Source organism: Cupriavidus gilardii (assembly GCF_008801915.1).
GTDB classification, from domain to species: domain Bacteria; phylum Pseudomonadota; class Gammaproteobacteria; order Burkholderiales; family Burkholderiaceae; genus Cupriavidus; species Cupriavidus gilardii.
In genome coordinates this window covers 170,086-227,756 of record NZ_VZOV01000005.1, presented here as the reverse complement: position 1 = coordinate 227,756, position 57,671 = coordinate 170,086, and the positions used below count along the sequence as shown (strand labels likewise).

Annotated in this window: 42 protein-coding genes (2 of these 42 only partly in view); 17 read left to right on the top strand and 25 right to left on the bottom strand. The window is 68.7% G+C overall.

The genetic code is table 11. The features are described from left to right. Positions 1–348 carry the 5' portion of a lysozyme inhibitor LprI family protein gene (locus F7Q96_RS09565; RefSeq protein ID WP_053823866.1) on the bottom strand. It extends 48 nt beyond the left edge of the window, so the window shows 348 of its 396 coding nt (coding positions 1–348); the start codon lies at positions 346–348; its stop codon lies off the left edge, out of view. A 273-nt stretch (positions 349–621) separates the two neighbouring features. Between F7Q96_RS09565 and F7Q96_RS09560 the strand changes: the two genes are divergently transcribed. The 3 genes from F7Q96_RS09560 (at position 622) to F7Q96_RS09550 (ending at position 2,664) form a co-directional block, all read left to right on the top strand. Continuing rightward, positions 622–1,815 (top strand): MFS transporter, encoded by a 1,194-nt coding sequence (locus F7Q96_RS09560; protein ID WP_053823865.1) that lies wholly within the window; start codon positions 622–624, stop codon positions 1,813–1,815. Positions 1,816–2,059: 244 nt separating this feature from the next. Next, positions 2,060–2,365 carry a type II toxin-antitoxin system RelE/ParE family toxin gene (locus F7Q96_RS09555; protein ID WP_053823864.1) on the top strand — a complete coding sequence of 102 codons (306 nt, stop codon included), beginning with the start codon at positions 2,060–2,062 and terminating at the stop codon, positions 2,363–2,365. After that, on the top strand, positions 2,362–2,664 hold the full coding sequence (locus tag F7Q96_RS09550) for an addiction module antidote protein (protein WP_082371731.1): 303 nt from the start codon (positions 2,362–2,364) through the stop codon (positions 2,662–2,664). The genes F7Q96_RS09555 and F7Q96_RS09550 overlap by 4 nt, the downstream gene beginning before the upstream one ends. Before the next feature lie 31 nt (positions 2,665–2,695). On the opposite strand, the gene F7Q96_RS09545 is transcribed toward F7Q96_RS09550, so the two are convergent. From F7Q96_RS09545 to F7Q96_RS09530, 4 genes are all read right to left on the bottom strand, one after another. Next, on the bottom strand, positions 2,696–4,024 hold the full coding sequence (locus F7Q96_RS09545; protein ID WP_151022544.1) for an MFS transporter: 1,329 nt from the start codon (positions 4,022–4,024) through the stop codon (positions 2,696–2,698). A gap of 108 nt (positions 4,025–4,132) precedes the next feature. Continuing rightward, positions 4,133–4,891 carry a glucose 1-dehydrogenase gene (locus tag F7Q96_RS09540; RefSeq protein WP_053823863.1) on the bottom strand — a complete coding sequence of 253 codons (759 nt, stop codon included), beginning with the start codon at positions 4,889–4,891 and terminating at the stop codon, positions 4,133–4,135. 122 nt (positions 4,892–5,013) lie between these two features. Further along, on the bottom strand, positions 5,014–5,394 hold the full coding sequence (locus F7Q96_RS09535; protein ID WP_151022542.1) for a cupin domain-containing protein: 381 nt from the start codon (positions 5,392–5,394) through the stop codon (positions 5,014–5,016). A 50-nt stretch (positions 5,395–5,444) separates the two neighbouring features. Continuing rightward, the gene (locus tag F7Q96_RS09530) at positions 5,445–6,188 is read right to left on the bottom strand and encodes a GntR family transcriptional regulator (protein ID WP_053823861.1); all 744 of its coding nucleotides are present in this window, start codon (positions 6,186–6,188) and stop codon (positions 5,445–5,447) included. A gap of 229 nt (positions 6,189–6,417) precedes the next feature. Between F7Q96_RS09530 and F7Q96_RS09525 the strand changes: the two genes are divergently transcribed. Together F7Q96_RS09525 and F7Q96_RS09520 are read left to right on the top strand one after the other, a co-directional pair. Continuing rightward, entirely contained in the window at positions 6,418–7,395 is a 978-nt protein-coding gene (locus F7Q96_RS09525) for a Bug family tripartite tricarboxylate transporter substrate binding protein (protein ID WP_053823860.1), read from the top strand. Positions 7,396–7,414: 19 nt separating this feature from the next. Continuing rightward, positions 7,415–8,593, top strand: coding sequence for a mandelate racemase/muconate lactonizing enzyme family protein (locus tag F7Q96_RS09520; protein WP_053823859.1), 1,179 nt, complete (start codon positions 7,415–7,417; stop codon positions 8,591–8,593). A 39-nt stretch (positions 8,594–8,632) separates the two neighbouring features. On the opposite strand, the gene F7Q96_RS09515 is transcribed toward F7Q96_RS09520, so the two are convergent. Beyond that, a complete protein-coding gene (locus F7Q96_RS09515) occupies positions 8,633–9,070 on the bottom strand; it encodes a PAS domain-containing protein (RefSeq protein ID WP_053824609.1) in 438 nt (145 codons plus the stop codon). A gap of 311 nt (positions 9,071–9,381) precedes the next feature. Between F7Q96_RS09515 and F7Q96_RS09510 the strand changes: the two genes are divergently transcribed. After that, the gene (locus F7Q96_RS09510; protein WP_053823858.1) at positions 9,382–10,059 is read left to right on the top strand and encodes an ankyrin repeat domain-containing protein; all 678 of its coding nucleotides are present in this window, start codon (positions 9,382–9,384) and stop codon (positions 10,057–10,059) included. A 21-nt stretch (positions 10,060–10,080) separates the two neighbouring features. Here the strand turns inward: F7Q96_RS09510 and F7Q96_RS09505 are convergent, their stop codons facing one another. The 5 genes from F7Q96_RS09505 to F7Q96_RS09485 all read right to left on the bottom strand — a co-directional run bounded on the left by F7Q96_RS09505 (position 10,081) and on the right by F7Q96_RS09485 (position 15,069). Continuing rightward, a complete protein-coding gene (locus F7Q96_RS09505) occupies positions 10,081–10,971 on the bottom strand; it encodes an ABC transporter permease (protein ID WP_053823857.1) in 891 nt (296 codons plus the stop codon). Positions 10,972–10,980: 9 nt separating this feature from the next. Continuing rightward, a complete protein-coding gene (locus tag F7Q96_RS09500; RefSeq protein ID WP_053823856.1) occupies positions 10,981–11,862 on the bottom strand; it encodes an ABC transporter ATP-binding protein in 882 nt (293 codons plus the stop codon). 2 nt (positions 11,863–11,864) lie between these two features. Continuing rightward, complete coding sequence (locus tag F7Q96_RS09495; RefSeq protein WP_053823855.1) at positions 11,865–12,929, bottom strand: ABC transporter substrate-binding protein; 1,065 nt, start codon at positions 12,927–12,929, stop codon at positions 11,865–11,867. Between the two features lie 118 nt (positions 12,930–13,047). Further along, on the bottom strand, positions 13,048–13,962 hold the full coding sequence (locus F7Q96_RS09490) for a TauD/TfdA dioxygenase family protein (protein ID WP_053823854.1): 915 nt from the start codon (positions 13,960–13,962) through the stop codon (positions 13,048–13,050). Positions 13,963–14,130: 168 nt separating this feature from the next. Next, a complete protein-coding gene (locus F7Q96_RS09485; protein ID WP_053823853.1) occupies positions 14,131–15,069 on the bottom strand; it encodes a LysR family transcriptional regulator in 939 nt (312 codons plus the stop codon). Positions 15,070–15,246: 177 nt separating this feature from the next. On the opposite strand from F7Q96_RS09485, the gene F7Q96_RS09480 reads away from it, so the two are divergent. The 3 genes from F7Q96_RS09480 to F7Q96_RS09470 all read left to right on the top strand — a co-directional run bounded on the left by F7Q96_RS09480 (position 15,247) and on the right by F7Q96_RS09470 (position 17,616). Continuing rightward, positions 15,247–15,702 (top strand): DUF6152 family protein, encoded by a 456-nt coding sequence (locus F7Q96_RS09480; protein WP_053823852.1) that lies wholly within the window; start codon positions 15,247–15,249, stop codon positions 15,700–15,702. Positions 15,703–15,715: 13 nt separating this feature from the next. Beyond that, positions 15,716–16,180, top strand: coding sequence for a hypothetical protein (locus F7Q96_RS09475; protein WP_053823851.1), 465 nt, complete (start codon positions 15,716–15,718; stop codon positions 16,178–16,180). A gap of 365 nt (positions 16,181–16,545) precedes the next feature. Then, the gene (locus tag F7Q96_RS09470; protein WP_053823850.1) at positions 16,546–17,616 is read left to right on the top strand and encodes an alpha/beta fold hydrolase; all 1,071 of its coding nucleotides are present in this window, start codon (positions 16,546–16,548) and stop codon (positions 17,614–17,616) included. 37 nt (positions 17,617–17,653) lie between these two features. Here the strand turns inward: F7Q96_RS09470 and F7Q96_RS09465 are convergent, their stop codons facing one another. From F7Q96_RS09465 to F7Q96_RS09455, 3 genes are all read right to left on the bottom strand, one after another. After that, positions 17,654–18,493 (bottom strand): SAM-dependent methyltransferase, encoded by an 840-nt coding sequence (locus tag F7Q96_RS09465; protein WP_151022540.1) that lies wholly within the window; start codon positions 18,491–18,493, stop codon positions 17,654–17,656. Between the two features lie 22 nt (positions 18,494–18,515). Further along, complete coding sequence (locus F7Q96_RS09460; RefSeq protein ID WP_053824608.1) at positions 18,516–19,877, bottom strand: APC family permease; 1,362 nt, start codon at positions 19,875–19,877, stop codon at positions 18,516–18,518. A 238-nt stretch (positions 19,878–20,115) separates the two neighbouring features. Beyond that, the gene (locus tag F7Q96_RS09455; protein WP_053823848.1) at positions 20,116–21,231 is read right to left on the bottom strand and encodes an NADH:flavin oxidoreductase/NADH oxidase; all 1,116 of its coding nucleotides are present in this window, start codon (positions 21,229–21,231) and stop codon (positions 20,116–20,118) included. A 455-nt stretch (positions 21,232–21,686) separates the two neighbouring features. Between F7Q96_RS09455 and F7Q96_RS09450 the strand changes: the two genes are divergently transcribed. The 6 genes from F7Q96_RS09450 (at position 21,687) to F7Q96_RS09425 (ending at position 28,543) form a co-directional block, all read left to right on the top strand. Beyond that, entirely contained in the window at positions 21,687–23,264 is a 1,578-nt protein-coding gene (locus F7Q96_RS09450; RefSeq protein WP_249041662.1) for an ABC transporter substrate-binding protein, read from the top strand. 31 nt (positions 23,265–23,295) lie between these two features. Then, positions 23,296–24,246: an ABC transporter permease gene (locus F7Q96_RS09445; RefSeq protein WP_151022538.1), complete on the top strand. Its 951-nt coding sequence runs from the start codon at positions 23,296–23,298 to the stop codon at positions 24,244–24,246. Positions 24,247–24,261: 15 nt separating this feature from the next. Continuing rightward, positions 24,262–25,149, top strand: coding sequence for an ABC transporter permease (locus F7Q96_RS09440; protein ID WP_053823846.1), 888 nt, complete (start codon positions 24,262–24,264; stop codon positions 25,147–25,149). Positions 25,150–25,153: 4 nt separating this feature from the next. After that, entirely contained in the window at positions 25,154–26,218 is a 1,065-nt protein-coding gene (locus F7Q96_RS09435) for an ABC transporter ATP-binding protein (RefSeq protein ID WP_151022536.1), read from the top strand. Between the two features lie 10 nt (positions 26,219–26,228). Then, entirely contained in the window at positions 26,229–27,281 is a 1,053-nt protein-coding gene (locus tag F7Q96_RS09430; RefSeq protein WP_082371730.1) for an ABC transporter ATP-binding protein, read from the top strand. A 71-nt stretch (positions 27,282–27,352) separates the two neighbouring features. After that, entirely contained in the window at positions 27,353–28,543 is a 1,191-nt protein-coding gene (locus F7Q96_RS09425; RefSeq protein ID WP_053823844.1) for an amidase, read from the top strand. Between the two features lie 103 nt (positions 28,544–28,646). On the opposite strand, the gene F7Q96_RS09420 is transcribed toward F7Q96_RS09425, so the two are convergent. The 5 genes from F7Q96_RS09420 to F7Q96_RS09400 all read right to left on the bottom strand — a co-directional run bounded on the left by F7Q96_RS09420 (position 28,647) and on the right by F7Q96_RS09400 (position 49,014). Further along, the gene (locus tag F7Q96_RS09420) at positions 28,647–38,108 is read right to left on the bottom strand and encodes an LWXIA domain-containing protein (protein WP_151022534.1); all 9,462 of its coding nucleotides are present in this window, start codon (positions 38,106–38,108) and stop codon (positions 28,647–28,649) included. Between the two features lie 334 nt (positions 38,109–38,442). Further along, entirely contained in the window at positions 38,443–39,246 is an 804-nt protein-coding gene (locus F7Q96_RS09415; RefSeq protein WP_053824607.1) for a putative hydro-lyase, read from the bottom strand. A gap of 174 nt (positions 39,247–39,420) precedes the next feature. Beyond that, positions 39,421–40,422 carry a LysR family transcriptional regulator gene (locus F7Q96_RS09410; protein WP_053823841.1) on the bottom strand — a complete coding sequence of 334 codons (1,002 nt, stop codon included), beginning with the start codon at positions 40,420–40,422 and terminating at the stop codon, positions 39,421–39,423. A 103-nt stretch (positions 40,423–40,525) separates the two neighbouring features. Then, positions 40,526–41,179, bottom strand: coding sequence for an SRPBCC family protein (locus F7Q96_RS09405; RefSeq protein ID WP_249041661.1), 654 nt, complete (start codon positions 41,177–41,179; stop codon positions 40,526–40,528). 170 nt (positions 41,180–41,349) lie between these two features. Next, positions 41,350–49,014 carry a DUF4781 domain-containing protein gene (locus F7Q96_RS09400; protein ID WP_151022532.1) on the bottom strand — a complete coding sequence of 2,555 codons (7,665 nt, stop codon included), beginning with the start codon at positions 49,012–49,014 and terminating at the stop codon, positions 41,350–41,352. 608 nt (positions 49,015–49,622) lie between these two features. Here F7Q96_RS09400 and F7Q96_RS09395 point away from each other — a divergent pair. Further along, the gene (locus F7Q96_RS09395) at positions 49,623–50,915 is read left to right on the top strand and encodes an MFS transporter (protein ID WP_053823838.1); all 1,293 of its coding nucleotides are present in this window, start codon (positions 49,623–49,625) and stop codon (positions 50,913–50,915) included. Between the two features lie 498 nt (positions 50,916–51,413). Continuing rightward, positions 51,414–52,463 carry a helix-turn-helix transcriptional regulator gene (locus F7Q96_RS09390; protein WP_212762788.1) on the top strand — a complete coding sequence of 350 codons (1,050 nt, stop codon included), beginning with the start codon at positions 51,414–51,416 and terminating at the stop codon, positions 52,461–52,463. 81 nt (positions 52,464–52,544) lie between these two features. Here F7Q96_RS09390 and F7Q96_RS09385 read toward each other — a convergent pair whose 3' ends face one another. The 6 genes in view from F7Q96_RS09385 to F7Q96_RS09360 are tightly spaced (at most 54 nt apart) and all read right to left on the bottom strand, a layout consistent with a single transcriptional unit that may run on beyond the window. After that, on the bottom strand, positions 52,545–53,579 hold the full coding sequence (locus F7Q96_RS09385; RefSeq protein ID WP_053823836.1) for an EscU/YscU/HrcU family type III secretion system export apparatus switch protein: 1,035 nt from the start codon (positions 53,577–53,579) through the stop codon (positions 52,545–52,547). A 9-nt stretch (positions 53,580–53,588) separates the two neighbouring features. Next, the gene (sctT, locus tag F7Q96_RS09380; RefSeq protein ID WP_151022530.1) at positions 53,589–54,386 is read right to left on the bottom strand and encodes a type III secretion system export apparatus subunit SctT; all 798 of its coding nucleotides are present in this window, start codon (positions 54,384–54,386) and stop codon (positions 53,589–53,591) included. Beyond that, complete coding sequence (locus F7Q96_RS09375) at positions 54,383–54,895, bottom strand: type III secretion protein HrpD (protein ID WP_053823834.1); 513 nt, start codon at positions 54,893–54,895, stop codon at positions 54,383–54,385. The genes sctT and F7Q96_RS09375 overlap by 4 nt, the downstream gene beginning before the upstream one ends. Beyond that, positions 54,892–56,319 (bottom strand): FliI/YscN family ATPase, encoded by a 1,428-nt coding sequence (locus tag F7Q96_RS09370; RefSeq protein ID WP_082371728.1) that lies wholly within the window; start codon positions 56,317–56,319, stop codon positions 54,892–54,894. The genes F7Q96_RS09375 and F7Q96_RS09370 overlap by 4 nt, the downstream gene beginning before the upstream one ends. Before the next feature lie 54 nt (positions 56,320–56,373). Continuing rightward, entirely contained in the window at positions 56,374–56,982 is a 609-nt protein-coding gene (gene sctL, locus F7Q96_RS09365; protein ID WP_053823833.1) for a type III secretion system stator protein SctL, read from the bottom strand. After that, on the bottom strand, positions 56,964–57,671 hold the 3' portion of the coding sequence (locus F7Q96_RS09360; protein WP_151022528.1) for a type III secretion system protein SctK. Its footprint extends 114 nt past the window's final position; only the last 708 of its 822 coding nucleotides appear in the window; its start codon lies off the right edge, out of view; its stop codon occupies positions 56,964–56,966. The genes sctL and F7Q96_RS09360 overlap by 19 nt, the downstream gene beginning before the upstream one ends.

The following is a 57,671-nucleotide window of genomic DNA, read 5'->3' as shown; positions in this document are numbered from 1 at the left end:
CTTCAGCTCGGCGGTGCGCCACTGCGTCAAGCGCGCCTGGCATAGCTGCACGGCAACGCCAGCGATCGAACCGCCTGACGTCCGCCCCGTTTCCAGCTCGCAGGCGCGGCGCTGGTATTCGAGAAAGCTCTTCTGCGAAGCGTTCAACTGCTGCCGCTCCCTGGCGTTCAGCACCTTCGTCAGCTTGCGGTACTGCTGTGCATATTCGGCGTTGGCCGCATCGAAGGTTTCCTGGGCGCAGCTCTGCATCTGCACGGTGGTGACAGCCTGCTCCATGCAGTCCGCGGCATTGGCGAACTGGCATGCGCCGGCGAGAACCGCGAGTGCGGCCGCATGTTTGACGATCATCTCGATTGGCCTCCGAGTCGGTGTGGGATGGTGTGTGGGGTGGCTGCCGGATACGATCGCGATTTACGGTCGCGATTTACGGGCGCCATTTACGGTCGCCATCGGTCGCCACTTCGCCGAGATTATTGCCGCAGACGAAGGGACGGTGCGCTTGCGCCGCCGCCGCGGCTGACGTATGGTTGCGCCTTCAGGGATAACCGAAGCACTGCCTCGAAACCCGCCGAACCCGGCCCGGCATGCAAGCCGTGGCCCCACGTACGACGGGAGGCGATCTTGGACAGGCGCGTCTATCTGCTGACGGCAACGGTATTCCTGGCGGGCATCGCCGAAAACATCTGCATCGGCATCCTGCCTTCCATTGCCGGCGATCTCGGCGTTTCCGTGGCATCCGCGGGACAACTGACCACCATCTTCTCGGCCGTCTTTGCCATCGTGGCCTTCGTCTCGTCGGCGCTGCTCGGACGCGGCGATCGCAGGACGCTGATGTTGATCGCGCTGGCCGTGTTCGCCTCGAGCAATGCAATCGCCGCGGCGAGCCCCAACTACCCTGCCCTGTTCGGCGCGCGCGTGCTGATGGCGGGCAGCTGCGCGCTGGTGATCCAGTTGGCGGTCATGCTCGCCACCTCGCTCGCCGGTCCTCAGCGGCAAGGCCGTGCCATCGGTATGGTGTTCGTCGGCATCAGCGGATCGCTGGTCCTCGGCGTACCGGCGGGCATGCTGCTCGATCAGTGGGCAGGCTGGCGCGCGGTGTTCGCCACGCTGGCGGCGCTATCGCTGCTGCCCGGCGCGCTGCTGTGGATGGCCATGCCGCCATCGCCGATGGAGCGGAGCACGTCGCTGCGCGCCTATTGGCGCGAGCTCGCCGATCGGCAGGCACTGAGCGCGCAACTGGTATCGGTGGCGATGATCGGCGGGCATTTCACGCTGTTTGCCTATCTGACGCCCTACCTGCAGGCAAACCTGAGCCGCGACCCCTCGGTACTGACGGCCGCCTACCTGCTGTTCGGCGTGGCCGGCGTCGTCGGTGCCTGGCTCGGGGGCTGGTGTTCGGACCGCCTCGGCAGTACGCGCGCCTTGATTGCATGCCCCGCCGCGTTCTGCATCGCCATGGCGGCGCTGCCCTCCGCCACCGTTTCACCCTGGCTGCTGCTGCCGGCGATGGTCGTGTGGGGAGCGATCAGCTGGTCGGTCTCGCCCATCGTGCAGAACTTCCTGGTGCAGACGGCCCCCGGCAACGCCGATATCCGCGTCGGTATCAATGTCGCGGCAATGCATGCCGGCGTGGCCGTGGGCGCCGCGGCAGGCGGCGTCATCGTCGGTCGAGGCGAACTGCTGAAAGCGCCGTGGGCGGGCAGCATGCTCGTCGTGCTGGCGTTCGCCTTTGCGGTGGCGGCCGTACGGATTCACGCAGGCGCGGGCCGCGCGTCCGAAGCACGCACACCTGCGGGCTCCGGGCTCGGCAAGTAGACCACCGATCGTCACTTTGGCGTGCCGCAAGGGCGGCAGCGGCCATCTCTCTCTTCCGTTCCATCAAACGGTTCAGCCCACGCGCGATTATGCGATTTTTCTCATGGCGACTCTGCTGGAGTCCATGAGAAGGTCTTGGCCGCGCGTATAGCGCTCCTTGATCCGAAGTGCCGAATAGTGTGCTCTAGAACTCTCCGTGTTGTTGAGCACTTCCGGCCATTCCACTACAGTGCAATATTCCACTATGATAGAAATTCGCGAGTACCCGCCGTTCCGAAGGTGGCTGAGCGGACTGCCCGACGAGGCCACCAAGGCTGTGATCGCTCGACGGCTGATGCGGCTGTCCGTCGGCAACTTCGGCGACGCCAAATCCGTTGGAGGTGGAGTTTCAGAGCTTCGCATCGACGACGGACCGGGTTTCCGCGTTTACTTCGCCCGCGAAGGCCCCCGCGTGGTGCTGCTGCTTGGTGGTGGGGACAAGTCGACGCAACACCTCGACATACGCAAGGCGCAAGCGCTGTGGGCAGAAATCAAGAGGACGCAAGCATGAAGGATCTGGAATATCGTACGTTCGACCCAGCGCGGTATCTCGACACCGACGAGGCGCGCGCCGCGTTTCTCGCGGACGCGCTGATGGATGCGGATCATCCTGAGTTGTTCGCCGAAGCACTGGCCGCAGTCGCACGCTCGCGCGGCAACATTGCCGAGACGGCGCAGGCCGCCGGGTTGTCAACCTCGGGGCTCTACAAGATTCTGGGCGCCGACAGCGATCCGAAACTCTCGACGTTGCGGGCCTTGCTCGATGTACTGGGCGTTGAACTGACGATCCGTCCTAAGCTCGCGCACTAAGCGGACCCGTGCGGACGGACCGCCTGCGCCCCTATCGCGTCGTCCCCAGCGCGCCCCCGTATTGCGCCGCGCCCTGCTGCCGCGACACCAGGCGCGCGGGCACCAGCAGCGTCAGCACCGCACCGGCGACCAGGCAGCCGGCCAGCAGATACATGCCGGCATTGGTGCTCTGCGTCAGGTCCTTCAGCCAGCCGACCGCGTAGGGGCTGATAAAGCCGGCCAGATTGCCCAGCGAATTGATCATCGCGATGCCGGCAGCCGCGCCGGTGCCGGCCAGGAAAGCGGTCGGCAGGCTCCAGAACAGCGGCAGCGTGGTCATGATGCCGATCGTCGCCAGCGTCAAGCCCACCATCGCCAGCACCGTACGGTCGTGCCACAGCACCGACAGCACCAGTCCGATGGCACCGGCAATCGCCGGAATGGCGATGTGCCAGCGGCGTTCGCCGGTGCGGTCCGCGCTGCGCGCCACCAGCACCATGCCGAGCACGGCGACACCGTAAGGAATGGCGGTCAGCAGGCCGATGTCCAGCGCGCCCTTGACGCCGGTCTGGCGGATGATCGTCGGCAGCCAGAAGCTGATGCCGTACAGCCCCATCACGAAGCTGAAGTAGATCGCGCTCATCATCCAGACGCGCGGGCTCGACAGCACGCGCCGGATCGGCATGTCCTCCTTGTGCGCCGTTTCCGCGGCGATGTTGCGCTCGAGCACGGCCTTTTCCTCGGCGGTCAGCCACTTGGCATGGCTGATCCGATCGTCGAGGAAGGCCAGCACCCACAGTCCGACCAGCACCGATGGAATGCCTTCGAGCAGGAACATCCATTGCCAGCCGGCCCAGCCGTTGTGGCCGTCGAACGTCTGCATGATCCAGCCCGACAGCGGGCCGCCGATCACGCCGGACAGCGCCACCGCGGTCATGAACCAGGTGGTCGTGCGCCCGCGCCGTTCGGCGGGATACCAGTAGGTCAGGTACAGGATGATGCCGGGGAAAAAGCCTGCCTCGGCCACGCCCAGCAGGAAACGCAGCACGTAGAACATCGTCGGCGTGGTGACGAACATCATCGCCGCCGAGATCAGGCCCCATGTGATCATGATCCGCGCGATCCAGACCCGCGCGCCGACCTTGTGCAGGATCACGTTGCTCGGCACCTCGAACAGGAAGTAGCCGATGAAGAAGACGCCGGCCCCCAGGCCATAGACCGTTTCGCTGAATTTCAGGTCGTTGAGCATCTGCAGCTTGGCGAAGCCGACATTGACGCGATCCAGATACGCGACCACATAGCACAGCAGCAGAAAGGGAACGAGGCGCCAGCTGACCTTGCGGTAGATCGCGTCTTCGAATCCAGCATTCGTGGAACTCATGGCTGTCTCCTGATGGTTGTCATGCTTGACGGGGGTGGCGACCGTGATGCCGCCATTTGCGATGCAAGCGGGCCGCCTCGTGGGCGGCCCCTGCGGTGTGCGAAGCGGTCAGACGCAGCGGCCGCCGTCCACCTCGATGCAGGTGCCGGTGACAAAGGCCGCTTCGTCCGACGCGAGGTAGAGGCAGGCCGCCGCGATATCGGCGGGGGTGGACATGCGGCCCATCGGAATCGTGGCGAGGAAGGACGCGCGATTCTCGGGTGTGTCGGGCTTGCCCATGAACTGTTCGAGCAGCCCGGTGGCGCCGATCACAGGATTGACGCAATTGACGCGGATATTGTCCGGCCCGAGCTCGGCGGCCATCGCCTTGCTGGCGGTCACCACGGCGCCCTTGCTGGCGTTGTACCAGACCAGCCCGGGGCGCGGCCGGATCGCCGCGGTCGATGCGATATTGACGAACACGCCGCCGCCGCGCTGGCGAAAATGCGGAACGAAATGGCGCGCGGTCCAATACAGGCTTTTGACGTTGACGGCCTGCACGCGATCGAATTCGTCTTCGGTGATTTCCAGAATGGGTTTGTTGCGATGCGTGGTGCCGGCATTGTTGACGACGATGCCGACATCGCCGAATGCGGCCAGCGCGACCTCGCGCATTGCCTCCACATCGCTGCCCTGCGAAACGTCGGCTCGCACGGCACGGGCCTGTCCGCCGGCCTGTACGATCGACTGCGCCACTTCCGCAGCCTTGGCCTCGTCGATATCGGCGACCACCACGCGCGCGCCTTCCCGCGCAAACAGGTTGGCGATGCCTTCGCCAAAGCCGGAACCGCCACCGGTCACCACCGCCACTTTGCCCGCCAGTCTCATCGTTGTCTCCATCGTTATGGTGCGGCTACATGGCGGGACATTTTAGCTTCGCTTTGCGATCGGAGTGGCATCCGGTGAAATACTGCCGATTGCCATATTGGCAGGCGCGAGGCGAAAAAGAATCAGACGGCGCTAGCGGCGGCGCGATCCAGCACCACGAAGTATTTCCGCACCGGCTCGATCACCTCGAATACGCCTTCGAATCCGGCGGGAATCACGCAGGCATCGCCGGGGCCGAATTCGCGGGCCTCGCCCGCGGCATCGCTGATGCGCAGGCGGCCGCTGATCACATGGAAGAATTCCTCCTTGCCCTGTGGAAACGCAATACGCCACGCCCCGGGCTCGCAGGCCCAGATGCCGCAATCGAAATCGCCATGCGTCGCGCTGTAATGCGTCCACGTGGTGCGATCGGGATTGCCGCGCACCAGGCGGTCGGGACGCGGATTGTCGTGCGTGGGAATGGGTTCGGTGCGAAAGTCGATCAGCTTGGTCAATGGTACCACGGTGTAGTCGTATGGAATGGTGTCATTCGCGAGAGCGTACTCGGCAATCGTTATCCGCCCGCGCCGGTCCAGCGCAACTCGCTCAGATAGTCGTGGCCATCGGTGGCCATCCAGGTGCGCCGGAATTCGACCGGAGCGCCTTGCAGATCGAATGCCACGCGAATCGCCAGCAATACCGGATGTCCGGCCGGCAAGCCGAATGGAGCGGCCATGTCTTCCGGCAATACGCGCGCCTGCAGGCGATCCTCGACACGGCTGATCGATACGCCGCACTGCTGCTCCAGAAACGAATACACCAGATGCGCAGCGGCGCCATCCTCGCCCCACTCCCGAGCGCCGACGCGGGCAAACGGAAAGGCGATCGTTTCGAGCACCAGCGGCTTGCCCTCGATATCCCGGCGGCGCCGCAGCCGGTAGACCATCGCATCGTCCTGCAGCTTCAGCGCCGCCCTTTCCTCTTCGTCGGCGCTCGCTCGTTCGCGGCTCAGGATGGTATCGACCGGCAGCCGCCGCGCGCCATCGGCACGATCGACCAGGCGAAAGAAGCTGGTGAAGGCGCGCTCGTCGGTGGCGCGCGCGACGAAGGTGCCGCGGCCGCGATGGCGCGTGACCAAGCCCTGGCCGCTGAGCACATCGAATGCCTTGCGCACCGTGCCGACGCTGACTTTCAGGTCCCTCGCGAGCGCCTCCTCGCCGGGCAGCAATTGGCCTGGCAGCCATTCACCGCCGATGATGCGTTCGCGGATATGCCGGGCAAGACGGACAAAGGCCGGGCTCAGATCGATGGCAGTCATTCGCGAATTCTATATAGAACATAGAAATAACACTACAGAATTTGATTCCCAACGGTTTATCGAGTCCCTACAGTCACCATCCATCTGCACCGCGAATGGCCGCGAATTGCACGGCGGCTCCACCGCCATTTCACGGCAATTTCAGCGCCAATGCCGCAACGGCCTCGATGCAGCGCCAATAACCGGCCGGGTGTGCACGCAAGGCCGGAACGACCGAGGAGACAAACGCATGAACCGACCATTGACCGCCGCGCGCCTGCTTGGCGCGCTGACGCTGGCCGCCGCCTGCGGCGCCGCCATCGCGCAGACCGCGTATCCGACCCGCCCGGTGACCATCGTGGTGCCCTACTCGCCCGGTGGCACCACCGATATCGTCGCGCGGCTGGCCGCGCAATATCTGTCCGAGTCGCTGGGCAAGAGCTTCGTGGTGGACAACCGGCCAGGCGCGAGCGGCACCATCGCCGCCGGCATGGTGGCCAAGGCCGCGCCCGACGGCTATACGCTGCTGGCCAACGAGGTCGGCCAGACGGCGACGCCGGCGCTGTTCTCGAACCTGAAGTACGACCCGGTCAAGGACCTGACGCCGGTCACGCTGATTGCCGAAACGCCGGTGGTGCTGGCCGTCACGCCGTCGCTGCCGGTACGCACTCTCAAGGACCTGCTGGCCTACGGCAAGGCGCATCCGAATGCGCTGAACTACGGCTCCGGCGGTGCCGGCAGCGGCCCGCATATCGCCGGCGAGTTGTTCAAGCAGGTATCGGGCATTCCGGTCACGCATGTCCCCTACAAGGGCTCCGGTCCGGCGATCACGGACCTGATGGCCGGGCAGATCCAGATGCTCAGCTCGGCCGCGCCCACCATCGCGCCGCACGTGGTCAGCGGCAAGATCCGCGCGCTGGCCGTGGCGGGACCGCGCCGCGTGCCGACGCTGCCGGATGTGCCGACAGCCGCAGAGGCCGGCTTGCCGGGCTTCCAGTTCAGCATCTGGTTCGGGCTGGCGGCGCCGCATGGCACGCCGCCCGAGATCGTCAACAAGCTCAATGCCGAACTGCAGAAGATGCTGCAGCAGCCCGCGATCCGCGAAAAGCTGTCGGCCGCGGGCGCCGATCCAGTCGGTGCCGGTCCGCAAGCCTTCGGCAAGCGCATTGCCAGCGAAACCCGCCGCTGGGGCGACCTGATCCGCCAATCGGGCATCAAGCTCGATTGATCGAACCCATCGAATTGCCATGAACAAGCCCATCCATCGCATTACCTCCGTCGAAGCCCTGCATGTCGGGCAATTCCTCTATGCCCGCATCCGTACCGAGGCCGGCCTGACCGGCTATGGCGAGGCCGGTTCCTGGGGCCATATCGAGGCCGCCAAGGCCGCACTGGAAAAATTCGGCCAGTACCTGATCGGCAAGGATGCGAACCAGATCGAGCTGCACTGGAACGTGATGCAGCGCTTCTCGCATTTCCGTGGCACCGCCGTCAACGCCGCGGTATCGGCCATCGATATCGCGCTGTGGGATCTGCTCGGCAAGCGGCTGCAGGCGCCGGTCTGGCAACTGCTGGGCGGCGGCTATCGCGACAAGCTGCGCGTCTACGGCCATGTCTACGCGGAAACGCTGGATGAGGTGCTGGCCGATTGCCGCCGGCTGCGGGCGGAAGGCTTTACCGCGGTCGGGCATATCAACCCCTTCCTCGACGAACCGGAGGGCGACGCCTACTTCCGCTCGCATGCCGGCAAGGTGCGCGACGCAAAGGAACGCGTGATGGCGTTTCGCGAGGCGGTCGGTCCCGATGTCGATCTGCTGATCGAGATGCATCGGCGCCTGAGCCCGGCGGAGGCCATTGCCATCGGGCAAGTCCTCGAACCGATGACGCCGATGTGGCTGGAGGATCCACTGCGGCCGGAGTTCTATCCGCAGATGACGACGGTCGGCCATGCGATTCGTGTGCCGATCGCCACCGGCGAGCGCTTCTGCACGCCGGCCGAATTCCAACTCCAGCTCGCCGGCGGCGGCGTGCGTTTCGCGCGGACCTCGGTCTGCGTCTGCGGCGGCATCACCGGCGCCAAGAAGATCGCCGCGCTGGCGGAGGCGCAGAACATCGATATCGCGCCGCACAATCCGCTGTCGCCGATCAGCCTGGCCGCCTGCATGCAGGTCGCCGCGGCGGTGCCGAACTTCGCGATCCAGGAATATCCGACCGGTTTCGAGAATCTGGTGCTGAAATCTGGCCAGAAGCTGCTGGGCGCCGATCTGGTCAAGGGCTATCCGGTGCCGGAGAACGGCTTTATCGCAGTGCCGGACGCGCCGGGCATCGGCATCGAGCTGGTCGACGACGTCGAGCACCGGCGCGCACCGCTGTATCGGCCGGTGTCGATGCGGCGGACCATCGATGGCGCGCCGCTGGACCAATAAGGGCATCGGCCCGCTGTACGCTTCGCTCTACGCCTCGCTCTACGCCTGCTCGCCGATCTGGCTCTCCAGTTCGGCGAGCCGCTTCTTCAGCGCCCGCTCCTGCTGGAAGCGGGTGGTCTCGTCGCGGATCACCGCGACGATCCCGGTCACGGCGCCTGCCGCATCCTTCAGCAGCGCGACGGTGAAGGCGATCGACATCGCCTTGCCGTCCTTGTCGACCGCTGGCACCTTCAGCAATTCGCTGCCGTAACGCGTGATGCCCGTGGCCATCGTCTTGTCGTAGCCCTGCCAGTGCCGGGCGCGCAGCCGCTCCGGAATGATCAGGTCCAGCGACTGGCCCAGTGCCTCGGCTTCGGTATAGCCGAACATCCGCTGCGCCGCCGGATTCCACAGCGTAATGGCGCCGTTGGCATCGGCAATCACGATGGCATCGCCGATTGCCGCCACCAGTTGCGCGTAGTCGATCGGTTCCGGCATGGGGATCTCCTCGTTGTCGTTGTCGTTGTCGTTGTCTTCGTTGCCCGTGCCTTCGGTGCGCCGGGTGCTGGACCGACGGTAGCCCCAACCGGCCCCGGCCCGCAACGAATGCCGCGATGCCAGCGTGGAGATTCGCATTCGCCGCGGTACTGAGCGCGGTTCGGCGATTTCGCTTGGGAATCAATCCGGCACCATTTAAGATGCCGCCCTGAGTCAGGCTGGACAAGCCGATGGCGCCCCCCTTTTTTCCTGGCCGATCGTCCTGACCGATCATCCGAACCGATTCCCATCGATCGTCATCGCCCAACAGAATGCTGCGAGCGCGCATCCCCCTTTATCTGGCGATCCTGATCGCCATGCTGATCACTGTCCCGGCGAGCGCGGGTCCCGCGAAACTCGACGCCCGCCTGCATGCCGCGGCCGCCCAAGGCGATGCCGCCGCCATTGCGCTGCTGCTCAAGCAAGGCGCGAATCTGGAAACGCGGGACGACAGTGGCGCCACGCCGCTGCTGATCGCGACCCGCCACAACCATATCGACGCCGCCAGGGCGCTGATCGATGCCGGCGCCAACGTCAATGCCAAGGATCGCATCCAGGACAGCGCCTATCTCCATGCCGGCGCGCGGGGCTACAACGAGATCCTGAAGATGACGCTGACACATGGCGCCGACCTGAAGAGCACCAACCGCTATGGCGGCACGGCGCTGATTCCGGCGGCCGAGCGAGGACATGTGCAGACCGTGCGCATCCTGATCGCCGCGGGCGTCGACGTCAATCACATCAACCGGCTGCATTGGACGGCCCTGCTCGAGGCCATCATTCTCGGCGATGGCGGACCGAGCTACACCGAGATCGTCCGCCTGCTGGTCAACGCAAAGGCGGATGTCAATATCCCCGACGGCAAGGGCGTGACCGCGCTGCAGCATGCCCGCCAGCGCGGCTATCGCGACATCGAGAGGATCCTGGTCAAGGCCGGCGCGCGGCAATAGCACCGCGGCCGGACCGCCGCGCTAGCGCTGCATGCCCCAGCGCCGGACCGTGGCTGCCTCGAGCGTGCGGAACACCAGCCCTTCGACCAGCAGGCCGATCAGGATCACCATCGCCAGCCCGGCGAACACGCGGTCGGTATAGAGCTCGTTGCGGTTCTGAAAGATGTACCAGCCCAGGCCGCCCTTGCCCGACGACGCGCCGAACACCAGTTCGGCAGCGATCAAGGTACGCCAGGCGAAGGCCCAGCCGATCTTCAGGCCGGAGACGATGGCGGGAAGCGCGGCCGGCACCAGGATCAGCAGCACATAACGCAACCCACGCAAGCCATAGTTTCGCCCCGTCATCCGCAAGGTCTCCGGCACGCCGCGAAAGCCCGCATAGGTGTTCAGCGCCAACGGCCACAGCACCGAGTGGATCAGCACGAAGATCAGGCTGCCGCTGCCCAGGCCGAACCACAGCAGCGCGAGCGGCAGCAAGGCGATTGCCGGCAAGGGGTTGAACATCGCGGTCAGCGTGTCGAGCAGGTCGCGGCCGATCGCCGTCGAGACCGCCAGCGTGGTCAGCACGAAGGCGAGCGCGATACCGGCGGCATAGCCTTGCAGCAGGATCGTCAGCGAGATCGCGGCCTTGCTCGGCAGCTCTCCGGTCGTCAGCCCTTCGACGAAGGCCTGGGCAGTGGCGAGAAAGGACGGCAACAGCAGATCGTTGTTCTGCAGCCGGGCGACGGTCTCCCACAGCGCCGCCAGTGCCACAAGGATCACGGCGCGACGCAATCCGCTGTTCTGCCATAGCCGCTGGCGCAGCGGCAGCGCCCGGGCGACCGCGGCCGCGGTGAAGGGTTCGAGGTCGCGCTCGTATTCGGGCCGCAGCGGCGGATGGACAGCTGATGTCGTCGTGGCGATGGTCGTCATGGCCCGTCCTCAGCGTGCATGTGCCGCGCGCGGGGAGTTCCCACGAACGCTGGCGTTGTCGGAGTCGGCCCCGGCGTCCGGCGCCGGCGTGTCGAACAGCAGGCGATGGATGCGCTGCGCGGTCTGCTGGAAGGCCGCACTGCCCTGGCTGTGCAAATCGAACTGGTGGCTGTTCAGCTCCGCGCGCACGCGGCCTGGATGCGGCGACAGCAGCAGGATGCGGTTGCCGACCACCAGCGCCTCCTCGATCGAATGGGTGACGAACAGCAGCGTGAAGGCCGCGTCCTGCCACAGCGCGAGCAATTCCTCCTGCATGCGGCGGCGGGTCAGCGCGTCGAGCGCCGCGAACGGTTCGTCCATCAGCAGCACCTTGGGCCGCAGCGCGAGCGCCCGCGCGATCGCCACGCGCTGCTTCATGCCGCCGGACAGCGTATGGGGATACGCGTCGGCGAAGTTGGCCAGGCCCACCTTGTCCAGATAGTGCAGCGCCACGTCGGCCGCCTCCGCACGGCGCAGCCCGCGCGCCTGCACCAGCGGGAACATCACGTTCTGCTTGACGGTCTTCCACGGTGGCAGCTGGTCGAATTCCTGGAAAACGACGATGCGGTCCGGTCCAGGCGCCCGCACGCGTTCGCCGTCGAGCCGGATCTCGCCTTCGATCGGCGGCACGAAGCCCGCCACCGCTTTTAGCAGCGTCGACTTGCCGCAGCCCGACGGGCCCAGCAGCACGAAGCGGTCGCCGGCATGCACATCGAAGCTGACGCGGTGCGTGGCGCGCACCACGCGCTTCGGCGTCCGGTATTCCAGCGAGACGTCGTGGATCTGCAGCAGCGGGCCGCGTTGGCCGGCCGGGCTGACCACGCGCAACGGTTGCGAGACGGTGGCGGTCATGGTCAGCTCCCCTGGGCGGTGACCGGATCGGTGAAGAAATAGTCCTGCCAGGACTTCGGCTGGTTGCGGATCGCGCCGACGCGATGCATGAACTCCGCCAGCACGAAGGTGTTCTGCGGCGCGATGCGGAACTGCACCTGCGGGTTCTTCAGGATGCCGACCAGCAGCGTCCGGTCGATCTTCGCCTTGTTGGCACGGATATAGAGGTCGGCCGCCGCCTCCGGATTGGCGGTCGCAAAACGCGCCGCCTCGGCCAGTGCGTCGACGAAGGCGCGGTAGGTCTTCGGGTTGTCGTTGCGGAATTTTTCGGTGGCGTACAAGACCGTCGACGAGCTGGGGCCGCCGAGCACGTCGTACGAACTGAGCACGATATGCGCGTTCGGATTGCCGGCCAGTTCCTGCTCCTGGAATGGCGGATTGGCGAAATGCGCGGTGACCTCGGTGCCGCCATTGATGATCGCGGATGCCGCCTCCGGATGCGGCATCGCCACGGTCCATTTGTCTAGCTGGTTGAATGCCTTGTCGCCCCATTGTTTCGCCGCGGCGAGTTGCAGCACGCGCGACTGGACCGATACGGTGACCGCGGGCACCGCGATACGGTCCTTCTCGGTGAAGTCGGCCAGCGTCTTGACCTTCGGATTGTTGCTGACGAGGTAGTACGGAAAGCTGCCGAGGGAGGCGATGCCCTTGACGTTCTGCTTGCCGCGGGTGCGGTCCCACAGCGTCAGCAGCGGACCGACGCCCGCGCCGCCCACATCGATCGCGCCCGACAGCAGCGCGTCGTTGACGGCCGAGCCGCCCGACAGCCGGGTCCATTCGACCTTGATGTCGACGCCCTGCTTCTGCCCGTGCTTCTCGATCAGTTGCTGTTCGCGGGCGACGTTGAGCAGCAGGTAGACCACGCCGAACTGCTCGGCGATGCGGATCTGGCCTTCGGCATGGGCGGGGCTGGCGAACGCCAGGGCGCCGGTGCCGACGGTGGCGGCGACGGCAAGCGCGGTCAGGCGGCGGCCGGCGCGCAGGCGCAAGCGGCCGAGCAGGGACGAGCGGGAATACGGTGCTGCCATGGTGGGGCTCCGGAAAGGAAGTTGTCTTATGCGTTGGGGTACTCGGACCGCCCGGAGACGGTCGGTCTGGCCGATCAAGCCGGTCGCGTCGGATCGGGCGGCTGCGCTGTCCGTGCCGTCAGAACGGGATGTCGCCCTCGATCGTGGTGCGGTACATCACGCGCCGTTGGTCGGCCGGACAGCCGGCCGCCAGATGCAGCAGCGACCGGTTGTCCCAGAACACCAGATCGTGCGGCTGCCAGTGGTGGCGATAGACGAACTCCGGCTTGACACTGTGCGCGAACAGCGCATCGAGCAGCGCGCGGCTTTCGTCATCGGGCAGGCCGACGATGCGCGTCGTGAAATGCTCGCTGACGAACAGTGCGCGCCGGCCGGTCTCCGGATGCGTGCGAACCACCGGCTGCAGCACCGGCTTGACCTGCGCGATCTGCTCGGCCGTCAGGTTCGGCCGCCATGGGCTGCGCTGCTGCAGCTCGGCATAGCGCGCCAGATAGGTGTGCTCCGCCTGGCGCCCCTCGACCGCCCGCTTCAATTCCGCGGGCAGCGTCTCCCAGGCCAGATGCTGGTTGGCGAACAGGGTGTCTCCTCCCTCCGCCGGCAGCTCTTGCGCGTGCAATAGCGAGCCCAGGCTGGGCTTTTCCTTGTACGACAGGTCCGAATGCCAGAAATGGCCAGCGTCGCCGAGCCCGATCGGCTTGCCGTCCTTCAGCACGTTGGAGACGATCAGGATCTCCGGATGGCCTGGCAACTGGAACTGGTGCAGCACGTGGATCTGCAGCGGACCGAAGCGCCGGCTGAACGCGATCTGCTCGTCGGGCGTGATGCGCTGATCGCGAAACACCAGCACGTGGTGGTCCAAATGCGCGCGGTGAATACGGGCGAAGTCCGCATGCGATAGCGGCTGCGACAGGTCCAGCCCGACTACCTCGGCCCCGAGCGGCGCCTCGAAGGGACGAATCTCGAAGCCGGTGCCGGCGCGTGGCGTCACGACGGGAGGACGCGCGGGCAGTGCCGCCTGGATGGAAACGGTCATGTCTGGTACGTAAACTCGGAATGGATCAGGGCACGATGCAAACGCGGCAAACGCGCTGGCATCGACTGGGATCGATGCTAAGGAGACCGTCCAGCGCCGGTCAACGAATCAAATCGTTCGGTCTTATCCGTTCTTCGCATATGCCCGACGGGGACACGGCCGTCTCGGTCAGCGCGCCGCGGCGGCTCTGTTGCCGTCCCCTGTTCCGCCGCTGCGCGTCGTCACGGCGCGCCGCAATGCCGCCAGCGCGGGCGGCAAGGCCGGATGGCGCGAGCGCGGGTCGTACAGCGCCGCCAGCGGCAATACCAGCGCCGCGGGATAGGGCTTGATCGGGACGCGCACCGTGCCGGCCACTGCCAGGCTGCGCGATTGCGTCGGCGCGATGCCGATACCGAGTCCGGCCGCGACCAGCGACAGCTGGCCGTGCAGGCGCGGCGCAGTGGCCGCCAGCTGCATGACGCGGCCGGCCACGCGGCAGCGGTCGCGGATCGCCGCATAGAGCGCGGGGCCCTGCGCCTCGGGGAACAGCACCAGCGGCTCGGCGGCCAGTTCCTCGATACGGATCGTCGTGCGGGTTGCCAGACGGTGGTCGGCGGGCAGCACCGCGTCGAAGCGGTCGTTGGCCAGCAGCACGCTGGCAAGGCGCGCATGCGTGTCGAATGGCGGGTGGCCGATGCCCAGATCGATCTCGCCGGCGGCGATCAGCGCCAGCTGCTCGTTGGTGGTCGCCTCGTGCAGCGCGAACTCTACCGGCTCCGTCGACGCGGACAGGCTGCGCAGTGCGGCCGGCAAGGCCCGATAGAGCGCCGCGGAAACATAGGCAATCCTCAGGCGGCGGCGCCTTTGCTGCCCCGCCGCCCGCGCGGCTTCCTGCGCCCGCCGCTCCGCCTGCAGCAGCGCGATCGCCTCCTCGCGCAGCCGCTCTCCGGCGGCCGTCAGCGCGACACGGCGGCTGGTACGGTCGAACAGCCGCACGCCGACTTCCTGCTCGAGCCTGGCGATCGCCCGGCTGAGATGCGGCTGCGCCATGCCGACCTGCTGCGCGGCCCGGCCGAAATGCAGCGCGTCGGCAACGGCGAGAAAGAGCTTGAGCTGCTGGAATTCCATTGATACCTCGTCGCGTATCGAACGATGCCATTTTGGCGGATTGATGTATGGATTGGCGAGGGCTATCTTGGCCGCGATCCATTCGCTCGCAAGGACGCAACGATGAAGCAGATAGTGGCATTCGCTCGGGCAGTCGCATTGGCGACCGCACTAACAATTGCACTGTGCGGTCTGGCAATGACGCCTGGAACGCCGGCGTGGGCGCATCACGGGTGGGGGTACTACGACACCACCGCGCCGCTCTATTTTTCTGGCCGCGTGGTGTCGGTGACCTGGCGCAACCCGCATCCGCAGGTGACCATCGAGGTCGACGCCAGGGCCCTGCCGGCCAACTGGAACGCGCTGCCGGTACCGCCGGAACTGGCCGAGCTCGGCTTTGGCAAGACGCTCGCCGCGGTGCGCGCGCCGGCCTCGCCGGGACGCTGGACGCTCGACCTGGCGCCGATCAACCGGCTGGAGCGATGGGGCATGCCGCGCGAGCCCCGTCCGGGCGACCGGCTCGAGGCGATCGGTTTTCCGTCCTGCAGCGACCGCCATGTCGCGCGGCCCGCGCTGATCGTGCTGGACGGCGTCGGCGTGCGCCAGCAATCGGTCGCGCTGCCGGCCGGATGCAGCGGCGCGCCGCGCGGCTGAGCGGGACGGCGGCATGGAAGCGTGGGACGACTTGTTCGCCGCGGTCGAGACATGGCAGCCCGTGACGGCGTTGCGCGCATCGACCTGGGCCTATCCACTGGTCAGCTGGCTGCATCTGCTGGGCATTGGGCTGCTGTTCGGCACCATCGCGGTGGTCGATCTGCGGCTCGCCGGTGGATTGATGCGGCTCGATGACGCGGCGTTGCAGCGGACGTTGGTGCCGCTGTCGCTGATGGGCTTCGCGCTGGCGGCGCTGTCTGGGGTTCTGCTGTTTGCGCCGGCGGCGCGGGAGTATCTGTCGAACCCGTGGTTCGGCGCCAAGCTGGCGTTGATCGCTACGGCGGCGCTGAATGCGCTGGCGTTGCATCTGGCGTCGCGCCGGCGGCGGAATCGCAGCCATGGCCGGCTGGCGGGATTGCTGTCGTTGGGGCTTTGGGCGGCGGTGATGCTGGCGGGGAGGATGCTGGCGTTTGGGTGAGGGATGGCAATCGTTGCCGCTGTGCGACCGCCGCCGCCCTCTCCCCCAGCCCCTCTCCCGCAAGCGGGAGAGGGGAGCGCATCATCGCGGCGGTGATGTCCATGGGAAACGGGAGCGGGTCGTCGCGGCGGCGGTGCCTGGGGAGCAGGCAGCGGTCGTCGCGGTCGTGCTGGCTGCGGGATAGCGAAGCGGGTCGCGCTGCCGACGCGCGGGCTCCCTCTCCCGCTTGCGGGAGAGGGTTGGGGAGAGGGCAACCGGCGCACGCAATCTCCGCAAGCGCCTCGCATCCCCTGAACTTTATTGTTACCCCACGGTCACATCGAGTCCGTTTCCTCACTGCAATTCGTCCCACCTGGGAGCCCCGCATGAAAACGACTCCGACCCGCCTGTTGCCCCTGTCCACGCTTGCCGTGTCGCTCGCCCTGACCGCCGCCGCGACGACGGCCGCTGCGGCCGAACCCGCGGCAAGCGCCCCGGCACCATCAGTGACGCCCTACGGCCCGCAACTCGAAGGCTTCCCCTACCCCCACCCGATCCAGCGCTTCACCTTCCAGTCGCAGCAGCAGGAGCTGTCGATGGCCTTCATGGACGTCGCACCGAAGGGCAAGCCCAACGGCCGCACCGCGGTGCTGCTGCACGGCAAGAATTTCTGCGGCGCGACGTGGGAAGCCACCATCGACACGCTGGCCAATGCCGGCTACCGGGTGATCGCGCCGGACCAGATCGGCTTTTGCGCGTCCACCAAACCCCGCGGCTACCAGTTCAGCTTCGCGCAGCTCGCGGCCAATACGCAGGCGCTGCTGCAATCGCGCGGCGTGACCCGTGCCACCGTGATCGGCCATTCGATGGGCGGCATGCTGGCCGCGCGCTTCGCGCTGCAGTATCCGAAGTCGGTGGAGCAGCTGGTGCTGGTCAATCCGATCGGGCTCGAAGACTGGCAGGCCGAGGGCGTTCCCTATGCCAGCGTCGATCAGCTGTATCAGGGCGAGCTCAAGACCAGCTTCGACTCGATCAAGGCCTATCAGCTGCGGTTCTACTACAACGGCAAGTGGCGCCCCGAATACGACCGCTGGGTCGCGATGCAGGCCGGCATGTACGCCGGTCCGGGCAAGCAGCAGGTGGCCTGGAACCAGGCGCAGACCTCGGAGATGCTCTTCACGCAGCCTGTGGTCCACGAGTTTTCGCGGATCGCCGTGCCGACGCTGCTGATGATCGGCGAGAAGGACCGCACCGCGCCGGGCGCAAACCGCGCGGCGCCCGAGATCGCCAGCAAGCTGGGCAACTATCCCGTGCTGGGACAAAGCGCCGCGCGCACGATTCCGAACGCGACGCTGGTGGCGTTCCCCGAGCTGGGCCATTCGCCGCAGGTCGAATCGCCGGCGCAGTTCCACAAGGCGCTGCTGCAAGGGCTGGACGGCAAACCGGCAAATCGCTGAACCACAACGGGGCGCGGGATGGGCGCCCACATCGAGATCAACGCGTCATCGTCGCGCTCCAGCGCCCTCCCCCCTCGATCGTGCCCTGCATGGTCTTGCCGCTGATCTCGCCGGTATAGCGCTGCTGATCGGCGACAAACGAGATCTTCGTACCGTCGATGCGCCCCTCGCTGATCGGCGTCGTGGCGCCTTCCTCGCGCAGCGTCCCTTCGATCATCTGGTACTTCTGCGTCAGCACCAGCTGCTTTTCTCCCATGCGCCAGCTGCCTTGCACCTTGGCCGGAATCACCCACTTGTAGGCGGTGCAGTGGCCCGCGCAGCCCTGCGTGACCTGCGCGGTCTCGTCCGGCTCCCAGTCGTCCATCGTGAAGGTATTGGAGACGACGCGCGTGCCCGGCTTCATGTTCAGCAGGGTCGGACGCAGCCGCAGGTTCAGGTCCGGCAACAGGAACAGCGTCACCACGGTGGCGTTGGAGAAATCCGACTTGAAGATGTCGCCCTGGTCGAAGCGCGCGCGATTGCCGACGCCTTCGGCCTGCGCGGTCCGGCGCGACAGCGCCACCATGTCCGGATTGAACTCGATGCCGCGCGCCGTGGCACCACGTTTGGCCGCGGTGATCACCAGCCGGCCATCGCCCGATCCAAGGTCGACCAGATGATCCCCGGGCGTCAGCTCGGCCATGTCCAGCATGCGGTCGACCAGTGCCTGCGAGGTCGGCACCCACACCACGTCCTTGCCCGATTGGCCGACGGATGGCTTGTAGACCGAGGTCGCCTCGGACGCCGTCTCCGTCTGCGCCAAACCGGGGCCGCTCAATGCCATGGCACCCGCGGCAAACAGCGCGGCAGCGACGAAGGACTTGTGCAACATCGTCATCGACGTTCTCCTGTTCGAATGGTCACATGGGGTCCGGTGAAGCATCCTGCTGTTCCGCGGCATCGACCTCCTTGCGCTTGAACAGCAGGATCGGCGCGCCGGCGGCGAGCATCGCGAGCCCGATCAGCGCCGCGGCGCCGGTATAGGCCACGCTGGCATAGAGCATGTACAGGCAGGTCAGGCAGAAGATGATCGGCGTGACCGGATACAGCGGCACGCGGTACGGCAACGCGCGCTCGGGATGGCGCCAGCGCAGCACGAACAGCGAGCAGCCGACCAGCAGCAGGAAGCCCCAGAACACCGGCGCGGTGTAGTCGACCATCGCCTTGAAGCCGTCGCGCGTGATGGCCCCCACCGCGATCAGCGCCAGCGCGATGATCCCCTGTGCGATCTGGCCATTGGCGGGCGTCTTGCCGCGGCCGTCCCAGACGCCCACCCACTGCATCACCGTCATGTCGCGCGCCATCGCGTAGAACACGCGCGAGCCTGTGAAGATCGTGGCGTTCAGCGTCGAGATCGCGGCGACCACGATGGCCGCGGTGACCACGCGCTCGCCGATCGGCCCGGCCACCACGCGCATCATGTCGGCGGCGACCGCATCGGATTGGCGCAATCCGTCAAGCCCGAGGACCGACAGCAAGGCCAGATTGGCCAGCGTGTACAGCACCACCAGAATGACGGTGCCGCCGGCCAGCACTTTGGCGATATTGCGCGGCGCGTCCTTCAGTTCGCCGGTCAGATAGGCCGCCTCGTTCCAGCCGCCATAGGTCAGCAGCACGAAGATCATCGCCATGCCGATCGCCGCGGTTTCAGGCGGCATCGACGGCGCGGCGCGTTCGGCGGTCTCGGGCGACCCGAACATGCCGAACAGGATGATCGCGCCGATCGCGCCGATCTCGAGGAACGTCACCACCACCTGCAGGTTCTTGCCCTCGATGGTGCCGATCACGTTCACCGCGGTCAACACGATCACCGCCAGCGCGGCATAGATGGCCGGACCCAACGGACCGGCCGGCACCAGCTGGGCCACGTAGTCGCCCAGCATGAAGGCGACCGCCGCGATGGCGCCGGTCTGGATCACCGTGCAGCGCGCCCATCCGAACATCATCGCGGTGGAGCGGCCGTAGGCGCGCGACAGGAAGTGGTATTCGCCGCCGGCATTGGGATGGGCCGCCGACAGCTCCGCGTAGCACAACGCGCCGATGAAGGTGATGATGCCGCCGACGATCCAGACCAGCACGAACATCGCCTCCGACTCGACGCTGCCCGCGACGATCGACGGCGTGCGGAAGATCCCGACCCCGAGCACCAGGCCCACCATGATCGTGATGGCATCGAAGACCGACAGGATGCCTTGCGGTCTGGGTTGGTTCGGATCGGTCATCCCGGTCATCCCTTGCCTCGGACGGATGGAGCGAAATGGGCTTGCCAACTGAGCTCGCCAGATGAGCCTGCATTCCGCGCTCGCATCGCTGCCGTGGAAGGCAGCGGACTTGTCTGCCTGTCCACAATACGAAACATCCGGATGGGTGACTAGGGGTGCGGCGACCTCCTCCGAGGGTCGGTCACGCGACGTGACGGGAGGGACGCTCCAATGGCGCCGAAAATGACATCGGTGTCATTCAACGTTGGCCGAACGCCGCACCCGCGAACAGGTCCTTGAACTCGCGCGGCTGCGAACGCCAGTACTGCTTCGGCGCCCGGACCTGGGCGCCGAGCCTGGCGGCGGCGTGCCATGGCCAGCGCGGGTCATACAGCATCGCCCGCGCCAGCGACACCGCGTCAGCTTCGCCGTTGGCGATGATGCTCTCGGCCTGCTCCGGCTCGGTGATCAGGCCGACCGCGATGGTCGCCAGCCCAACCTCGGCCTTGACCCGCTGCGCGTACGGAACCTGATAGCCCGGGCCCAGCTTGATCGCCTGCTGCGGCGACACGCCGCCCGTGGTCACATGGATCGCCGCGCAACCGCGCCGCGCGAGCTCCTTCGAGATCGCCACGGTGCCGTCGATATCCCAGCCGTTCGGCACCCAGTCGGTCGCCGAGATGCGCGCCCACACCGGGCGGTTGGCCGGAAAGACGGCGCGCACCGCGTCGAACACCTCCAGCGGAAAGCGCATCCGGTTCTCCAGGCTGCCGCCGTACTCGTCGTCGCGATGATTGGCGATCGGCGACAGGAACTGGTGCAGCAGATAGCCGTGCGCGGCATGGATCTCGATCGCATCGATGCCAAGGCGCGCGGCACGCTTCGCGGTCTCGACGAAATCGCGCTTGACCCGCTCGAGGCCGGCGCGGTCGAGCGCCATCGGCGCGACTTCGCTCGGCGCATGGGGTACGGCCGACGGCGCCTCGGTCTGCCAGCCCTCGGGCTCGTCCGGCCGGATCTGCGCACCGCCATCCCACGGCGCGCGGCTCGACGCCTTGCGGCCCGCATGGGCGATCTGCATCGCGACCTTGATCGGCGAATGGGCGCGCACGGCCTTCAGCACGCGGGCCAGCGCGGCTTCGTTGTCGTCCGAGTACAGGCCGAGATCGTAGGGTGTGATGCGTCCCTGCGGCGACACCGCGGTCGCTTCGAGAATCAGCATGCCCGCGCCGGACAGCGCGAGGTGGCCCAGATGGATCAGGTGCCAGTCGGTGGCATTGCCCTGCTCCGCCGAGTACTGGCACATCGGCGCAATCAGGATGCGGTTGTCGAGCTGCAGATCGCCGATCTGCAGCGGGGTAAACAGTGCGGACATCGAGAACCTCTTCTGTGTTCTGGTGGATACCGGCTCGCCGTGGGAGGCCATGCGGGCCAGACGAGCCAGGCAGGCATTGTGCGGCAACTGGGCGATCGCTGCAGGCGGCGGGGAACGGCGCGCATGGATGCATGTTGGTGCGAGACCCATCGATCGTGGTGCGGCGCCTCCCGCCGATGGTGCCCGCGCGTGGTGTCGGCGCGATTCAGGCGAGGCGATACGCGAAATCGCCGCGGTGACCCCGAAAATCCGATGGCATATCACTTGCTTTGGCAGTGCCGACGTCTCTTCCCCACTCAGGAGCCATGCCAGTGAACCGCTTCGCCTGTGCTTTCGCATCGATGTCGACCGCCGCTTCCCACGCCACCGCCGCATCGGCAACCGGCGCCCGTCAACGGCTTGGCAGCATCGGCGCGGCGCTCGCGCTGTCGCTGCTGGCCTTGCCGGGGTCGGCGATGGCCGAAAAGGTCCTGCGCATCGGCATGACCGCGGCCGACATTCCTCGTACGCTGGGTCAGCCGGACCAGGGCTTCGAGGGCAACCGCTTCAGCGGCATTCCGATGTACGACGGCCTGACGCAATGGGATCTGAGCAAGAGCGACGGCCCAAGCCTGTTGATCCCGGGGCTTGCGACCGAATGGAAGGTGGACGCCAAGGACAAGACCAAATGGGTCTTCAAGCTGCGCCCCAACGTCAAGTTCCATGACGGCACGCCGTTCAACGCCGATGCGGTGGTGTGGAACGTCGGCAAGGTGCTGGACAAGTCCGCGAAGCAGTTCGACCCCAGCCAGGTCGGCGTGACCGCGTCGCGGATGCCGACGCTGCGCTCGGCGCGCAAGATCGACGACATGACCGTGGAGCTGACCACTTCCGAGCCGGACTCCTTCCTGCCGTACAACCTGACCAACCTGTTCATGGCGTCCCCCACGCAATGGGAGAAGAAGTTCGCCGCGGTGCCGGCCTCGGTCAGCGACCCGATCGAGCGTTCCAAGCAGGCGTGGGTGGCCTTCGCCGCCGATGCGGCGGGCACCGGCCCCTTCAAGATGAGCCGCTTCGTGCCGCGCGAGCGTCTGGAGGTGGTGAAGAACGCCCAGTACTGGGACGCGAAGCGCGTGCCGAAGATCGACAAGGTCGTGATGATCCCGATGCCGGAGGCCAACGCGCGCACCGCGGCGCTGCTGTCCGGCCAGGTCGACTGGATCGAGGCGCCGGCACCGGACGCCATCGCGCAGATCAAGAGCCGCGGCTTCCAGGTCTACTCGAACACGCAGCCGCATATGTGGCCGTGGCAGCTGTCGTTCGCGCCGGGCTCGCCGTGGCTGGACAAGCGCGTGCGGCAGGCGGCCAATCTGTGCGTGAACCGCTCGGGCCTGAAGACGCTGCTCGGCGGCTATATGGCCGAGGCCAAGGGCATCGTCGAGCCGGGCAACCCGTGGTGGGGCAATCCGAAGTTCGACATCAAGTACGACCCCGCCGGCGCCCGCAAGCTGATGCAGGAGGCAGGCTATTCGGCGGCCAGGCCGGTCAAGGTCAAGGTGCAGGTCTCCGCGTCCGGCTCCGGGCAGATGCAGCCGCTGCCGATGAACGAATACGTACAGCAGAACCTGAAGGAGTGCTTTATCGACGTCGATTTCGACGTGGTCGAATGGAACACGCTGTTTACCAACTGGCGCATCGGCGCCAAGGACCCCAGCGCGCACGGTGCCAACGCGATCAACGTCAGCTTCGCGGCGATGGACCCGTTCTTCGCGATGGTGCGCTTCGTCAGCAGCAAGACCCAGCCGCCGGTCTCGAACAACTGGGGCTACTTCAGCAATCCGGAGTTCGACAAGCTGATCGAGACCGCCCGCACCTCGTTCGACGACAAGGGCCGGGACGCCGCGCTGGCGAAGCTGCATGCCCGCATCGTCGAGGAGGCGCCGTTCGTGCTGATCGCGCATGACGTCGGCCCGCGCGCGATCTCGAAGAAGGTCAAGGGCGTGGTGCAGCCGCAAAGCTGGTTCATCGACATCGCGACCATGTCGATGGACTGAGCGGAACCCGATCGACTTTCCGGCCACAACCATGTCCTACCTGCTTCGCCGCGCGCTGTATGCGCTGCCCATCCTGCTGGGCGTCGCGCTGCTGTGCTTCTCGCTGGTGCATATCGCGCCGGGCGATCCGCTGGTGTCGGTGCTGCCGCCCGACGCCTCCGAGGAGATGCGCCGGCAGCTCGCCGCGCTGTACGGCTTCGACAAACCCTTCATCGAGCAATTCGTGCACTGGCTGACGCGTGCGCTGCACGGTGACCTTGGCACGTCGATCGCCACCAGCCGGCCGGTGATGCAGGAGGTGGCCGCCGCCGTCGTCAATTCGGTGCGGCTGGCGGCGGTGGCCACACTGATCGGCTTCACCTTCGGCTGCCTGTTCGGCTTCGTCGCCGGCTACCTGCGCGATTCCGCGATCGACCGCACGGCCTCGTTCCTGTCCGTCTTCGGCGTCAGCGTGCCGCACTACTGGCTCGGCATGGTGCTGGCCATCGTGTTTTCGGTGATGCTGGGCTGGTTGCCGGCGACCGGCGCGGGCCCAGGCGGCTCAGGCGATTGGAGCTGGGACTGGGAGCACCTCCAGTACATGCTGCTGCCGGCGATCACGATGTCGGTGATTCCGATGGGCATCGTCGCGCGGACCATCCGCGCACTGGTGGCCGAGATCCTGTCGAACGAGTTCATTGTCGGACTGAAGGCGCGCGGCCTGTCCGACCTGGCGGTGTTCCGTCATGTGGTCAAGAACGTCGCCCCGACCGCGCTGTCCGTGATGGGCCTGCAATTGGGCTATCTGCTCGGCGGCTCGATCCTGATCGAGACGGTGTTCGCGTGGCCCGGCACCGGCTTCCTGCTGAACTCGGCGATCTTCCAGCGCGATTTCCCGCTGCTGCAGGGAACCATCCTCGTGCTGGCCGTGTTCTTCGTGCTGCTGAACCTGATGGTCGACGCGCTGCAGACGCTGTTCGATCCGCGCATCCAGCGCAACTAGCCCCGGAAAAAAGCCATGGAAATGACGCTGGACAATACCGGCCGGCCGGCCACGGCGGAGCGCTCCCCCGGCTACTGGACCACGGTCGGCCGCCGCCTGCTGCGCAACAGGCTGGCGATGGCCGCGGCCCTGATCCTGCTCGCGCTGATCCTCGTCGCGCTGCTCGCGCCGCTGCTGATGCCGGCCGATCCCTATGCGTCGTCGATTCTGAAGCGCCTGAAACCGATCGGCACCGAAGGCTATCCGCTCGGCACCGACGAGCTGGGCCGCGACATGCTGTCGCGCCTGATCCTGGGCGCGCGGCTGTCGCTGTTCATGGGCATCACGCCGGTGCTGATCGCCTTCGTGCTGGGAAGTGCGCTGGGCATCGTGGCCGGCTATGCCGGCGGCTGGGTCAATACCGCGATCATGCGGGTGGTCGACATCTTCTACGCCTTTCCTTCGGTGCTGCTGGCCATCGCGCTGTCCGGCACGCTGGGCGCCGGCGTCGGCAATGCGCTGCTGTCGCTGACCATCGTGTTCGTTCCGCAGATCGCGCGCGTGGCCGAGAGCGTCACCACGCAGGTACGCAACCGGGAATTTGTCGATGCCGCGCGGGCGTCGGGTGCCTCCGCGCTGACCATCGTGCGCGCGCACGTGCTGAACAACGTGCTGGGACCGATCTTCGTCTATGCGACCGGCCTGATCTCGGTGTCGATGATCCTGGCTTCCGGGCTGTCGTTCCTGGGTCTGGGCGTCAAGCCGCCGGAGCCCGAATGGGGCCTGATGCTGAACACGCTGCGCACCGCGATCTATACCCAGCCATGGGTGGCCGCGTTGCCCGGGGCGATGATCTTCGTGACGTCGATCTCGTTCAACCTGCTCGCCGACGGCATCCGCTCGGCGATGGAAATCAAGGACTGAGCCGATGCCCCTGTCCACACCGAACGTCGATCTTGGCGGCCCGGCCCAGCCGCTGGTGATTGCCCGCGATCTGGTCAAGCATTTTCCGTTGAAGGGCGGCATTCCCGGACGCCGCGCCGGCGCCGTGCGTGCGGTCGATGGCGTCAGCTTCGACGTGCTCAAGGGCGAGACGCTCGGCGTGGTCGGCGAATCCGGCTGCGGCAAGTCGACCACGGCACGGCTGCTGATGCAGCTGACCGCGCAGGACAGCGGCGAGCTGATCTTCGACGCGGAAGGCGTCGGCTCGGCGCAATTGCCGCTCAAGCGCTACCGAAGCCAGGTGCAGATGGTCTTTCAGGACAGCTATTCGTCGCTGAACCCGCGGCTGACCATCGAGGAATCGATCGCCTTCACCGCGCGCGTGCACGGCATTCCGGCGCGCGAGGCCATCGACCGGGCCCGCCACCTGCTCGGCCGCGTGGGGCTCGAACCATTGCGCTTCGGCGGACGCTATCCGCACGAGCTGTCCGGCGGCCAGCGCCAGCGCGTCAATATCGCCCGTGCGCTGGTGCTGCGGCCGCGCCTGGTCATCCTCGACGAAGCCGTGTCGGCGCTCGACAAGTCGGTCGAGGCCCAGGTACTGAACCTGCTGCTGGACCTGAAGGCCGAATTCGACCTGACCTACGTCTTCATCAGCCACGACCTGAACGTGATTCGCTATCTGTGCGATCGCGTGATGGTGATGTACCTCGGCAAGGTCGTCGAGATTGGCGAAACCGAGGCGATCTACGCCAACCCGGCCCATCCCTACACGCGTGCCCTGCTCGCGTCGATGCCGTCGATGGACCCGGACCGCCGCACGCTGACCCCGCCGCTCGCCGGTGATCCGCCCAATCCGATCGATCCGCCGCCGGGCTGCAGTTTCCATCCGCGCTGCGGTCTGGCCGAGGCCGTCTGTGCGCGGCGCGCGCCCGTGCTGTCCGCGGCGATCGCCGGCCATCCGGTGTCCTGCCTGATGGCGGAACCGGACAGCGGCCATTCACGGGCAACGGCGCGGCGAGCCGAGGCCGCCGTTGCCGATGCCTGTTGAGGAGACCAGCATGAATGCCCCCGTCATCGCATCGGCACCAGGCGCATCGGCACCGACCGCCACGCCTTCGTCCGACCCGCCGATGGTTGCCGTGCGCGACCTGCATGTCGCCTTCGACGCCGGCGGCAAGACCATCCGCGCGGTCAACGGCGTCTCGCTGCGGGTAGCCCCCAGCGAGGCGGTCGCGCTGATCGGCGAGTCCGGCTCCGGCAAGAGCGTCACGCTGCGCGCGCTGATGCGGCTGCATCCGCCCCGCCGCACGACGATGACCGGCGACATCGTGATCGACGGCACCGACGTGATGCGGCTCGATGCCAAAGGCCTGGCCAGCATCCGCGGCGGCACCGTCGCCATGGTGTTCCAGGAGCCGTTGCTCGCGCTCGACCCGGTCTACAACATTGGCGAGCAGATCGTCGAATGCATCCGCGCCCATAGCCGCGTCTCGGCCGGGGAAGCCCGCAAGCGGGCCCTGCAGGCGCTGGAGGCGGTTCGCATCCCGAGCCCCGAGCGGCGCCTGGCCGCCTATCCGCACGAGCTGTCGGGAGGGATGCGCCAGCGCGCGATGATCGCGCTGGCGTTGTCGGCCAGGCCGAAGGTGCTGCTGGCCGACGAGCCGACCACCGCCCTCGACGCCACCGTGCAGATCCAGGTGCTGATCCTGCTGCGCGAACTGCAACGCGCGCTGGGTCTGTCGATCGTATTTGTGACCCACGATATCGGCGCCGCGGTCGAGATCGCCGATCGTGTCGCGGTGATGTACGGCGGCCGCATCGTCGAGGAAGGGCCGATCCGGACGCTGCTGCGCGACGCGCGTCATCCGTACACCATCGCGCTGTTGCAAGGCCGCCAGCACGGCATGGCGCGCGGCGAGCGGCTGGCGGCCATCCCCGGATCGCCGCCCGATCTTGCCGCTTTGCCCGCTGGCTGCAGCTTTGCGCCACGGTGCGCCCATGCGCGGCCCGAATGCCTGCGGCAGGTGCCGCAGCCCGTCTCGGTCGGCGACGGTCACCACGTCAGCTGCGTGCTCGCCGCTGCCACCGAACCTGCATTGGCCGTGGCCTGACCCCACCGGGCCGGTCCCGACCATCGCGCATCGCCCGGCCCTCCGGTCGGGCCAGACCCTGCGGAGACCCCATGAGCCTCGCATCGCACCCCTCCCGTTCGTTCATGCCCTACCCAGAAGCCGACGTGCCGCACGCGCTCGACGGGCCCTTGCGGGGGCTGCGCTTCGCCGCCAAGGACCTGTTCGACGTGGCGGGCTACCCCACCGGCGGCGGCAACCCGCATGTGCTGGCGATGTCCGGCATCAAGCCGTCCACGGCGCCCGCGGTGCAAAGCCTGCTGGACGCGGGGGCGGCCTTCGTCGGCAAGACCCATACCGACGAGCTGGCCTTCTCGATGAACGGCAAGAACGCACACTATGGCGCCCCGATCAACGGCGCGGCACCGGAGCGCATCACCGGCGGCTCCTCCTCCGGTTCCGCGTCGGCGGTCTCGAACGTTCTGTGCGACTTTGCGCTGGGCACCGACACTGGCGGCTCGGTACGTGCCCCCGCCAGCCATTGCGGCCTGCTCGGGATCCGGCCGACGCATGGCCGCATCTCGCTGGCTGGATGCCTGCCGCTGTGCGACAGCCTCGATACCTGCGGCTTCTTCGCGCGCGATATCGGCACGTTTGCGCGGGTCGCCGATGTGCTGCTGGGCCCGGATGCCAACACCTTGCCAGCTTCGGCGCGCCTGCTGCTGGCGGACGATCTGTTCGCGCTGGCCGAGCCCGCTGCACGCGCTGCGCTGCTCCCGGTGGCGGCTCGCATCCAGCACGCGCTGGGCAACGGCGATGCGGTGGCGGCCGCGGACCGTCCGATCGACGACCTGTACTGGGCCTTCCGTTATGTGCAAGGCCGGGAAGCCTGGCACAGCGATGGCGACATGATCGAGCGCTACGGGCTGCGGCTGGGTGCCGACGTGGCGGCGCGATTCGCGTTCTCGAAGAGCGTCACCGCTGGCCAGTGCGACGAGGCCATGCAGGTGCGCCGGGCGTTCACCGCCCACCTCGCCGCATTGCTTGGCGACGACGGCGTGCTGCTGTTGCCGACGATGCCCGATATCGCGCCGCTGCAGGACGCACCGCTCGACACGCTCGAGGACTATCGCAACCGCGCCGTGCAGATGCTGTGCCTCGCCGGCCTCAGCGGCTTTCCGCAGATCAGCCTGCCGCTGTGTCGCCGCGATGGCGCCCCGCTGGGCCTTTCCCTGCTGGGGCCCGCCGGCAGCGACCGCAGCCTGATCGCATTGGCCGAGCGCGTGGTGGCCGCCTTGGGCTGAGCCCTGGAATACCTCCGTCGTTCCCGCGAAAGCAGGGACGACGGGGTGGCAGCGTGCGCCTGTGGTTCTGCCAATCGCTTATCGGGTCAGCTTATCGGTCAGCTTATCGGGTCACATCCAGCACCCATCCCGGCTCGATGTGGTCCGGGTTCTCCGCGAGGTTGTACTGCGGATTCAGGTTGATCAGCTCGCGCAGCGCGTAGGCGGCAACCTGCTGGTCCGTGGTCATTGCCTCGGCCTCGGCGTCCTCCTTCTGCCCATCGGACAGCAGCGTATCGAGGTTCGTCGCCGCGATGCCCCACAGCGTCGAAGTCTCGACGCCGGCATGGTAGGGCTGCACGGTCACGCGTCCGTTGCGCGGACGCGGCCGCTCGGGCTCCGGCTGTTGCGCAGGCGGTTCGGTGGTCGGCGGCTTCGGCTCCTCGGACGGTTTTTCCGAGCGCGGCGGTGGCGTCGGAGCCGGCTGCGTCGACGACGGGTCCTGCGTCGGCGGCGCCGATGGCGTCGAGGACGGCAATGGCGGCTTGACGGGCTGGTCTTCCTCGTCGCTGCCCAGGGTCTCCAGCAGGATCTTCATGCCGAAGTTGACGATCACGCCGCCGCCCAGCAGTACCAGCCCATACGGCATCGCCCGGCCGAAAAACTCCCATTTGCGCGGCAGCAGCGATTGGTCCGGCTTCAGCTGGATATTGCCGCCCTTGTCCGCTGCCAGCTCGTTGAACTCCCGGTTGGCGACGCCGCGCTCGACGCGCGACTGCAGGAAGGCACCGACACCGAAGGTGGCGAGGCTCGCCGCACCGAGGCCGCCGGCCACGCCGCCGTACGTCATCACGTCCGTTACCGCCAGCGGAATCGCGCCGGCGGCATACATGCTCATCACGAACTTGCGCGTATGGGCCGCGGGCAGCGCGGGCAGCTTGACCTTGGCGTGGTAGCCGATGCGGTTGGCGATATTGAAGCTCGCCAGCACGCCGTTGGCCGCCAGGAACGCCGTGTTGCTGTACGTCGCGACATTGCCCAGGTCCACGCCGTGATGCATGAACCAGGTCACCGTCGTCGCGTTGTTGATCGCCAGCGTGCCGATCTGCAGGCCGTCATTGATGCGGCCGGCGACGGTGTCCGGCGTCAGCAGCGCCGTGCCGGCCTGCTTCAGCGCCTGCACGGCGGCTGCAACCTCCTCCGCCGAGGGCTTGTTGGTCTCCGCGCCGACATGCCGCTCGAGGACCTGGATATGCGCATCGAATACCTTGCGGTTGTTCTCGCTGATCCCCCAGATCGCGGCACGATCGCTGGCCAGGGCCTTGCGCAGCCAGGCGACATCGGCAGGCGTCTGCCGCTCGGTGCGGCGGATCACCCGGTTGGCGAAGGCCGTGCGGCCGGCGGCGACGCCGCCGCGATAGATGAAGCAGGAGCCGGCGACCACCACCGACGCCGCGGTGCCAGGCATCGGCATGAATGGCATGGCCGCAGCCCCGGTGGCGAAGGCCCCGCCGACCGATGCCGCCACGGTGGCGCGCAGCTTCCACGGGCGCGGTGCCGGCGTGGGTGACGACGATGCCGGCTGCGGGTTGGCCGGCGTCGGCTTGTTCGACTCGCCCGGTTCAGGCGCTGCCGCGCCCTCGGCCTCCGGCTCGCCGCCATGCCGGAACGTGGCCGAGCGCACCGTGCCCTGCGGATCGGTCGCGACGCGGGCCACATTGGCCTGCGCGGCCTCGCGCATCTTCGCCAGCACCGTCACCACGGCCTGCCCATGCGCGGCCAGGCCGCCGCCGGGCTCGACCGACATCACGTCGGCGATCTTGACGCTGCCATCGGCGAAGAATGCAAACTCGACGTCCTGCAGCAGCAGGCCGCGCCCGTCCGCACCGTTCTCGATACCGTGCTCGATCGCATCGAGATCGCGCAGCGTCCGCGCGTTCATCCGCGCCGCGTAGTGCGGCAGCAGATTGCCGTTGCCGTCGAGCAGGTCCGCACTGCCGGCCAGATAGCGTTCATAGACGATGGCCGGATGGCCGAGCACCGTGTCCCCGTCGCCGCCATGGATGCGCAGCGTCGGCATGCCCAGCGCCTCGACCTGCGCCATCGCCTCGCGCTCGGCGCCCATCGGGAAGGCGGCGATCATGCTGTCGTTGCCGAGCCCCACCGCATGGCTGTTGCCCAGCGCAAACACCGTCTTGACGGCGCCCGAGCCCAGCCGCGGGCCCAGATAGTGGGCCAGGTCGACTGGCGTCTGCCGGCCATCGTCGTGGACCAGGCGCACCGCGTCGACGCCGTCGACCGCGAAACTGCGGTTGGCATGGCGATACGGTTGCGGTTGCAGCGTTTGCCATGCCACGCCTTGCTGATCGAGCTTCAGTACCGGCTTGGGCGGGCCGCCTGCGTTGTTGGCGGCGGCCCGCGTGGCGGCGGCATCCAGCGTATCGAGCCTGAAATCCGCCGCCGGCAGCATCACGTCGACGCCCATCACGTCCGCCACCTGCTGCGCGAAGGCGCGCCGCGCATGCTGGCTGCCACCGTCGAGCGCCAGCACGACCGCGCCGTCCTTCTTGCCTGCGTCGGCCAGTTCCAGCGCGAGCCGATGTGCGCCGACCGCTTCGCCGTTCTCGTCGAGCAGGCCGCGCTCGCGATCGAAGCGCCCCAGCACGACGTTGTAGTCGCCCGGCACCATCACCTTCAGCCGCGAGGCGCCGAACGTCGCATCGGCATGGCGCGGCGACGCGGTACGCCACGCGGCGGGATCGGCGGCGTGGATGTCATTGCCGTCGCGGGCGGCGTTGACCGGCCTCGGCGCATCGCCGCGCGGCATCGTCAATGCGCTGTCTGGCAGCGCCCGTCCGCCTTCGCTGACGCCGACGATCGGCAGCGCCGGCATGGCGCCGTAGAAGCGTCCGCCCTGGCTGTGCACCGGCGCATCGGACTGCGCCATCGCTTCGGGGCTCGCATCGACGCGCATCGCGCCGCCGAAGACGGTATCGCCGCCGTCATGCCAGCCGCGGATCTCCCACCTGCCGTCCGGCGCGTAGACACGGGCGTCCAGCGCGGTGGCCAGTTGCTGCGCCAGCGGCAGCGGACCGTCCATGCCGAAGCAGTCGTAGATCAGCACCGGCATGCCTTCGCGATAGTCCGGGTGCGCGCGGATCCGGTCGGCCAGCGCGGCCGCGTCGTAGTCGGGGCGGCCGCTGCCGTCCATGTCCATGCGCACGCCCTGGTAGGCGCCCTCGGCCCGCACCGTGAAGTAGCCGGGCACCTGCGGCACCGAGATCGGCATCGCGCGGTTGTCGAAGGTCACGTAGCCCGCCTCGGCGGCCAGATCGAGATGCGCCCTCCCCCGCGGGAAATGCCCAAGTTGCTGCAGCACATCGATCCGCTCGCCCGCCTCGTTGCGTACCAGCGGCAGGCCTTCGACGAAGCCTTCCGGCAGCGCCACGCGGATATCGCCTTCGTAGCCGCGGTTCAGCGCAATCTCGCCCGGTACCGTGCTGCCGTCGCGCCGCGACAGCGGCACGGTACCGATCGCATCGTCGGCGGCCGGCACGCGGCCGGGCCGGTACTGCGCCGCCGGCACGACCTGCAGCCGGACCTTGACGCCGACCGCGGCCTGCCGGTCGAGCTGCGCGGCGGCCTGCAGCGGCGAATCGAAGGCGCCGATCACCTTGGGCCTGGCATTGGCCGCATCGGCGTCGCGCACCGCCACGTACTTGACGCCGGCCAGACGGCCGCCGGTCGCATGCACGCTGTCGATCATCGTGGCGATCGCGTCGATGCCCGGCACGCCGTCGCGCAGCGACCAGCTGCGATCGACGATCGCGGGCACATGGCGGGCCTGGAGGTTGCCGCGCCCGCCCTCGTCCGCACCATGGAAGGGACGCCGCAATCCATGCGCGAACAGGTCCTCCAGCACCGAACGCGGCTGCCGGCGCGGCATCGCGGTGCCGATCAGTGCGGGAACCGGCGCGCCGGGGCCGGTGGTCGCCTCGGCGCCGGCCCAGTGCCGCAGCAACCGGTAGACCGCCGCATGGACCTCCGGAGAGAAGCCATCGACCGTGGGGACCCGCTGCCGCGACACACCGTCGACCGCGCCGGCGTGGACCGACGCCTCGATGGCCGACAGGATCTGGTTTTCGGTCGGCATCAGGTGGGCCTTGCCCAGCTGGCGCAGCAACGCGGCGCCGATCGCATAGGCGCCCCAGTTCGACACGCTGGCGGTCACCAGGATGTCGGTCCGGACCACCGAGGCGATCGGCGTGCCGGCCGGCGCCAGCGGGACGAACGCCGCCACATTGCCCATGCCGGCCTCGTTGCCGCCATCGCCGACCGAGGAGGTGCCAATGCCCATCTCCTGCGCCGCCTTCAGGAACGCATCGATACCCGGGGTGAAATCGTCGAGGTTGACCCCGCGCATATTGTGCTTGGTGCCGGCAGCCGTGCGGCCGGGCAGTTCGATCGACGACACGTGATCGGGCCGCAGTTCCTCCAGCATTGCGCGGACCACCGGCGAGCTGCTGTCCGCATGCTCGTCGAACACGTGGACGGAATCGAGCGGCTGCCCCATGTCGGCCAGCGCCGCTTCGAGGATCGGCTGGTTGGCCGAATCGACGATATAGCTGACGCGCTTGCCGGCGGCGCGCAGCATCGCGCCCAGCGCCACGGTTCCGGGCGGGCCGTCGGTTTCGGGCAAGCCCTCGGCCACCGAGAAGCCGGTCAGCAGCAGCACGTGTTCGGCATCGGCCATCGCCGCGGCGGCGTGCAACGCCCCCTTTGGAATCGCCAGCCGGTCGATATTGCGGCCGGTATACCCGGTCACCATCGCATCGATCGCGGCCGGCATCCGGTTGGCATCGAGAATGCCGCGAATCTGGCCCGGATCGGTGCTCGCGCTGAACTCCGGCACGCCGAACGCGCGCGCGCGTGGATCCTCGGTCATGCCTTGAGCGAGCCGCACGACCTCGCTGGCGCGGCCCGTGGTCACCGCCAGCAGCGGCAGCATGTCCTGGGCGCTGACCTCCTCGAACGGAATCGGCTCGGGCAGCAAATCGTCCTGCTTCAGCACGCCGCGCTCGATCAGCCGGTCGACCAGCGCCTTGGCCTGGTACTGCATCGGGTCGATCAGCTTGACGTGGCCGAGGCCGCTGGCATCGAGCTGCTGGCGGATCAGCCTGGCCAGCGCCGGATAGTGCGTGCAGCACAGCCACAACGACTCGGTCTCGGGCGGAATCCGCTCGGCGTTGATGTACTTGGCGACCAGCTTCTGGATCGCCACCAGTTCCGGCCCTTGCTTGGCCTGGTGCTGCAGCGCGTTGACCGCGGCGGCCCACTCGTTGGCGCCGATCTCCAGCACGTTCTGCCCGGTGCGCAGCGCGTCCACCGCATCGCGATAGGCATGGCTGTTGACGGTGCCCGGCGTGGCGACCAGCGCAAAATTGCGGCCGCCGTCCTGGGCCATCGCGCGGGCGGTGGTGTGGATCAGGTTGATGAAATCGCGCTCGCTCAGCCCGGCCCAGCCTTCCGGATAGGTGATGCACGCCGTGTTGCAGCCGAGCGCGTTGGCATCGGCCTGTTGTTGGTGCATCGCGTGCAAACCGTCGTTGACGCGGCGGATCAGGTCGTCGCGCTCGCGCCCGCCGTAGGTGCCCGCGGCGTGATCGCCGTACGCGACCAGCTGCACGCGCTTGCCGGTCATCGAGAAGATATGCCGGGCGATGTTCATCGCGGCCAGGATGCCGCCGTTGCTGGAGTCGAATACGGTGACCTCGATGATGTCGTCGATCACCTTGATGCCGAACTGCTCCGGGTCCACGCCCTTCGGCACGAAGCGGCGTTGCATGCCGTCCAGCATCTGCGCCAGGTCAAGTCCATCCGGCAACTGCCTGGCCTGAGCCTGCAGCAGCTCGTACAGCCCCAGGAAGCTGCGCTTGTCGAGGCCGCGCATGCTGGTCGCGCCGCGCTCCAGCGTGACGCTGTCATACGCGTGCAGCGCGGCCATGCGGTCGATCATCGCGGCGACGCGATCGGTCGTCGGCATCGCGTGGTCGCTGCCGGACGCGCGCTGCAGCGCGAAGCCGACCGCCTGCGCCGCCAGGTTGGTGTTCATGCCGACCACCGGATGGCTCGCGCCGACCGCCGACCACTGGTCGATATCGGCGGGCTCGACATGCAGCGACGTCATCGCGCGCTCGAGCGCCGAACGCATGCCCGCGGTATGGCTGTCGGCGCCGATCGCCACGGTGACCAGGTCCTTGGCATTGGCCTCGACCAGCAGCTGGTCGACCCGCGGCGCACCGTCGAGGCGCTCGCCGTTGGCCAGCCGGTATTCGCCGGCGCGGTTGCGGCCGGCCACCTCGACCGCGACCACGGCCTGGGTCCGATACTTTGCCAGCAGCGCCTGCGCCTGCTGGGCGGCCCCGGTCGAATCGGTGGCGGTGAAGGTCTCGATGCGGGCATCGGCCAGGCCAAGTTCGCCCTGCAGCAGATCGGCCAGCAGCGCCTCGTGCGCGGGGTCGGTGACGAAGATCACCTCCTTGCCCAGCGCGCTCAGATAGGCGCCGAGCGTCGCCGCGCCCAGCGGTCCATGCGTGTCGGCGCCGCCGTGCAGCGTCGCCGGCGACGTTGCGATCAGCACCGTATCGACATCTTGCAGCGCCCGCGCCGCCAGCTCGGCGCCATAGGGCACCGACAGCGACATCGGGCGCCCGTCCATGCCGGCCACGCGGTCCAGCGGCGAAATCGCGTTCTGCAGCACGATCGACGGCTCGGCGCGCGCGGCCTCGAGCACGGCGGCACGGCCGCCGCCGCCATGTGCGAACACCGCGCTGCGGACATTGGGTCGGGCATCGCCGCGCGCGTCCGCGCGCGCCTCGGCGCGGCGGCGGCTGCGACCGCTGGTGTTGGTGCGGCTTGCCGCCGGTGGCGCCTCGCCGTGCCGGCTGCGTTCGCCGGCCTCGCGCATGTACCTGGTGACGGCCTGCTGCATCGCCCGGTCCATCATCCGATTGACCACGCCGTCCTGCAGCCGGACGCCCTGCGCCACCGCCGCGTCGAAGGTCAGACGGCTGGCCAGCTTGACCGATTGCCAGACCCCCAACTTCTGCGGGGTGAAGGAGCGCCCGCCACCATCGCCGGCACGGGTGGTGACGGCGAATTGGCTCTGGGGGTCCGCCGACGGCACCGTCGCCGGCCGGGCCGGCGTACCGTGCGCGTCCCCCTCCTGCCCGCGCCCCACGGTAGGCCGACCCGCCGTCGCCGAGGAATGGCCCGCCTCCTCACCGCCGGCGCGCGGTGCCCCGGCCGTATCCGCCGGCTGGCGTCCGCCCGCGGTGCCCTCGTCGGCTGGCCGCACCCGTACCCTGGCCTCGGAGCCATCGCGGCCGTTGGCGATGCCCTCGCCTGCCTGCACTGCCGTCTGCAGCGCCAATGCCTGCGCGGCGGCCTCCGCGCGCGGGGTTCGCCCAAGCACACGCACGGTGGCGTCGTGCACCGCTCGCGCGCTGCGCATCTGGATGCCCGCCGGCATCATCTGCGTCATCCCCATCAGCAGCATCGCGCCGTTCTGCAGCTTTTCAGTCAGCGACATCTGGTCGCCGTGCTGGACAAAGGTGGCCGCCTGCTGCGTCGTCAGGATGCCCCCTGTGCCGAACGCGCCGAGGTTGAGCACGTTGCCGCCGACCGCCATGCGGCTGGCGGTGCCGGCAAGGGTGCGCGAAGCCGACTGCGCCATCGTGGCGGCCCGTTGTGTCTTCGCGGCAAGCGCGGCGACGTTGGCTGCGAGCGGGTTCGAGTTCGCGGCGAGATTGGCCGCCCTGTCCGACAGCGCCGCCGCGCGAGCGGTCAGCGCTGTGGATCGGTTGGCCAGCGCGCCGGACGCCCGTATGGCGAGCGAGGCGCCCTTGCCGAGGCCGAGGCCGCCGATCCCGGCCACCGAGCCGAACGCGTTGGCCCACAGCGAGAACGCGCGCGAGTTGTCCAACGGATTGAGCGAGCGGCCGTGGTCCGCCATGTTTTGCGCATCGATCGCCGTCACCGCCAGGCCGTATCCCATCGAACCGAGCATGCCGCTCCAGGCCGCCGCTACCAGCGGCGTCGCCGCCCCCCCGGTGGCGAGCATCACGCCGACGCCGCCGATGGCGCCCAACGCCGTCACTCCGATATCGAGCCAGGCGCGCGCCTGTTCGCGCCCGGTGACGATGTGCGCGTCGATGTCGTCGAACTTCACATGGCCGTCCGCGCCCAGGCTCAGGTCGCTCGCCAGGTAGACGGTGCCCTTGTCGTGCAGCTCGTTGTTTTCCTGGAAGTCGCGTTCGGCGGACTGATCGCCCTTGCCGTAGACCGCGCCCTGGTCGTCGACCCACAGGGTCCTGCCGTCCTTGACGAACTCGAACACCGCGCTCTGGTAAGGCGACATGCCAGGCCCGGTCACATACATCGGAATGACCTTGATGGTGGCGCCTTCCGGTGCGTCCTCGGCCAGCTGTTCCTTGATCAGCTTCGGATCCGCGTTGGGCGCGGCCAGCGCGATCGCATTGTCGAGCGCCTTGTCGTCGCCTGCCTTGACGGTCAACTCGTCCTTGCGCAGCGCCAGCGAATCGAAGGTGCCCTGCAGGATCTCATCCTTGTCCAGCTCGAAGCGCCGCTGGTCTTCCTTGGCCTTGTCGGTGCCGCTGTATTCCTCGTAGCCCCGATCCATCGCTCGGGTCAGGTCGTAGTCGGCCATCGCCGGCGCGCGGTCGTGGTCCTTCAGTTCCCTGGCGAAGGCGAGCGACAGGCTGGTGTGTCCCTTCGCCGCGGCGTCCTGCGCGCCGCCATAGAAGCGCGCCCCCTGCGTGTCGCGGGCCTGCTGCGTCGGCTCGGCCTTCAGGAAGCCGTCCTTGATCATGTCGAGGTTCTGGTCGAGCACCGGATCGTTGTAGCGCTCGCGGATCTCCTTCGCCTTGGCGTCAACCGCCGCGGCGATCGCCTTGTCGTCGCCGCCGGTCGCCGCGGCCTGGTTGGCGGCCACGCGCAGCTCGTTCTGCGCGCCGGCCATCACCATGCCGTATTTCTGCTCGATCGGCTTCCAGTCGGCATCGGTCATCGTGCCGGCATTGCGCTTGGTCTCGCTGTCGTCGTAGGCGCCCTTGGCGTCCTTGTGCCAGCGATCGGTGTGCCCCTTCGCCTCGTCCTGCTCCTTGTCGCGCGCCTGCTGCGCGGGATCGGTGGCCGGCTTGTCGCCGCCTGGACCCTTGACCTGGACCACGCCGCCAGGATTCGTTTGCGGGGTGTAGAGCGCCGGCGTGACCACGGGCTGACTGTTCGCCGCGCGGTCGGGCTGCTGTTTCTGGTCGGCCTGCTGCGCCTGATTGGCCTGGTTCGCCTGCTGGGCCTGATTTGCCTGTTGCGCCTGCTGGGCCTGGTTGTTCTGTTCGTTGCGCCGGGCGGTTTCGGCTTCCTGCGCCTCGCGCTGCCGCTCGGCCTCGCGTGCCTGCGCGCGCCTGGCTTCCTCGGCCGCCGCGCGCGCGGCCGCTTCGGCGGCGGCACGGGCCGCGGCGAGAATGGCTTCGCGGGCTTGCATCAGGTCCTTGAAATCCAGCATGACGCTCTTCTCCTGAGGAACGGGGGCGATGCGAACGGCGTTAAGAACGGCGACAAGAACGGCGACAAGAACGGCGGGAAGGCAGCCGCGCAGACCGCGGTCGACCACGGTGCCGGCGCCCGCGAGGCGCTACGCCTGGGCGGATTGCCGCCAGCGTGACAGGCCATTGTCTGCCCGGTGTGGCGCGATACCAACTAAGGAGAATCGTAGGCTGGCGCTGCAGCGGGCCACCCGCAGGGCATGGAACTACGCGAATACGTAGTCGAAGGCCGCCTGACGTTGCGGCCAGGGGCGATGACGGCCGTCGCCGTCATCGCCCCGTCATCGAAATCATCTACAGCCGGTTGTTGTCGAGGTCGGTGACCAGCATGCAGCCCGGTGCATGCGTGATGCAGATCTCGGGGCGGGCCTCGCGGATCACGGCCTGGGGCGTCACGCCGCAGGCCCAGAACACCGGGATCTCGTCCTCGTCCACCGGCACCGCGTCGCCGTAGTCCGGCGCCTCGATATCCTCGATGCCGATCAGCCGTGGATCGCCGATATGCACCGGTGCGCCGTGGACGTCCGGATAGCGCGCCGTGATCTCGGTGGCCAGGATCGCATCGGCGGCCTTCAGCGGACGCATCGACACCACCAGCTTGCCGGACAGGCGTCCGGCGGGCCGCGTCTCGATCGAGGTACGGAACATCGCGACGTTGCGGCCCAGATTGATATGCTTGAGCGGAACGTTGGCGGCGATCAGCGCATGCTCGAACGAGAACGAGCAGCCGATCGCGAACGCCACGAAATCGTCGCGCCACAGCGCGGCGATGTCGGTGGTCTCCTGATAGTCGGTACCGTTGCGGTAGACGCGGTACAGCGGCACATCGGTGCGGATATCGACGTCGACGCCGAGATTGCGGAAGACCGGATCGCCCGGTTCGGTGACGTCGATCAGCGGACAGGCCTTGCGGTTCAGCGCGCAGAACTGCAGGAAGTCATAGGCCCAGTCGCGCGACAGGATCACGATATTGGCCTGGACATAGCCTCTGGCGAGCCCGCTGGTATGGCCGCGATAACGGCCGGAGCGGATCAGCGCGCGCAGCGCGGCGGGGTCTTCTGGCAACAGTCCGTTGGCTTGCTGGAGGGGCAGGTTCATGGTCGTCGGCGTGGAGTCGTGCACGCGAGCGCAACGTGCGCTGTCGCGAGGTGTGCAACGATTCTGGACGCCGCGCCGACGCACTGTCCAACAAAACTTTTGGATGCAGCGCGATAAGGCTTTTCGATGACAAAGGCAAGCGATGCTTGCCTTCGGGAATGGAGGCAGCCGCTGTCAGGCGTCGCGCGGGGTATCGCGGTCCATAGCGCGGTCCATATCGCCGCCGGTCTCGCCGCCGCTGCTCTGCGCCGCCGCATTGGCCATCAGCATCGCCTTGTCCTCGCCCGCTTCGGCGCAGAACGCGGCCACCACGCCGACCGTCAGCGCGATCACCGACTCCGACAGCTCCAGCCCCGCGCCCGTGCGCCAGGAGGCGACAATATCGAGCGAAGGCGGATGGCTGTCGATCTCGACGACGGTCAGCGTGCCGTCCTCCAACTCGCGCCGCACCAGCACCGGCGGCACCGCGCCGATGCCGAAGCCCTCGCCGATCAGCCGCGTCATCGCCGCCACCGAATTGACGCAGCTGACGCGCGGCGTTTCCACGCCGTTCAGATGGAACAGGCTCAGGATGTCCTGATGCGGGCGCGAGTTCTTGACGAAGGTGATCACGCGTTCGCCGGCAAGATCGGCCAGCGAGCGGTACGGCCTGTCATAGGCCGAGCCCTTGGCGACGATCCAGCGGATCGGATACTTGGCCAGTTCGATATTGCGCACGGTCTCCACGCGCAGCAGATCGGTCTGGAAGATGATGTCGAGATAGCCCTTCTGCAGCTGGTCGCACAGGTTCAGCGCCGCATCGGCGGTCAGCTCGATCTCCAGCGCCGGGTAGGCCTCCATCACGCGGCGGACCACCGACGACAGCCAGGTATGGATGACCGAATCCATCGCGCCGATACGAAGGCGCCCCTCGCTGACGCGCGTGGAATCGATCGACTGGCGCAGCCGGTGCATGGTGTTGACCATGCGCTCGGCATATTCGAGCACCTGCTGGCCCTGCGGGGTCAGCGAGACGCCGCGCGAGTCCCGCAGGAACAGCTTGACGCCGAGGTCCTCCTCCAGCACGGCGATGCGGCTGGAAATCGAGGCCTGGGTGGTGAACAGTTTTTCCGCGGTCAGCCGGAAGCTTCGCAAACGGGCGACCCAGACGAACGTCTCGAGAAAGCGCAGGTTCATGTCGACAGGGATTGGACACGGAAATGACGATGCGGCTGGCGCGAGCGAACAACACCGGCATCGCGCGCCACGGCGCCACGCCCGCGCACCGCAGCCGTGTCGCTCAACTTCCCTGCGTCGACGGACGTGCCGCGTCGGCGGACTCACGCACCGGATGGACCGGCGCCTTGTCGACCGGCTGTTCGGCCAGCACCTTGATGCGGCCCAGCGCCGCCTGCATTTCGTTGCCCAGCGCCTGCGGATACTCCGCACGCGGGCCGGCGGGCACGGACAGCGGGTCGAGCCACATCTGCCACGTTACCACGGCGGTGCCCGCGTCGGGACCGGGACTTACCTGCAGTCGCCCGCGCGTATGGTTGGACAGCTTGCGGTAGACGTAGGAGTACGGTCCGCGATCGACCAGCACGTCGACGACAGGCGGCCCGCCGTTCTTGCGCTCGGCACGACGGACCGTCCCAGGCGATCCGTCGCCCAGCACCACGCTGCACGAACGCAACGCGCTGTCCCATTTGGCGATCGCGCAGTAGTCGCCGGCCTGCGCCCACACCTGCTGCGGCGTGCGATGGATCAGGATCGAGCGCTCGACCGGGACCAGTTGGGCATGGGCGGCGGGCGCCATGGCCAGCGCGGCCAGCGCCGCCAGCCGCGCGCCGCGAAGACGCCGCCGTGGAAGGACGAAGGATGGGTGGTGATCGGGCATGCCGGCGGAGGAATCGGTCGTCGGAGAAATGATGGTGGTCGGTGCGAGATGGGCCAATGCGCCAATGCGCCTGGATCCGCGTGGTTGTGCGTCGATGCGCCTCCACGCGTGTTCATGCGCGTCCATGCCCGGCCATCGCGGCCGGGCTCGAGGATGGCGTAGCGTACCGCGAGCGGCGCGCCTTGCCATCACCGAGCCTTCGTAGGACGGGAACTTCCGCGCCGTTGTCAGCCCTGGCTGGTTTGCTGCGGGGCGATATCGACCAGCCAGCCGGGCACGATGCGGTCGGGATCGCCGATCGAGGCATTGAGCTGCAGCAGGTGGTCGAGCGCCCGGCTGGTCTGCGCGACGTCGCCGCCGGGCACGGCACCCGCCCCGCCGTCGCCATCCAGCAGCATGTCGCGATGGCTGCGCGCGATGTCCCATAGCGTGTCGCCCGGCGCCACCTGGTGGTAGCCCGCCAGCACCGAGGCCGCGCGACGCGACAGGTTGCGATGCGGGGCCTCCATCGTCGGCGCCGTGGCCTGCCGCTCGGCCAAGACGCGCGGCGCGGCGCCATGCGTGGCCTCGGCCGATGCCGCGCGATCGCGCCCGGACGACCCGAGCAGATCCGGCCACTGGAATTCCTTGTTCAGCGTGATCGCATCGATCTCGCTGACGCGAGACTTCGACAGGTCCGGCCCCTTCAGGTACCACAGCTGCGCCGGTCCGACCTTGCTGCCGTACTGGCCGATCTGCAGCCGGTTGGCGGTATTCGATCCGTAGAAGCGCAGCGGGCCGATATTGGTCGCATCCATCAGCACCGGCGTGACCGGCCACGACCACGTGGCCTGCCCGTCCACATCAGTCAGCCGGCCGTTGGCGAAGTTGGTGCGCAGGATGTTGTGCTTGACGTGGCCGACGCGCAGGCTCGCCATGCCCATCTTCGACAGCCATGGCAAGCCGAAGCGATAGGCGACGCCGCCTTCGACGATATTGACGCCGTCGCGCGTGCCGACGGTGGTCTTGCCGTCGCGCGAGAACGCGAACGGCGTGGTGCTGCCGCCGACCCACAGCGACTTGATGCCGCCGATATTGAGCCACAGCGTCATCGAGTTCAGCCCGTCGCGCGAGCGGAACGTGATCTGCCAGCCGTCGATGCGCGTGGTATCCGGCAGGTTGTACTTGCGCAGCTCGCGCGGATCGCGCGAGACGTCGACCTGGCCCGTCGCGGCCGCGTAGGCCCCATGGGCCAGCGCCGCCACGCGCGCGCCGCGCTGCAGGCCGCGGCGGATCTGCGCGACGGTCAGCGTGCTGTCGCCGCTGGCGTTGGCGAGCCCGCCCTGCAGCGCGGTCGGGACCGTGCGCTCCATACGCTGCCGCACCGGCCCGAGCGACACCGTGCCCAGCCGCGCGTCGGCACGCTGCTGGCGCTGCGCCCAGGCGAGCAGGCTGTCCGCGGCGCGCGGATTTGCCACGGCCAGCCGATCGATGGCGCCGGTGCCTGGGCGGAAAGCCGCTCGCCTTGCCTCCAGTGCTTCGCGCCGTGCGTCTCGATGGCGCGCCGCGGCCTGGTTCATTGCCGCGCGCAGGTCCTGGCGATCGGCATGCTGGCCTGCGCTTGTGCGTTGCCCGCGTTGGGTACGTTGCGTGCGTTGCGCGTGCCGCCACGCCTGCGTGGCCTGCTGTTCGGCGATGCGGGCGTCGGCCCGCTGCCATTCGGCCTGGCGCCACTGGCGCATCGCCGCCACGCCCTCGCCGACGCGGGTCAGGCGCGGATCGGCGGCGGCCTGCCGGGCCAGGTCGCGCAACTGCACGGCCTGCGCCTGCCACGGCGAGTCGGCGCCGCCCTGCCGCGCGAGCCGTTCCATCTGGCGTGCCGCACGCTCCAGTACCCGCCGCCATGCCGCGGGATGGGTGTCGCGCAGCGCCGCCAGCGCGCCGTCCGCGGGCGGTTGGGCTTCACGACCGCGCTGTGCCGTGCGTGCCCTCGGTGTCAGACCGCCTTCGCCGAACACCGCGCGCCCCGCGCGTTCGGCTTTGGTCTGCGCGAGCCGCTGCGCCTGCACCGCGAGCGCGTGCTGGCGCGTCAGCGCGCGATGGGTCGCGGTGCCGGGCGTCGCCGTCTGCAATCGCGCCGACAGCGCGTCGGTGACCCGCGCCGCGTCGTTGGCGCTGCGCAGCGACTGCCGCCACGCGCGCACGCTGGCAGCCGCGGCGCGCCGCGTATCGCGCTTGCGCACCCGCGCCGCCGCGAGCAGCAGTTCGGCATAGGCGCGCCGGACCTCGCGCGCCGAATCGCTGCCGCGCGCCTCGGCACGGCTGGGCACAAACCCTTGCCAGCGGCGCACCGTTCCGGCCTCGCCGCCCTGGTAGCGCTCCCGCACGCCGCCCGCCGCGCCAAGGCGCCGGGCGACGTCGGGCGAATGCGCGGCCACGGCATCGACGAAGGCCTGCCATGCCGCCAGCTTGGACTTGGTATTGCCGGCCGCGGCCGCCTTTGCCGCCAGCGCGCTGGCGCGCTCCTGATAGAAGATCGCGCGGCCCGCATCGAGGCGGTTCAGCGCGCCGTTGCGCGAGGTCCTGTTGCCATCGGCGTGAGGACGCGCCGGGCCCGACCGCATCACCGTGGACCATGTCATGCCGTCGGCGGTACGAGCCGCCGCCGCGGTGCGCCCTTGCAGCGCGAGGCGCAGCGATGCCCGCGGCGTCAGCATGCCGAGGCGCCGCGCCTGCAGCCACAGCAGGCCGGTAGCCGCGTCGGCCATCCCCATGCGGAACCGTTGCCGCAGCGAAGCCGCCACGGCGCGTTGCCAGCGTGGCGGCAGCACCGGCATGGCGGGCGTCGCTGCGTTCGGATCGGTGGAGCGGCGCGGCGCAACCGCATGGATATCGCCTTCGATCGATGCACGAACCGGCCTGGTGCTGCCCTTGGGCACGAAGTCGAGCACGGCGTCGCGATTGACGCGCATCGCGTCGAGCGTCTTCGCGACCAATGCCGCGCCATCGGTCAGCGCAGCGCGATGGGTGGCAATGCGGGACACCAGCGCCTGCGCATGCGCATGCGCCACGGTACCGGCATCGCGCGGCGTCGGCACCTGCCGCGACGGCAGCGCGGCCCGCCATTGCGCGAGCTCGCCGCGCAAATGGCGCATCGCCTCGGCGCGCGGCGCCAGCACGTCGCCCGAGCCCTTGAAATCCCGCTGATTCGCTTCGATGCGCCGCAGCTCCTGCCGCAATCCGATGGCCAGCAGCGGATGCCAGCGGGTGGCGAGCCGCTGCGCGGCCGCGTCGAGCCGGCGCAGATCGCGGACGATCGCCTGCTGGCGCGCGGTGTCGGTCTCCCATCGCAGCCGCGCCAGTTGCGACTGCGCGCGTGCCTCGATCTGCCGCATCTGCTGGCGCATCGGCCCGGACAGCCAGCGCTGCAGCGCTTGCCCGTCCTCGAACGCCGTCTCGCGCGCCGCGCGCACCAGCTTGGCCTCGGCATCGCGCTGCTTGCCGATCGCCTGCGCCGCACCGCGGCGCCCGGCGTCGAGCCAGTTCAGCATGCCGAGCGTATCGACGCGGCTGAGCCGGTCCTGTACCGCGCGCCAGCGGGTACGGGCCACGGGATAGCTGTGCGGCGGCGTTTCCGTGCGAGGCTGGGCCGCCGACGGGCCCGGTGTCGCCGGCGGCCGTGCCGCGCCGGCGGGATCGGCGCCCTGCCGCCTCAGCGAACCGGGAAAGCCGGCCAGGCTGGACAGCGCCGGCAGCCGCTGTGCCAGCGTGTCCTGCCATTGACCCAGGCGCATGCGGGCCGCCGCCAGCGGCGTCTGCATGGCATTGCGCAGCGGCATCGTCAGCGTCGACAGCGCCTGCGCGCCGCGGTCCAGGCCGGCCACCGTGCCGCGCCATGCCGTCGCGGCGTGGCGCGTGCCGGCGAGCGCGCCGGTGGCGCCCTGGCGGATCCAGCGGCCGCTGACCGGATTGATCATGAACTGCACGCCCCCGAGCAGCAGCTGCGTGCGCGTCGTGGCGCGCTCGCCGGGCGTCATGTTTTCCCAGTTCGACACGGCCGAGTACGCGGTATAGCCATAGGTGCCGGCGCCGACGGCGAGCGCCTGGCGCCCGCTGCGGGTGGCCTGCTGCTGCAACGCCTGCGTGCGCAGCGCCAGTTGGCTGGCCTCGTCGGTCAGGCCCCGGCTTTCGGCCACCAGCGCGCGCTGGCCGCTGCGTGCCGCGCTGACGCCGGCCACGCCCGCGCGCACGCCCAGCGCGGCGGCGAGGATGTTGAGGCCGTCGATCAGCATCTGCGGGTTCTTGTCCGGGTTCCAGCTCTGGCCATGCGAGATCTGGTCGGCGATGCTGGCCGCCGAAGTGCCCACGCCGTAGGCGGTCGCCGCCCCGGCGGCGGCCATGGCAACGGGCGCCAGCGCGCCGCCGGAGCCGACCACCAGCACCACGCCGGCGACGATGCCGACGCCGGCTGCGATCGTGTCCAGATGGGTCTTGCGGCGGAAGCTCTCCCAGCCGCTCTCGATGCGTGCGTCGCCGATCTCCAGCTCGATATTGCCCTTGCTGTCCACCGTGAACTCGCCGTCGCGCGGCATCGCCAGCACGGCATCGGCGGCCGGCAGCGTATTGTTTTCGCGGTAGTCCTTCAAATCGTCGTACGCGCGCCCAGCCTCGTCGACGAAGCGCGGACCCTGGTCGGTCTCGACCTTGAACAGCATCGTGCGTACGATGCCGCGCTCTCGGCTGGCGTAGACCACCGGCAGCAGCGTCACGCGCGCATGCTCGCCGCCCTGCTCGATCAGCTGGTCGGCCACCACGTCGAGCATGTCGGCGTAGTCGTCGTCGATGCCGGCAAAGACGTCCTGCTTGCGCAGCGTCTCCATCTGCGCGTCGGCGTCGCCCGCGAGCTGCACCTCGGGCGGAATGCCGAGCGCCAGCCCCGCCATGTTGCGGGCATGGGTGCGGCCCGCCATCTCGTAGGGCCGGCCGCCATAGTCGACGTAGTGCTGGTTGATGACGCCCTGTGCCATCGCGCGCGGCTCGGAGACGAACAGCTCGTACAGCGCTGCCGGGTCCTCGCGCTCCTCCGGGGTCAGCGTCGCCGTCAGTGCGCGCGTCTCCTGCGCGGCGCCGGCCTGCGCGGCCTCCTGCACCAGTTGCTGGCGCGCGGCGTCCTCGTTGTCCAGCGCCTGCTGCAGCGGCGCCCAGGTCGGCGCGTCCTGCTCGCGCAGGAACGGATGCTCCCGCTTCCATGCCTGATGCGCGTTGCGCAGGCGCTCGACGTCGTCGCTGGCCGCGCCGCTGTCGCGCTCGCTGCGATAGCGTTCGAGCTCGGCGGCGCTGGCTGACGCCGTGGCACGGGCGCTCTCCAGCGCCTCGCCGGCGGAAACCACGGTCTCGTCCTTCTCCACGTCGACGCCGAGGTCGCGCGCACGGTCTTCGGCGGTCAGGCGGGCGCCGAGCGCGGCCAGCAGCGCGCGATGGTCGGTGTCGACCTGCGCGGTGAGCCGAGTCAGTTCGGGGTCTGCGTCGGCGCCGGGGTTCTGGCCGGGGCTGGCGCCATTGGCATTGGCCGACGCATTGCCTTCGCGGCGAGCCTGCGCGATGGCCTGCGCATCGTTGTTCAGCGTCTCATAGTCGCGCCAGGCGGTATCCTCCGCCGCGATGGCCGACTGCAGCTGCGCATGCGCTTCCCATACGCGGGCCGTGACCGGATCCATCTCGACGCGCGATGGGCTTTGCCCCGGGAGCGACAGCGTTGTCGGCGCAGCCGGATAGCTGCCGTACAAGTTGGGAGACTGCGCCGAGAACTGGGCCGGGTACTGAACATACCATCGCCCATTCTCCTTGACGGCAACCGGCGGCGAACCGGGCGCCGCCAGCAGCGGCGCGGTGGCCGACGTGGAGCTCGTCGAGGTGGGGGATGTGGGCGGCGCCGCTGCCGTGTCCCCGCTGGCATTGCCGGCCGCTGCATCGATACCGGGCGGCAACACGGTCCATGGCGCCGGGCGCGCGGCCTCGCCGAAATTTGGCGTCAGCAGCGGCGAGGTCGACAGCGAAGGGCCCGTGCTCGGCAACGATCCCGGCGGCTGCGTGGATGGCGCGAGCGGCCCGGACGGTCCGGACGGTGCGAGCGGGCCGGCCGGCGCGGACGCGGAGAAATCGTGCGTGCGATGGGCCTCCAGCGCCAGTGCGTACTCGCCCTCCGCGGCGCGCCTCGCCTCGGTGGAAGCCAGCGCGTCGCTGCGGCCATGGGCGACCGCCTGCGCCAGCCGCGTTTCGTCGCGGCGCTCGCGCGCGGTGTCGATTTCCTGCTGCGTGGCACCCGGCCGCCGCACCGTCGCCTCATAGGTCTGCGCCGCGTTGGCTGCCGCCTCATCGGCCGTCGGCAAGGCCCGCTGCGCCGCACCGCCGTCCTTGCGCCATTCGTCGGTCCGGCCCTGCCGCAACACATCGGCCGCGTCGCCGTTGGCGTTTGCGACTGTCCCCTGCAGGTTGGCGCGCGCCTGGCTTGCCGACTCGCGCAGCGTGGCGATGCGGTCGTCGTGCGGCGCACCGGCCCCGCCCTTCTCTTGCGCGCGCAGTCCCTCAACCAGCGCCGCGTCGGCCTGCTGCGAGCTGCGCAATGCCTGCAGCGCGTCGTGGTCGCCGCGGGCGGCCTGCATGCGGTCCTGGGCGTCGGCGTAGGCGATACGCGCCTTCTCGCGGGCATCGGGATTCGTCGCGCCTTCGTACGCGGTGCGGGCCTGCTCGAGGCCGGTCTGCGCCTCGCGGTATTCGGTGTCGATCTGGGCGGCACGGTCGCGCAAGGTCTTGCGCGCGGCCTGATCGTCCCTGGCCGATTGGGCTTCGGTCAGCGCGGCCTGCGCGGCCGTATTGCGCTGCTCCAGCGTCTGCCTGGCCTGCTGGACCTCGGGTGGTTCGACCAGGCACTGGTTGGCGCGCGTCTCGTCGACGCGATGCTGCTCCTCCCTGGCGGCGAGGTCGTTGGCGGCCACCTGCGCGTCCCACGATGCCTGCGCCGCGGCCGCCTCCCGGTCCGCCACCCACCACGCGTCCAGCGCCGCCCCGTAGGCGTCATCGGCCCGCTGCAGCGCCGCGGCATCGCCTTCCGAGCGGGCACGCTCGCGGGCCGCGCCGGCCTGTTCCAGCTCGCGCCCGGTCCTGGCCAGCTCGCGCTGCGCTGCATCGCGCTCGTAACGGCGCCATTCGGTTTCGAGCGCCGCCGCCGCGCTGTCCGATTGCCGTCGGGCGGCACCGGCCGTTTCGCGCGCCTCGCTCAGTGCCTGCTGGTCGGCAGCATTCAGTTTGTTCGGATCGCTGCCCGGCGGGGCCAACGCCGTCACCGCACGGTCGGCGGCGGCCAGCGCCTCGTCCGCCCGCTTGGCATTGACATCGGCGACAGAGACTGTGTGCAGTTGCTGCGCATCGTCGTACGCGGCCTGCGCCGTGTCGACCTTGGTCTGGTTCTGCGGACCCGGTTCGCGCAGCGTCTCGGCCTTGGCCTCGTCGAGCGCGATCCGCTTGTCATGTGCGTCCAGTTCGAGCGCTGCCTCGTTCAGCTCGGCCTTGCGCGTCGCCGCGGTGGCCTCCGCCGCCTCGGCCCTGGCGATATCGTCGCGCGACTGCGAACGCTCGGCGGCCTCGCGCGCGGCTTCCGCCTGCGCGCGCGCGGCCGCCTCCGCCTCCTGTGCCTGGCGCAGCCGCTCGAGCATCGCGGCAATCTGCTCCCGCATCTGCTGCAGCCGGGCCTGCAGCTCGGCCAGTTCGCGCTGTCGTTGCGCGGCCGAGTTCGACTCGGCATCGGCCGTGCCTGGTGGCGGCGCGGACGGTGCCGGCGGCGGGGGCGGCGGCGGCGGCGGGACCGTGACGGGGCGCACCGTCGAGGGACCTGACAGATCGGCGGGATAGCTCATCGTGACCTCGAAACGAAGGCCGGGCGAGGCACCATGCCGATGCGGACGCGCCCTGACCCGGGGCGCCGCCATCAAACCGCGCGTCGATGAAGGGCCCGTGACGACACGAACCCTCGTGGTGCAACGCGCCGCCGCTGCTGCGCTGCACAGCGATCTCCCTACGAGTCTCCGTAGTCCATGCCCTGCCCCGCATGTCACTGGCGCGCCGTATGCTTACGCGTTGCCCTGCAGGAGCGATCGGGCGGTAGGTGAAGAAGGGTGCGCGGTTCGCGAATCTGGCGAGATCGCGTCATCGGGGAAAACCCGATATCCGCCTGGGTGCGCGGGAATGCCAGATTGGCCGGGGCCCGCGTATTGACCGAGATTTAGTGGCGATCTCAATTTTTTCTTATGAGGACCCAAGCTAAAAAATAGTTGGACGAGCCGCCCGGCGAATTTGAAGAATGCAGATGCCGGGGGACGTCCATCCATGCATGACAGGTTCCCGCAGACCGCCGCGAGTCGTCCGACTTCGCCGCGGGCAATCCGCCTGCAAGTGGGGACGCGCGCTCTGGCCCGGATCCAGCCTGTACCGACGCACCGCGACGAGACACCACGACGAGGAACGCATGGAAACGCAGATTGGCAGCATGCAGGGGGAGCAGCAAAGCCGACCGTCGAACGGCCTTTTTGCCTGGTATCGCGATATCACGCCGGGCGAGCGCCGCACGTTCTGGAGCTGCAAGGTCGGCTACGCGCTCGACGCGATGGACACGCAGTTCCTCAGCTTCGTGATTCCGACGCTGATCGCGACCTGGGGCATCACGCGCGGCGATGCGGGCTTCATCGGCACCGCGACGCTGCTGACCTCGGCCGCGGGCGGCTGGGTCGCCGGCATCCTGTCCGACCGCATCGGCCGCGTGCGCACGCTGCAGCTGACCATCGTCTGGTTTGCCTTCTTCACCTTCCTGTGCGGCCTGGCGCAGAACTACGAGCAGTTGCTGATCGCCCGCGCGCTGATGGGCTTCGGCTTCGGCGGCGAATGGACCGCGGGCGCGGTGCTGATGGGCGAGGCGATCCGCTCGCAGGACCGCGGCAAGGCCGTCGGCATGGTGCAGGCCGGGTGGGCGCTGGGCTGGGGCATGTCGGCGCTGCTGTATGCGCTGGTATTCAGCATCCTGCCGCCCGAGACCGCCTGGCGCGCGCTGTTCCTGATCGGCCTGCTGCCTGCGGTGTTCGTGATCTTCCTGCGGCGCCTGGTCAAGGAGCCCCAGGTCTATGCCGAGCACAAGGCCAGGGAGGCCGCCTCCGCCGAAAAGACGTCGTTTGCCGCGATCTTCTCGCCGAAGCTGCTGTCGATCACGCTGCGCGCCGCGCTGCTGACGACGGGCGCGCAAGGCGGCTACTACGCGATCACGACCTGGCTGCCGACCTTCCTGAAGACCGAGCGCGGATTGACGGTGCTCGGCACCGGCGGCTATCTGGCGATGGTGATCGTCGGCTCGTACCTGGGCTATATCACCAGCGCCTACCTGACCGACCGCATCGGCCGCAAGCGCAATTTCATGCTGTTCGCGCTGTGCTCGATGGCGATCGCGCTGATCTACACGCAGATCCCGGTCAACGACACCGTGATGCTGATCCTCGGTTTCCCGCTGGGCTTCTTCGCCTCCGGCATCTTCGCCGGCATGGGGGCCTTCCTGACCGAGCTGTTCCCCACCAGCGTGCGCGGTTCGGGCCAGGGCTTCTGCTACAACGTGGGCCGCGCGATCGGTGCGCTGTTCCCCTTCCTGATCGGCCATGTCAGCCAAAGCATGCCGCTGGGACAGACGATCGGCGTGTTCGCCGCCGGCGCATACGGGGTGCTGATCGTCGCCGCGCTGACCCTGCCGGAAACGCGCGGCAAGACGCTGGAAGCATGAGCGATCCGGGAACCCATGCGCGCGGCGATAACCCTTCAGGGCCTAAGGAAAGTGGCGTATATACAACATCGTCGCCGCATCGCATCAACCGGCCGCAGGCCTTGCCGTATCGCCGTTCGCGGGCATCGCGACGGATGGCAATGCGGCCCCGCATCGCACGGCTGGAATGCGCGTTCGATGTCATGACATCTTGGCTTGCAATAATTTGGCCGGCGCCGGATGGCAGCAGCAGCCACCGCTGGCGCCATCACGGTTTCGCACCACCACAGCATCGATATCGATAGCGATAGCGGCCGCGCAACGCGCGGCACGCACAACACCGGGCACGCCGCACCGCGGCGCCATCCGGGTTTTCCGACGGGAATGGGTCAGCAGTATGTTGGGCTTTGCCTGAAGGCCTGGCCAGCGGGCGCGCCATGTCGCCAGCGGACCGAGCACGGCAAGCCTTCACGCTGTCGCGTCAATGCGGCAGCCATACGCATTTGTCGGAGGCGATCGATGGAAAAAGTAGTGGAAGCCGGCCTGGGCCGCGACACCAGCCTGTCGCGGACCCTGAGTGCCGACCTGCCGCGCGCCACAAGCGGCGGCACGTCGGCCCGCGGTCCACGTGGCCTGCCGCCCGTGGCGGGCCCCCACGGCATCAAGGTATTCGGCGAACGGCATATCGTTCCCGTCCAGCGGCGCACGCGCCAGGGCGGCATGCCGGGACTGGTCGAGGCCCTGCTGCGCGAAAGCTCGCATGAATCGCGCACCGCGCTGATGCAGTCGGCGATCCGGGGGATCGGTTTCGACTGGCTCCGTTATGGCACGGCCACCACCGTGGGCGGGCAGGTGCAGATGCGCACCTTCCTCGATACCTATTCGCATCCTGCCTGGCGCGACTACTACCTGCGCGAGCGCTATTACGAGGTCGATCCGCGCCAGCCGCGGCCCGGCACCTTCGGCCTGCCGCTGGTGTGGGACGTCAGCGACCTGGAGCGCAGCACCTCGGGCGGCACGCAGGCGCTGCGGCTGCGCCGCTTCCTCGACGACCTGTGCGACGCCGGCATCCGCAGTGGCGTGTTCCTGAACCTGCCGATGCCGGGCACCAGCGACTTCGTCGCGATCAGCTTCGCCTCCGGCATCGAGAGCCGCCGCTGGATCGGCGACCCGGTGATCGGCCAGGCCTTGACCGTCGGCTTCGCGCTGCACGAATTCCTGACCTGCCACGCCGATATCCCGGCGCTCGGCGGCACGCAGCGCGACGGCCTGTCCGAGGTCCAGCGCGACATCCTGGCCTGCCTGGCACAAGGTCTGTCGGACAAGCAGATCGCCAACCGCATGGAGATGTCGATCTTCAACGTCGATTACCACATGCGCCGGCTGCGCAGCCATTTCGGCGTGCGCAATCGCGTACAGCTGGCGCATGCGGCCACGATGCAGGACCCGACGTTGATCGCCACGGCCGTAGAGAGAATGGATCGGGCCGAGCGGATGGAAAGGGGCGGCGGCCTTCGCGAAAGGACGGCGGCGCGCTATTGCGCGGAAGAAGCGTTCCTGGAGGGCTGATGCGACGATGGCCGGGCGCGAGGCGAGTGGAAGCGCCCCGTCCTTCATCGCCGCTCATCGACCTTCGCCATCCTGCAGCGTTCACCCGCCCTTCGCCCACCGCATCAGATCCGCCACCCGCTCGAACAGCGAGCGGTCGATGAAGCGATCGAGCGGCACCGTCAGATAGAGCCGCTGCGCCAGGTCCGAATCGAAGGCCGACGGGATCAGGTAGTCGGCGGCGGCCTGGCGGATGCGGGCCGCGACCTGGCCGCCGCCCTTGGCGACCACCTTGGGCAGCGTACCGGGCCCGTCGTAGCGCAGCGCCACCGCGTACTGCGTGGAATAGACCACCGCGGTCGACACCCGCACCCGCTCGCCGACGCCGAAGAACGCCGCCTCGAAGAACGCCGCGCGGCGCCGCCCGGCGATTATCGGATCGCCCTGCGTGTCCTTGTACTCGCGCCGGTATTCCTCGATGCTCATGCGCTGGCGCTTCATGAACTCGTAGCGCTCGTGCACGTAGTCGATCACCGCCATGATCAGGTAGATCACCGCGGCCCAGCAGCACATCATCAGCAGGATATGGGCGATCAGAAGCAGGATCTCGGCCGGCCGCGCATAGCCGGTGCGCACGCCGTCCTCGATCGCCCGCAGCGCCAGCACATAGATCAGCCCGCCCAGCAGCGCGATCTTGATCACGGTCTTCAGCAGATTGACCAGATTGCGCACCGCGAACATCCGTTTCAGCCCCTCGGCCGGATTCAGCCGTGCCAGCTGCGGCTTGATCTGCTCGAACGCGACCAGCGGTCCGACCTGCACGAAGGCGCCGACGATGCCGCAGACCAGCGCGATCGCCGCGATCGGCAGCACGCCCATCAGCAGGAAGCGCGCACCGGCCTCGCCCAGCGCCAGCATCTGCTGGTCGGCCAGATGCTGGTCGATCGCGCCCATCGCGCTCAGCCACAGCGCCTGGAACAGCCGCACGAAATAGCGCCCGAGCAGCCATAGCGCGATCAGCACCCCAAGAAAGACGAAGGCCGACGTGACATCGCTGCTGCGCGGCACCTCGCCGCGCTTGCGCGCGTCGTCCAGCTTGCGCCGCGTCGCCTCGAGGTTCTTTTCGCTATCGGCCATGGCGTGGCCTCACTGGACGCCCGCGCGTCCGCGCAGCAGGTCGATCAGCGCGTTGTCCGGCCGCAGGAAGCCCTGCAGCGTGTCCACCATCACCGACAGCATCAGCACCAGCATCAGGAAGGCGACCGTGATCTTGACCGGCTGCGCGAACTGGAACACGTCGAACTGCGGCACGAAGCGGGCGATCAACGCGAAGCCGAGTTCGACGATCACCAGCAGCAGCAGGATCGGCGCCGCCAGCTTGACGACCCACGAGAACATCGTGCCGGCATAGATATTCGCAAACTGGAACGACGACAGCGAGACATCGGGACCGAAGGACATCACCGGCCAGAAGGCGAACGATTCGACGATCACGCCGGTCATCGCAAACAGGCCGCCGAACGACGCGAACAGCGCGATGCCGAGGTGGGACAGCAGGTTCTCCATCGGCCCGTCCTCCTGCTGCGTCACCGGATCGAAGAAGGTCGCGTTGCCCGAGCCGGTCTGGAAGTCGATCAGCTCGCCGATCATCTGCAGCGCGACGAAGAACAGCCCGAACGCCATGCCCAGCAGCAGGCCGATGAACGCCTCCTTGAGGATCAGCAGCAGCCACAGTCCGCCCGCCACCGCGTCGATGTCGACGCGGGCGCCCGGCGAGACAAACAGCGCGATGGCCAGCACGATGCCGTTGCGCGCCACGCCGGGGATCGATTGGTGCGACAGGAACGGCACCACGGTAAAGGCCGTCAGCAGCCGCGGCATCACCATCAGGATCGGCATCACGGTCTCGCGGCCCCACTGGAAGAAGATCGCCGGATCGATCATGCCTTGATGCCTGCTCCCATGCCCCGCTGCCACACGCGCAGCGCCGCCTCCTCGGCGGCCTCTTCCTCGCGGCGCTCGATGTCAGCCCTTGCCGCGGCCTGTTCGCGGCCGATCAGTTCGCGGGTGCCGGTCAGCCGAGCCTGCGCCTCTGCCCATAGCCGGCGGCTTTGCTCGAACTCGGCACGACGCTGGCCGGCGATATCGAGGGCCTGCGCCAGCGCGGCATTGGCGCGGGCGATGCGGGCGTCGAACGACGCCTGCCACGCCTGCGCATCGAGCAGGCCCGAGATCGCGACGCCCTCCTTCGCGGCGCTGTCGCGCAGGCGCTGCAGAAACGCCGCGCGCTCCGACAGCGCCGCGCGCACCGCGCCCTGCGCCGCCTCGGCGGCCCGCATGCCTTCGAGAAACGCATCGCGCTTCTGCCGCATCTCGCGATGGGCGTCCTCGTGGCGGCGTTCGCGCACGCGTTCGAGCTGGCGCAGCGGCACCGTGGTCGATTGCCCGTTCATCGTTTCGCCTCCTGCTGAGCGGGCGCGCGCCCTGCCGCGGCCATCGCCGCCGTCGCTGGCGTCACCGCCGGAGCCGGCGGCGTGATCGCCCGCTCCAGCGTGCGCAGCGTGGTCTCGTAGGTATCCAGCTTGCCGGCCGGCTGCGCCAGGAAGGCGCGGATCTGGCCGATCGACGCGACCGCCGCGTCCGCCACCGCATCGGCGCCGGGACGGTATTCGCCGATCTGCAGCAGCAGCTCCAGCTCGCGATACTTGGCCAGCAGCTCGCGCAGCCGGGCCGCATGGCGCGCCTGCTGGTCGTCGACCACATGCGGCATCACGCGGCTGACGCTGGCCAGCACGTCGATGGCCGGATACTGGCCGGCGCTGGCCAGCTTGCGCGACAGCACGATATGGCCGTCGAGAATCGAGCGGACCTCTTCGGCGATCGGGTCGCTGTCGTCCTCGCCTTCGGTCAGCACCGTGTAGGCGGCCGTGATCGAGCCGCGCGCGGCGGTACCGGCGCGCTCCAGCAATTGCGGCAGCATCGAGAAGACAGACGGCGGATAGCTGCGCCGCGTCGGCGGTTCGCCGCTGGCCAGGCCGATCTCGCGCTGCGCGCGCGCCAGCCGGGTCAGCGAATCGACCAGCAGCAGCACGCGCTTGCCCTGGTCGCGAAAATGCTCGGCGATCGCGGTCGCGGTATACGCGCACTTGACCCGCTCCATCGGCGCGCGGTCCGACGTCGCGACCACCAGCACCGTGCGGGCCAGCCCTGCATCGCCAAGGCTGTATTCGATGAATTCGCGCACCTCGCGGCCACGCTCGCCGACCAGCGCGACCACGTTGACATCGCTCTGCGCGCCGCGCGCCAGCATGCCGAGCAGCGTGCTCTTGCCCACACCAGGCGGCGCAAAGATGCCGACACGCTGGCCTTCGCCCAGCGTCAGCAGGCCGTCGATCGCGCGCACGCCGGTCGCCAGCGGCGTGCGGATCAGCGCGCGGGTCAGCGGATCGGGCGGCTCGTTCTCGACCGGCACCTGGCTGACGCCGACCAGCGGCCCGCGGCCGTCGATCGGGCTGCCCAGCGCGTCGAGCACCCGGCCCAGCAGCGCGGCGCCAGCCGGACAACGGTAGCCGTGCATCTGCGGCACGACCTCGGTCACCGCCGACACGCCAGTGGTGCGTCCGAGCGGCGTCAGCAGCGCGGTCTGCTGCTCGAAGCCCACCACCTCGGCGAGCAGCGGCGGCTCACCCGGCGTGACCAGCTGGCAGATCTCGCCGACATGCGCCTGGATGCCGGTCGCATTGATCAGCATGCCGACCGCCTTCGACACGCGGCCGCGCATCGCCACCGGCGTGAAGTGGTCGAACGCGCGTTCGAGATCGAGCGCGGCGTGCTGCAGCGCGGCCTTCAGGTCTGAGGTGGGGAGCGGGTCGGCCATGGATCGGGGAGTCAAGGACGCGGCGTGATGCTTCCGGTCGGGTATGGGCAGGGATCAACCGGCCTGCACCCGGCGCGCAAACGCTTCGAGCTGGGCCTGCAGCCCCACCTCCATCGTGCCGGACGGGGTCAGGATGCGGCAGGCATCGGGCTCGAGGCTGGGCTCGACCACGACGTTGGCGCGGCGCGGCCAGTCCAGCGTCTCGGCCATCGCATCGAGCAGGTTGCGCACCGCCTGCTCGCGGCCGAGCGGGATCTGGATCGTGATGAAGGGCTCGCTGCGGACCAGCACGTCGATCCGCTGCAGCGCGACCTCGAGGATGATGTCCGGATCGAGCTCGCCGGCGATCTGCTGAACTGCCTTCATCACGATATTGGCCATGGTCCGCCGCATCGCGCCGAGCTGGCGCTCCGCCTCCGCCGCGGCGCTGACCTGCGCGGCGGCGTGCTCGGCCTGGGCCTTGGCCCAGCCGTCGCGGTAGCCGTGCTGGCGCCGCTGCTCGGCGTCGCGCTGCGCGTCGGTGGTGATGCGGTGCGCCTCGCGGCGGGCGGCCTCGATGACCTCGGCCGCGTCCATCAGCGCCGCGTACTCCGCCTCCTTCAGGACCTTGCGCTCGGACAGCAGCTGCAGGTTCTCACTGGTGATCAGAAAAGCCAGTGCCATGTCGGAAACCGTTCCGGAATCAGATTGAGCAGGAGCAGCTCGCGCAGCTGCGCGGCCTGCGGGCGGCTCAGCGCCGGCACTGGCAGCGCGGCAAGCCGCCGCGGGAATTTGCGCCGCACCGCGTTCAACAGCGCGGATGGGGCATCGCCCTGTGCCGTGCCGCTGGCCGCCGGCGGCAGCGCCTGCACCAGGCCGCACAGCAGCCGGTAGCCGCGTTCGGCCATCACGCGGGCGGCCGACGATGGCCGCGCGCGGATCGGATCGAGATTCATCGGCAGGTCCGGCAGATCGGGCACGCGCTTCAGGATGAAGGCCACCGCCTGCGGATCGAAGCGCCGCGCGGCGCGCCGCAGCCGGTACGGCACCGTGCCGATCAGTGGCTGCGCCAGCGCCCCCAGCCTGCCGTCGAGCTGCTGCGCCAGGCGGCTGCGCTCGCTGGCGAAGCCGGGCTTGTGCACCGTCATGCCGCACCAGACCGCGAGCAGCCGCAGCGCGCTGCGATCGAGCAGCACCAGCCTTGCCAGCGGGTCGCCCCGCCCGTCGAGCAAGGCCTGCAGCAATCGCCCGCGCGCCGGTTCGTCGCCGCCGAGCGCCAGCGGCCCCGCCAATATCTGCGCCGCGGCAGGGCCGAAGCGGTCAGCCTTGCGCAGCGGCAGCGGCCATTCGCGCGGCAGCCAGCTCGGATGCTG

Excerpts from the sequence above, each read along its gene's own strand:
- F7Q96_RS09555 (WP_053823864.1), top strand. The coding sequence starts at position 2,060 with ATGATAGAAATTCGCGAGTACCCGCCGTTCCGAAGGTGGCTGAGCGGA.
- F7Q96_RS09550 (WP_082371731.1), top strand. The coding sequence starts at position 2,362 with ATGAAGGATCTGGAATATCGTACGTTCGACCCAGCGCGGTATCTCGAC.
- F7Q96_RS09545 (WP_151022544.1), bottom strand. The coding sequence starts at position 4,024 with ATGAGTTCCACGAATGCTGGATTCGAAGACGCGATCTACCGCAAGGTC.
- F7Q96_RS09540 (WP_053823863.1), bottom strand. The coding sequence starts at position 4,891 with ATGAGACTGGCGGGCAAAGTGGCGGTGGTGACCGGTGGCGGTTCCGGC.
- F7Q96_RS09530 (WP_053823861.1), bottom strand. The coding sequence starts at position 6,188 with ATGACTGCCATCGATCTGAGCCCGGCCTTTGTCCGTCTTGCCCGGCAT.
- F7Q96_RS09525 (WP_053823860.1), top strand. The coding sequence starts at position 6,418 with ATGAACCGACCATTGACCGCCGCGCGCCTGCTTGGCGCGCTGACGCTG.
- F7Q96_RS09520 (WP_053823859.1), top strand. The coding sequence starts at position 7,415 with ATGAACAAGCCCATCCATCGCATTACCTCCGTCGAAGCCCTGCATGTC.
- F7Q96_RS09515 (WP_053824609.1), bottom strand. The coding sequence starts at position 9,070 with ATGCCGGAACCGATCGACTACGCGCAACTGGTGGCGGCAATCGGCGAT.
- F7Q96_RS09510 (WP_053823858.1), top strand. The coding sequence starts at position 9,382 with ATGCTGCGAGCGCGCATCCCCCTTTATCTGGCGATCCTGATCGCCATG.
- F7Q96_RS09505 (WP_053823857.1), bottom strand. The coding sequence starts at position 10,971 with ATGACGACCATCGCCACGACGACATCAGCTGTCCATCCGCCGCTGCGG.
- F7Q96_RS09500 (WP_053823856.1), bottom strand. The coding sequence starts at position 11,862 with ATGACCGCCACCGTCTCGCAACCGTTGCGCGTGGTCAGCCCGGCCGGC.
- F7Q96_RS09495 (WP_053823855.1), bottom strand. The coding sequence starts at position 12,929 with ATGGCAGCACCGTATTCCCGCTCGTCCCTGCTCGGCCGCTTGCGCCTG.
- F7Q96_RS09490 (WP_053823854.1), bottom strand. The coding sequence starts at position 13,962 with ATGACCGTTTCCATCCAGGCGGCACTGCCCGCGCGTCCTCCCGTCGTG.
- F7Q96_RS09485 (WP_053823853.1), bottom strand. The coding sequence starts at position 15,069 with ATGGAATTCCAGCAGCTCAAGCTCTTTCTCGCCGTTGCCGACGCGCTG.
- F7Q96_RS09480 (WP_053823852.1), top strand. The coding sequence starts at position 15,247 with ATGACGCCTGGAACGCCGGCGTGGGCGCATCACGGGTGGGGGTACTAC.
- F7Q96_RS09475 (WP_053823851.1), top strand. The coding sequence starts at position 15,716 with ATGGAAGCGTGGGACGACTTGTTCGCCGCGGTCGAGACATGGCAGCCC.
- F7Q96_RS09470 (WP_053823850.1), top strand. The coding sequence starts at position 16,546 with ATGAAAACGACTCCGACCCGCCTGTTGCCCCTGTCCACGCTTGCCGTG.
- F7Q96_RS09465 (WP_151022540.1), bottom strand. The coding sequence starts at position 18,493 with ATGACGATGTTGCACAAGTCCTTCGTCGCTGCCGCGCTGTTTGCCGCG.
- F7Q96_RS09460 (WP_053824608.1), bottom strand. The coding sequence starts at position 19,877 with ATGACCGATCCGAACCAACCCAGACCGCAAGGCATCCTGTCGGTCTTC.
- F7Q96_RS09455 (WP_053823848.1), bottom strand. The coding sequence starts at position 21,231 with ATGTCCGCACTGTTTACCCCGCTGCAGATCGGCGATCTGCAGCTCGAC.
- F7Q96_RS09450 (WP_249041662.1), top strand. The coding sequence starts at position 21,687 with ATGGCCGAAAAGGTCCTGCGCATCGGCATGACCGCGGCCGACATTCCT.
- F7Q96_RS09445 (WP_151022538.1), top strand. The coding sequence starts at position 23,296 with ATGTCCTACCTGCTTCGCCGCGCGCTGTATGCGCTGCCCATCCTGCTG.
- F7Q96_RS09440 (WP_053823846.1), top strand. The coding sequence starts at position 24,262 with ATGGAAATGACGCTGGACAATACCGGCCGGCCGGCCACGGCGGAGCGC.
- F7Q96_RS09435 (WP_151022536.1), top strand. The coding sequence starts at position 25,154 with ATGCCCCTGTCCACACCGAACGTCGATCTTGGCGGCCCGGCCCAGCCG.
- F7Q96_RS09430 (WP_082371730.1), top strand. The coding sequence starts at position 26,229 with ATGAATGCCCCCGTCATCGCATCGGCACCAGGCGCATCGGCACCGACC.
- F7Q96_RS09425 (WP_053823844.1), top strand. The coding sequence starts at position 27,353 with ATGAGCCTCGCATCGCACCCCTCCCGTTCGTTCATGCCCTACCCAGAA.
- F7Q96_RS09420 (WP_151022534.1), bottom strand. The coding sequence starts at position 38,108 with ATGCTGGATTTCAAGGACCTGATGCAAGCCCGCGAAGCCATTCTCGCC.
- F7Q96_RS09415 (WP_053824607.1), bottom strand. The coding sequence starts at position 39,246 with ATGAACCTGCCCCTCCAGCAAGCCAACGGACTGTTGCCAGAAGACCCC.
- F7Q96_RS09410 (WP_053823841.1), bottom strand. The coding sequence starts at position 40,422 with ATGAACCTGCGCTTTCTCGAGACGTTCGTCTGGGTCGCCCGTTTGCGA.
- F7Q96_RS09400 (WP_151022532.1), bottom strand. The coding sequence starts at position 49,014 with ATGAGCTATCCCGCCGATCTGTCAGGTCCCTCGACGGTGCGCCCCGTC.
- F7Q96_RS09395 (WP_053823838.1), top strand. The coding sequence starts at position 49,623 with ATGGAAACGCAGATTGGCAGCATGCAGGGGGAGCAGCAAAGCCGACCG.
- F7Q96_RS09390 (WP_212762788.1), top strand. The coding sequence starts at position 51,414 with ATGGAAAAAGTAGTGGAAGCCGGCCTGGGCCGCGACACCAGCCTGTCG.
- F7Q96_RS09385 (WP_053823836.1), bottom strand. The coding sequence starts at position 53,579 with ATGGCCGATAGCGAAAAGAACCTCGAGGCGACGCGGCGCAAGCTGGAC.
- sctT (WP_151022530.1), bottom strand. The coding sequence starts at position 54,386 with ATGATCGATCCGGCGATCTTCTTCCAGTGGGGCCGCGAGACCGTGATG.
- F7Q96_RS09375 (WP_053823834.1), bottom strand. The coding sequence starts at position 54,895 with ATGAACGGGCAATCGACCACGGTGCCGCTGCGCCAGCTCGAACGCGTG.
- F7Q96_RS09370 (WP_082371728.1), bottom strand. The coding sequence starts at position 56,319 with ATGGCCGACCCGCTCCCCACCTCAGACCTGAAGGCCGCGCTGCAGCAC.
- sctL (WP_053823833.1), bottom strand. The coding sequence starts at position 56,982 with ATGGCACTGGCTTTTCTGATCACCAGTGAGAACCTGCAGCTGCTGTCC.